Below are 57,671 nucleotides of genomic sequence, written 5' to 3'. Positions count from 1 at the left end.
CGACGCCCCCATTGACGACGAAATCGCGCATGACCTGCTTGAAGCCAAGCTTCACGGCAGCATGGTTGTGGACATTCGCAGTTTTTACGAACACGTGGTGCAGCGCCTGCCCCTATCGCAGATCACGGACGAATGGCTGCTGCAGACAGAGGGCTTTTCGCTGAACACGCGCGGTTCGCTGCGGCGGCTCAAGCGCGCCCTGGACGTGCTCATTTCACTGGTGCTGCTCATACCCGCCACGCCCGTCATGCTGCTGACCGCCCTCATCGTGCGCCTGGAATCTCCCGGCCCGGTCATTTACAAGCAGGACCGCGTGGGGCTGTTTGAAAAAGAATTTACAGTTTACAAATTCCGCTCCATGCGGGCTGACGCCGAAAAGGACGGCGCCGTGTGGGCCAGCGCCGGGGATGCCCGCGTGACCCGCTTCGGACGCTTCATCCGCAAGGTGCGCATCGACGAACTGCCCCAGATATGGAACATCCTCAAGGGCGACATGAGCTTTATCGGCCCGCGCCCCGAACGTATGGCCTTTGTAATGAAACTCAAGGAAACCATACCCTACTACAGCCTGCGCCACACGGTTAAGCCCGGCCTCACGGGCTGGGCCCAGGTGTGCTACCCCTACGGCGCGTCCGAAGAAGACGCCCGCCGCAAGCTGGAATACGACCTCTACTACATCAAGAACATGTCCATACTGCTGGACATCAACATCATCTTCAAGACCGTCGGCGTGGTGCTCTTTCCCAAGGGTGCGCGCTAGGGTTATTGCGCGCGGAATGCTTTGTGGGGGAGGGACCCTTTTGCAAAAGGGTCCCTCCCCCACACCTCCTCCCCCTAAAACTCCTGTTGTTTTTTAGCAGAGTACAACGTGGTTTCTGACCACAAGCTGGGTTTCAGAGGCAGAGCCTTCCGAGACATCACAGCATCGCAACGGGTATCCGCACCAGGCCCATTGCCCGGATCACTGCGGTGCAGACGCATATGCCGTGAGCGCAAACGCGGCAAGACACTATTGGGCAAAACCCCTGTGACGGAGTAACAACACGCCGTCGCAGGGGTTTTGTTTCTGACCTTCAGGACGCTCCCGCTGGTTCGCCAAGGGGGGGGCCGGCTTGGAGGCATTCCAGCATTGAAAAAACTTAACAGCGCGATGCTCTAGCCAAACACAGGGACGCAACGCCGGCACGGGACCGTGCCGCAACAAGCCCGAGTTGTCGCCGGAAGCAATCGCTCCGCGTACGGCGATCCATGCGCGCCAATGGGCGGCACCGGACTTGCGGCGACGGGGCCGCCCCGCGTGGAGCGACCGACGCCCTTATCCCTTTATGGCTACATAGATTTCAAAAGGCTTTTCCGGGCTCCAGTGCGGGGGATACAGTTCAAAACACGGAGACTGTTCATTATAGGCATACGCCTGCTGGCTGGCGAGCCAATTCTGAAAAACGAACATATACGCCTCCCCGATTTTCGCGAGGCTGGGCACGTTGCAAACCGCGTATTTTCCCGCAGGAATGTCCACATGCTCAAGGTCGGCGGGCAGACGCCCGTCCTTGTCTTCCACGGCGGCCCAGTAGTCGAAGTCTTCCGCATTGATCATGACGGTCACGCCGTAAGCTGCTGTGGGCATGACCTTTTCGTAGTTGGGGTAGAAGCGTTGCCACAGGGCAGGGCAATCCTCCTGCGCTTTTGCCATGTTGGAACGCGCCTTAATGCCGGTGAGGCGTTTGGCCGGATATTCCACAATCGTTACGTTAAATTCACTCACGAAGATTCTCCTCATAGTTGGTAATGCCGTTTGTTCGCAGGCCGCGCAACGCGCGCTCGCCACATCGCCGGACCGCAAACGGCAGGGAACGGCGCGTCATGCACATCCTGCACTAGCCCGCGTAAAGGCGCTCGACTTTTTTTGCGGTTCCGTTCACCCTAGCAAAGATTAACTTTGAAATGCTTCACATTTCAAAGTTTTCGCACATCCGAAAAATGCGATTTACGGCTGAACCCACGCCACATTGTGGCGCGCTGCACTCTCGTGCAGCGTTAGAGCATTTATACCTTTTCAAAGGTAAAATGCCCCAACAGGAGCCCACCAGCTCGAACCGACCGGCCCCGAACAGCCCCACTCGAACAGACCAACCCCACGGAGCAGCATGAAAACATTGTCATATGAGGAACGCCTGCACCGTGTGTTGCGGCATATAGAAGACAATCTCGACTCCCGGCCCGAACTTGCGGAACTTGCGGAAATCGCCTGCTTTTCTCCCTACCATTTTCACAGGATTTTCTCGTCCATGATGGGGGAAAGCGTCGCCGCCTATGTACGCCGCCTGCTTCTTGAAAGGTCGGCCCAGCAGGTGGCCCATACACGCGAGCCCATCACCCAGATAGCTCTTGATGCTGGCTATGAAAGCGTGGACGCGTTCACCAGGGCCTTTCGCGCGCACTTTGACGCTCTGCCGTCCGAATACCGCCGTACCGACGGACACCTGGCGCGGGCGCGCAGACAGAATCCATCCGCTCCGCTTTTTCATCACCAGATTGTCGGCGTGCCTCCGCTGGAAATACGGGTCACAAAATTTCCGCCCCTGCTTGTGGCCGCCATGCGCCACACCGGCCCGTATGACGACTGCGGACCGGTCTGGCTGCATCTGTTTTCTCTGCTGGGGCCAGCTGGCCTTTTGCGCGAGGGCATGGTGGCATATGGGGTCAGTCACGATAATCCAGACGTCACTTCCAAAGAAAAATGCCGCATGGATGTCTGCGTGAACCTGCCTGAAGGCGTCACCGAAGAAACCCCGGCCATTCGGGATCTGCTGCGCAACAAGGAGCTGTTTTTACGGCATATTGGCAGTGATTGCGACTATGTGGCCGTGAAGGTGCGTGGGGACTATGCGCTGCTGCACCCGGCCTACCGCTCGCTTTTCGGCCAGTGGTTTCCGCAGAGCGGGCGTGAACCTGTCAACGACCCAGGTTTTGAGGCGTACTACAATTCGCCGCAAACAACCGCCCCTGAAGATCTGCTGACAGAGATATTCATCCCGATGAAATCGGAGTGATGCGTCAGGCCAACGTTGCGTGCAGGCTTTTACAGCGAGTTTTGAAATGGAGTGATGCCGGGGAAGGCGCAGGCTTTGACGTCCGCGCTTCTGATCAGAAAACTCGTCGAATTGCGCTAAGATACAACAAGAGTTTTAGGGGGTGGGGGCGTGGGGGAGGAGACCCTTTTGCAAAAGGGTCTCCTCCCCCACAAGGCAACAAACATGCCGCCCCTCCCGCACAAAGCATTTCAATGATGTCCGGATCTAGTGTTCCACGGGAAAGATATTGCGGAACACCACGCTGTCGTCCTGGTTGCGCACCTCAAGAATGACCTGGGAGTTCACGAGGTTGAGACGTCCTGGCAGGCGCACCACAATGACAGTACGTTTAAAGCGGCTGATGCGAAAATCGCCCACGTTTTCCGGGTCAAAGCTCAAGGGATGTTTGGAGCCGTCAGCGGTAAGCAGGGTTCCGGCAACCGAGCCGGAGGCCAGCCGCTGACTGTCGGTGTTGCGCAAATCAAGGGCCATGCGCAGTTTGCCGCCGCGCAAGGCCCGCATCTGCACGTTGTCCACCTTCACATAGTCAAGGTCAATGGCGGGAAAATCTTCATGCCCCGGCCCTTCAAGGCCGCGCGGCGCTTCAGCCTTAACGGCCTCTTCCTTGTCTGCCGGGGAAGCCTCGCCCGGTTTGACGACGTCTTCACCGCCAAGCCGCCGCAGCACAAGGGTGCGCCCCTGCACGTCTTCCTCGCGCAGCAGTTCCTCAAGGTGTTCAAGCCGCTCTGCGGTGGCTTGCGCCTCCTGGTAATCGCTTTCAAAGCGCAGCATGTTCGCGCGCAGGACGGCGTTGTCCTGCCAGAGCTTCCAGCATTGCCAGCCAAGGCCGGCGCTCAGCAGAGGCAGGCAGGCGAAAAAACACAAAACAGCGTAAAAAAGGCCCCGCCGGACGCGAAAACTGCGCCGGGGGCCGTTATCCCTCATAAAAATGATGGAGAGACTTTCCTTGTATTTCAAGGTCTGCTTTCCTCTGCTCCCCTGGCCTGCGCCACGTCAGTCGGGTTGCCGGTGCTGGCGGGCATGGGTGCCCAGTCCTCACGGGCGATGAGCCATTGCTTGCCGTCATACTGGAGCAGCAGCGTCTTGGTTCCCCGGTCGCTGTGCCCGGAACTGTCGGCGTAGGTCTGGCTCATGTCGGCGCGGATGCCCTGCTTGTCCACCACAAGCCGCAGGCCCGAAAGCTGCACGAGGGTGGGCTTGACCCGGCCCCACAGGCCTTCTTTCTGGTTGCGGATGTTTTTGGCCCCCCAGCGGCCCTGCTGCACGGCATTGCTGGTGTAATAAGCCATATAATCGTCCAGCTTGCCCGCTTCCCAGGCTTTGCGCCAGCCCTCAAGGGTTTCGCTCACAGCGCCGCTGATCTGATCAAGATAGTCGGCAGCCAGGCCCAGCTCCTGCGGTTTGAACTGCGCGGCCACGATGCGCAGGTCGCCGTCATCGCCTTTGCGCCACCAGAGCGTACGGATGCCCTCGCTGAAGCCGCCGGGGCTGGCTATAAGCTCTTCGCACCGGCTGGTGGCAAGGTTGCCGTGCACCTCAAAAACGGGCTTGCGGCTGATATAGCGCAACCACGGCGCGCCTAAGTGCTTCTCAAGCTCGCGCCAGGCGCTATTGTACGACTGACCCCGGGGTGCGCCGGGTTCGCGGTTGTAGCGGGCATGGTCATAAAAATCGGCGAGCGCGGGCGAACGGGAGGCCAGGGCCGCGCCCCATCCGCTGACGGCCTGATGCAACTGCGCCAGCACCTGCGGCGTGAGGCCCGCATCCTGCGTTGCAGGGACCTGGGTTGCCTGTTCCCTGGCGGCGCGCTGGTCCGCTGCAAGCTTTTCAGCAGCCAGCTGTTCGGCGGCCTGTTGTTCTGCGACCAATTTTTCGGCCGCCAACTTTTCGGCTGCGAGCTTGTCAGCTGCAAGTTTTTCTGCCGCAAGTTTCTCGGCAGCAAGCTTTTCTGCGGCGAGTTTCTCGGCAGCAAGTTTTTCCGCCGCAAGTTTTTCAGCAGCGAGCTTTTCCGCTGCCTGCTGTTGCGCAAGCAGCAGGGCTTGCGCTTCCTGGGCGGCCTTTTCTGCAGCGGCCTTTTCTGCAGCGGCTTTTTCCGCAAGCGCCCGTTCAGCGGCGGCGCGGGCCTCGGCGGCCTGCTGCGCGAGGCGCTCTTCTTCGGCCTGCTGGCGCTGCGCAAGTTCTTCGGCGGCACGCTGTTCTGCGGCCAGTCTGGCGGAATCTTCCATGGCGGGGCGTGCGCCCCAGTTTACTTCGGCAGGAGGCGGCGTGGCCGAACGGCGCGGCACAAGCGGGTCGCTCAAAGCCACGGATTTGCCGGGGGCGGATTCAGCTGCGGCCTTGTCGGAAGCGGCCTTGTCCGGCACTTTGCCGTTACCGGCGGCAGCCTGCGTCACTGCGGCTTCGGCCGTCATGTCGCCAGCGGCCTCGGGCATATCAAGACGCGGCGGCTGGGGCGCTTCGGAGTCGGCGTCCGAGACCACCTGCAAGGGAGCCTCGGCCACGAGCTGTCCGCGCTGGTACGCGGCGCGCATGCCGAGATCGCGCGGGGTCCATTCCATGCCGACGATACGGAACTTCTTGTCCTTGCCGCGCTGCCAGTACAGGCGACGGATGCCCTCTGAGGAAAGGTTGGACGCCGCATAGAGCTGCTCGGACCAGGTAACCCAGTACCCCGGCCCTTCGAGCACATGTATCTTACGGTTATAAATCTTGACGAAACTGAGGATTTTGAACAGCCGTTCCTTGTTGAGCCTGAAAGCGGCAAAGCTTTCAGACATGGCCTTGGTATAGGACTCGGCATCATAAAACTCGAACATTTTATCCGAACGCGCAGCCCAGGCGTTGCTCCAGGCCTGCATGAGGCGGCGCAATTCACGGGCAGTGCCGCTGTCGGACTGAAGCATGGTGGTTTCGTCCAGCTTTTCAGCCAGCACCACTGCCGTGCCCGGCACAAGGCTGGGCCCCACCTCGTCAATTTCCTTGAGGCCTATGGCGACGCAGCCGCGCGTGGAAAGGGGTTCAATGCCCAGCCCCTTGCTGTGAATCCAGATGCCGTGCCCGGTTTTGCCGCGCAGCTTGTCAACGGGGTTGGGGTAGTTAAGCGTATAGGCTATGCCGCCGTATTCCTTGAAATCCAGCCCGCTGGCAATCTTGTATTCCACAAAATAGATGCCTTCCGGGGTGCGCAGGTCATTGAGCGACTGCTTGTCGCCGGGCAGCTGTCCAGTGGTGCAGGGGTAGGTGTAGCGGAGCTTGAAGGGGCTTTTTTTTTCGAAAAACATGAAGGTCTGGCGGTTCTTGTCCACAGCCACCAGATGCGACGGCAAGCCCTCGTTGTACAACGTGGGCTGCCATTCCGCAGAATACGCGGACAAGGGGGCCAGGACGCATAAAAGCGCCATCATAAAGCCCAGAAGCCCGCGCATGGCAAAAAGAGAGGCTATGCGCAAATGCCGGAACGCGGCCCGTCTGGCCGCGCCCCTGCCCACAGGGCTGGCAGGCTCAGCGCGCAAGGGCCACCAGTTCCGCGCGGGTGAAGAGGGCAAGCAGTTCATATCCCGCCTCACGGAGCTTTTCGCGGCCACCTTCTTCCCTGTCCAGGATTGTGCACACGGCGACGATATTCAGCCCCGCGTCTGTTACCCTGTGGCAGGCATTGAGCAGCGAACCGCCCGTGGTGACCACATCTTCAAGCATGGCGACACGGTCGCCAGCGTTAAAATTGCCAAGTCCCTCAACATACTGTCCGGTGCCGTGGCCTTTGGCCTCTTTGCGCACCAGCAGGCCATGCAGTGGCCGTCCCTGTTCGTGCGAAATGACCGTTGTGGCCGAAACCAGCGGGTCCGCCCCAAGGGTCATGCCGCCCACGCCCTTGATATCAAGGTCTTTGAGCATATCATCGAACAGGTTGCCGATGAGCCAGGAGCCCTCGGAATGCAATGCCGTGACACGACAGTCAAAATAATAGTCGCTTCGGCGACCCGAAGCCAGCACAAAATCGCCTTCGCGATAAGATTTTTCCACCAGCAGCCGCGCCAGACGGCGCTTGAGTTCCATCATCTGTTCTTGACCGGCGCGCATCATGACCTCGGCTAGCTCAATACGGGTTTGCTGTCGAACACGCGGGCGAAAATCTCGTCCTCGTGCTGCAGATAGTAGGATGGATCAAAAAGCTCATCGAGCGCGGCCTCGCCAAGGCGGGTGCGCATGTCTGCGTCGGCCCGCACAAGCTCGGGAAAGGCCACGCGGGTTTCCCAGCTTTGCATGGCCAGACGCTGCACGGCCTCATAGGCCTGCTGGCGCGGCATGCCGGTGGCGATAAGGGCCGTGAGCACGCGCTGTGAAAAATACAGGCCAAAAGAACGGTCCATATTTTCGCGCATGCGCTCGGGCTTGACCACCAGCCCGTCCAGAAGGCGGGTAAGGCGGGTGAGAATATAGTCCGCCAGGATGGTGGAGTCGGGCATGATCACGCGCTCCACCGAAGAGTGGCTGATGTCCCGCTCATGCCAGAGGGCCTGGTTTTCGAGGGAGGCCAGGGCGTTGGTGCGCAAAAGCCTTGAAAGCCCGGTCATGTTCTCGGCGGAAATGGGATTCTTTTTGTGCGGCATGGCCGAAGACCCTTTTTGCCCCTTGGCAAAGCCCTCTTCCACTTCCAGCACTTCGGTGCGCTGCAGGTGGCGCAGTTCAACGCAAAGGCGCTCTATGCCGCCGCCAAGAATGGCCAGCGAGGTAAAGAAGTGCGCGTAGCGGTCGCGCTGGATGATCTGGGTGGAGTGCGGGTCAACCCCAAGGCCGAGGTGGGCCAGGGCGCGCTGCTCCAGTTCGGGCGACAGAAAGGCGTAGGTGCCCACCGCGCCGGAAATCTTGCCGACCCGCACGCTTTCGAGTCCGGCCTGCACACGCTCCAGATGGCGCGAAAATTCGGCGTAAAACCCGGCCATCTTGAGGCCGAAGCTGGTGGGCTCGGCATGGATGCCGTGGGTGCGGCCCATGCACAGCTGCCCCTTGTGACGGCGGGCCAGGGTTTCAATGCTTTGTAAAAGCGCGCGTATATCCTGAAGGATAAGCTCGCCCGCCTGCACCAGCAAGAGGGCGTTGGCCGTATCCACAATATCGGACGACGTGCAGCCGAGATGGATATACCGGGCGTCCGGCCCCACTTTTTCTTCAAGCGAGGTCAGAAAGGCAATGACGTCGTGCCGGGTCACTTCTTCAATTTCAAGAATGCGGTCAACGTCGATGGAGGCCTTGGCGCTGATGTTTTCCACGGCCTCGGCCGGGATGCGGCCCATTTCGCTCCAGGCCCGGCACACGGCCACTTCAACGTCAAGCCATGCCTGATAACGGTTTTTCAACGTCCAGATAGTGCCCATTTCGGGCCGGGAGTAGCGTTCGATCATGACTGCCTCATGAAGCCGGTTTGGCGGCGCTGGCCTTGGGGGCCGCGGTTGTAGGGGCTGGCTTGGGGGCTGACGTGGGGGCCGGAGCGGCAGCAGGCGCTTTTGCCGCAGGAGAAGGCGCGGCGCTGCCGCCAGCCTTCTCGCCGCCGCTTGCTGGCGCAGGTGAAGCCTCTCCCGCGCCGGACGGCGAAGACGCTTCAGAGGTGGAAGACGCCGAAGACGCGCCTTCGTCCTTTATGCCTTTGCGGTAGCCATAATCGTCAACATACCAGCCGCCGCCCTTGAGGACAAACGAGGTCTGCGACATGATGCGCGGCGAGGCCGTGCCACATTTGGGGCAAGGCTCCTCGCCCTGGTCGGAGGGGCTTTTTACCCATTCCTCAAAGCGGTGCTGACACTGGGGACACTGATATTCGTAAATAGGCATGATTACGCTAAAAGACGGCTAAACACTGTGTTGTTACGACCGCGCCGCCACAGACTTGGGTCTGTACGCCGCCCGTCAAATGCTCAAGCTCCGCCGCGCGGGGCGTAAAGCCCCATCCGGCGACAGGAAATGCGCGCAAAAAACTCAAACGCCACAACCTGCTTAAACTTGCACATGACACAAGAGGGCTGCTGCCGATGCAGCCCCCTCTTGGGCAGAGCACCCTTGAGAACATACATTCCCAAAGGATACGACACGCCAGTTATGACGCTTGCCAGCGCGGATGAACCGCGCCCGCGTCTTCACGGCGAGCGCCTGCTCACGCAGCCGCCAGAGCAGTTTCAACGTGAAAATGCTCTAAAGCGACACGGCCCTGCGGGCCTCATCAAAAACCTGAGCCTAGGCAGCAGCCTTGGCTTCACGCACGCGCTGCTTCAGGCGCTGAGCGCGACGATGACGGCGACGGGCCAGTTCTTTCTTACGTTCGATCTTTTTGTGAGCCATGTTTTCCTCCGGGGTGAGCCCCATTGATATAAGTCGGTATTCATAGGCTCTTTCTTTTACAAAGTCCAGCCCAATATGGCTGGAATGCGCGGCAGGCGCGCTTTTGCACATGGCGACGGCCTATGTCTTCCATTTTTGGCGACGCGCCAGGGCAAGAAAAAACAGGTTCCGCGCCGCGTTATGCCCCGCGCCAAGCGTAACGCGGCTTAAGCGTCGGCAGCTTACGCTCAGTCCTGAGTGGGGGCCTGCCTGTCATAAAAACCGCTGATGCCTTGCCCCACGCGCAGTTCACAACCAGTAAACCCGTGCTGGACAAGAATCTCTTTCACCCTTTCCGCAAGCTCTGGGGGCAGCGTCTCCACCTGAAGCACCGGGGCTGGCGTAAGCCGCAGGCGCAGGTCGCCCAGAGGCGGAACAGTTTTTTCAGCGTCAGCCCCCTGGCCCACGACGTTTTCCCCGTGTGCCCCGCAGGCCGCGCATGCCGCGCCGGGCTTCTCAACCACGCCTGTCGCCGTTGCGGCGGAGGAGTTTTCAGAAACATGCGAGGCTTCCAGCCCTGCCAGCGCTTCTTCGGCAGCGGCCAGACGCGCCAGCACGTCCGCATCCGGCTCAAGACCGTAGGCCAGCCGGGTAAGCAGACAGGGCCGCGCGCGCTGATCGGGATCATCCAGCCCCGTGGCCCGCGCCGCCGCGCGGATGGCGGCCTTGTCCATGCCCGATTCCGCAAGGGGCGAAACCACACCCGCTTCCTGCAAAGCGCGCAGGCCGGGCCGGAACGCCACAAGGTCGTCAGCATTGCTGCCGTCGCAAAGAACGCGCCCCTGCTGTCCGGCCTGCGCCAGCGCCGACCCGATGGCCGCCAGCAGGCCCGTTTTGCAGGCATAGCAGCGCTGGCGGCTGTTGGTCGACACCTCCGGCAGGGACAGCGGGTCAAAATCCACCACAAGCAGGGGCAGGCCGCGCCCTTTGGCCCAGGCGAGCGCGTGGGCGCTTTCTCCAGCCGGGATGTGCGGGCCGCGCGCGTGCACTGCCAGCACGTCGCAACCGCTCAGCAAGGCCGCATGGCTGAGAAAGCGGCTGTCTATGCCGCCGGAAAAGGCCACCACCAGCGGCGGCATGGCCCGCAGCAGCCGCGCCAGCGCCTGGGGCAGAGCTTGAGCCTGGGGCAGGCCTTTGGCCTGCGCCGCGTCCGTGAGTCCGGCTGCTGGGGCGTTTTCCGCCGCATTGGCGGCTGGCCCGCTGTGGGCGTTTATGACGTGGTGCTTGTGGATCATGTGGTGCTGACGCTCCTCTGACGTGCCCCTGGCGCTCTTGAATGGAGGGCGGGCGGGGTGCACGCGGCGCAACAGCGCCATAAAAGCGGGGTGGGGGCCTCTTGGCCCCCATCCAAAACCCTTTCCGCTGCCCGGCCTACCAGGTCAGGCGCATCTTGGCCCCGTGCGCGGCCATGTATTCCTTGCACTCACGGATGCTGTACTGCCCGTAGTGCACGATGGAGGCAATGAGGGCCGCCGAAGCCCCGCCCGTGGTCACGGCTTCCAGCATGTGACGCGGTTCGCCCGCCCCGCCCGACGCGATGACGGGCAGAGACACGGCATCCACAATGGCGCGGGTCAGTTTGAGTTCGTAGCCGTCCTTGGTGCCGTCCGCGTCGATGGAGTTGACGCACAGTTCGCCTGCGCCCAGTTCCTGACAGCGGCGCGCCCAGGCAATGGCGTCCAGCCCCATACGCTTGCGACCGCCGTGGATGACAATTTCATACCCGGATGGAATCTCTGGGCTCACGGGCACGGCCAGCACGTCCATGCCCACTGTTATGGCCTGCGAGCCAAAGGCGTCAGCCCCCTGACTGATGAGGTGGGGATCCTTGACCGCCGCCGAATTTATGGAGACCTTCTCCGCCCCGGCCAGCAGCACGGCGCGCATGTCGGTCACGCTGGAAATGCCGCCGCCCACGGCAAAGGGAATGAAAATCTGTTCCGCGACGCGCTCCACCACATCCAGAAAAATGCCCCGCGCCTCGGCCGAAGCCGTAATGTCGTAAAAAACGATTTCGTCCGCGCCTTCTTCATAGTACCGGCGCGCGCTTTCCACCGGGTCGCCGATATCCTCGTTGCCCACAAATTTGACGCCCTTGGTCAGACGCCCATTACGCACGTCCAGGCAGGGTATTACCCGTTTACTGAGCATGGCGCGCCTCCCGCGAATTCTGGCAGTATTTGTAATAATTGCGCAGCAGGTTCAGGCCGGGCCGTCCGCTTTTTTCCGGATGAAACTGGGCGGCCCAGAGGCCCTCGCGCCCGTAAAGCGAGCAGAAGGTGCGCCCGTAGGTGGTGGTGGCCAGCACCAGCGAAGGATCGGGCTCCACATAATAGCTGTGCACAAAGTAATACTCCGCCATGGGCTCTATGCCTTCAAGCAGAACGCAGGGCGCTACGGCCTCAAGACTGTTCCAACCCATGTGGGGCACTGGCGCAGGGGCGCCGTCCTCCTGAAGCATGCCGTCTTCAAAAAGGCGGCTGATGCCGGGTACGATGCCAAGGGTCGTGGTGTCATTCTCTTCACTGCGTTGCAGCAATATCTGACAGCCAAGGCATATGCCGAGCAGGGGCTGCCCCCTGCGCACCACCTGCCGCAGGGCTTCGTCCATGCCCGATTCCGCCAGCGCGCCCATGGCCTGCCCTGCGGCTCCCACGCCAGGAAAAATGACTCCCCCGGCACTTTCGAGCGTTGCGGGGTCTGCCGTTATGGCGCAGGGTATGCCCAGGTGTTCCAGAGCGCGGCGCACGCTCGTCTGATTGCCCGCCTTGTAATCCAGAATGGCCAGCATGGTGCTTCCTTACTGTGTTGCGCAGCCCGGGCCAAAGCCCTGACTGCCTTGTGCGCGGAGAAGGCGAAAGCATACATTTTTGCAGGGCGACAGGCAACGCGCCGCCGCCGACCCTGAAGGCGAGGGATCGCGTTGCAATACTTTGTGGGGAAAGACCCTTTTAAAAAAGGGTCGCCTACTCCACGTCCCCATCCCCTAAGGAAACGCTGATTTATTCCGGTTGGCGGCGTTGCTTCACTTTTTTTGAAGCAGTCAAGGACGGAAGAGCCCCACTCCTGCTTCAAAAAAAATTGCGCCTTGCCAAACGAAATAACTGCACGTTTCCATGAGGCTCTTTAATTAGTGCTTCCCTAAAATTTTTATCCAGGGATAATCCAACAAGTTTACGGCGTTCTGACCTGGAGCTGCGGGCAGCAAAAACAGCCTTTCAAACAACACGCCGCCTCAACATGCACACGCCCTAGTGACAAGAATTAAAATCACGCTTATTATAAAAACCGTGAAGAAGACTATAGCTATTATACTGTTTTTAAAAAGTTTTTATAATTTGATTTTGACAAAACCCGGGGGCCGCCATGTATTTTCCCACTGCCGGCATTGAATGCCACCCGCTGCTGCCCTTTGGCGTGGCCCTGGGCATATCCTTTTTTACGTCCATGGGCGGCATCTCGGGCGCGTTTCTTTTACTCCCTTTTCATATGAGCGTGCTTGGGTATGTGAACCCCAGCGTCAGCGCCACCAACCAGTTTTTCAACGTGCTGGCCTGTCCGCCCGGCGTCTGGCGTTACTGGCGTGAAGGCAGGCTTGTCTGGCCATTGACCCTCACCGTGGCCGCCGGAACCTTGCCGGGGGTTTTTCTCGGGGCGCTCATACGCATCAACTGGTTGCCAGACCCGGCAAAATTCAAGATATTCGCCGGGCTGGTGCTGCTGTACGTCGGCGGGCGCATGGCCGTTACCACCTGGAAGGCCCGGCGCAACAAGACGGAAAATATGCGGGCGGGCGGCTCGGCAGCAATAAATGCCGCAGGTCGGCAGCCTGTCACAGACCGCTGCGCCGTGCTGGAGTGGAACAGCCGCTCTCTTGTTTTTGTTTTTCAGGGAAAAAACCATACCGTTTCCACCCGCAAACTGGCCCTGCTCAGCCTTGTCGTCGGCCTTGTGGGCGGCATATACGGCATTGGCGGCGGCGCGATCATGGCGCCTTTTCTGGTTTCCTTTTTTGCGCTTCCGGTTTATGCCGTGGCCGGAGCAACACTTTTTGCCACTTTCCTCACATCAGTGGCAGGGGTGAGCTTTTACTTTCTGCTGGCCCCCTTTTATCCGGACATGGCCGTCGCGCCCGACTGGCGCATGGGCCTGCTGGTGGGGCTGGGCGGCATGTGCGGCATGTATCTTGGCGCACGCTGCCAGAAATACGTGCCCGCCACTTTGCTGAAATGCCTTCTGGCGGCCATTTTGCTCTTTACAGCCATACGGTATTTGGGCCAAAGTTTCTAACGGTCGCCTGCCTTTGTCTGGGGCGGCCCATTCAAAGGATACGGCATGAATTCGAATTCCCGGCTGCCCATTGGACTTTTTGACTCCGGCATGGGCGGTCTTACTGTTTTCAAGGCTCTGGCCAAGCGCCTGCCCGGCGAAGATCTGCTCTACCTCGGCGATACAGCCCGGCTGCCCTACGGCACAAAGGGTCGTGACACCATCATCCGTTATACGCTCAGCGCCGCGCAAAAGCTGGTGGACATGGGCGTCAAGATGCTGGTGGTCGCCTGCAACACGGCCACAGCGGCTGCCCTGCCCGCTTTGCGTGAGCATTTTGCCCCCCTGCCCGTTCTGGGCGTGGTGGAACCAGGATCTCAGGCAGCGGCAGAGGCCAGCCGCAATGGACGCATCGTGGTGCTGGCCACGGAGGCCACCATCAACGGCGGCGCTTACCAGCAGGCCATTGCGCGCATCCGGCCCGATGCCGTGGTGCTGACGCGCGCATGCAATCTTTTTGTCTCGCTGGCTGAAGAGGGCTGGATGAACGGCCCCCTGGTTGAAGGCATCATCCGCCGCTACCTTGAAGGGCTTTTTGATGCGCCGGATAATAAGGCCGCCGATGACGCCGCGCTTCTGCCCGACACTCTGGTGCTCGGCTGCACGCACTACCCCCTGCTTCAGGACGCACTGCGTCAGGTCGTGGGGCCGGACGTGCATATTGTGGACTCCGCCGCCACCACAGCGGAATTTGTGGCGCAAGAGCTGAACACTCTGCACCTGCTGCACCCGGACAGGGCAGCCGCTGCCAGCGACGCCGCAGGAAAGCGTCAGGGTGAAAGCCGCTTTCTGACCACAGACCACGTAACCCGTTTTATCCGCACGGGCAGCCTGTTTTTGGGCCGCGACATGACAGAAGACGAAGTCACACTGGTGGACCTGTAGGCTGTAATTTTATTTTCAAATATTTCATCCTACTAACAGTAACCATACCCGGGCGCACAGCCCCGCTGAAGCGAATATTTTTTTGCCGCGCGAGCCAAAAAGCTTGAACGGCGCGCATTTCTCGCTTTTTCGTTGACAGAAAAACAGCGCTAACGTAATGAGACAACAGTCTGACGGCGCAAAAAACGTCAATGTTCAAAATCCCCCATGGCGCGGCAATGCCGGGTTGGCATATCCGTGACTATCCCATGCGAGATCGGCCCGTCGGGCCACCCCCCTATGGCCATACCTTTGCGTGTGGTCCGATATGGCATCAATCAGGGAACAAACCGAAATCCTTTATGGAGAAGCATCATGACTAAAGCTGAGCTTGTTGAAAAAATCCATGCCAAAGCCGGCCTTCCCACCAAGGCTAAAGCTGAAGAAGCCCTTGACGCCGTAGTGGCTTCCCTGCGTGAAGCCCTGGCCTCTGGCGAATCCGTGACCTTTACCGGATTTGGCAGCTTCAAGGTTGTGGAACGCGCCGCCCGTAAGGGTCGTAACCCCCGCACTGGCAAGGAAATCACCATTCCGGCCAGCAAGGTTGCCAAATTCACGCCCGGCAAGGGTCTGAAAGACGCCATCAAATAACTTTGGCTTAAGTAAGTTTTTGCGGCGCGCTCTCCTTTTCGGGAGAGCGCGCTTCTTGTTTATGGTCGGCCACCTTCAAGCCCAGCCCCCTGCCAGCCCAAAACAGCGCGGACAGACTGCGGCGCGCTTGCGCGAACAGACCCGCCGCGCCTACGCGAATTATGACGCGAATCATGCGCGGGGCATCGCGCCAGCTGCGGGCACCGAGCCGCCAGGGCTGATCCCTGTAAATGCTCTATTGAATTTCAACCCGGAATACATTACTAGCTTGGATTACGCCAACGCGCGCACCCTGCGGAGGGGTGGCAGAGCGGTTGATCGCGGCGGTCTTGAAAACCGTTGAAGGTGTGAGCCTTCCGGGGGTTCAAATCCCTCCCCCTCCGCCATAAAAGCATTGTATGCAGCCCCATAAAGCCCCAAGGCCGTATGGGGCTTCTTTTTTTCTCCCGCGCTCCTTAATGCTTGCAGGGCGTTTTGTCGTCTCCCGCCAGTTGCGGAAAAACACAGAGGCTGCTACAGAAAAACATAGACCACAGTTATGTTTACAGGGACGGGCCACTGCGCCTGCTCTCTATCCGCGCCCGTCTGCCTTCATCAGTCAGCTCAGGGCTCCAGCGGACGGCACCCCCCACATTCCGAGTAAAGACGGAATGGCCATGTAGCCCGCAGTATGGTCTGTCGGGCTTTTTTTGTCAGATGCAGGGCGCGAGCCCCGCACCGTACACCGGCCACCGTGGAGGAAAGCCAATGAAGCTGGGCGTCAAACTTATGCTGTCATTCCTGTCTGTCATCGCCATTCTTCTTGTTCTTTCGGGCGTTGGCATCAAAAATCTCGACGCAATGAACTCACGAGTGCGTGAAATCGACAGCACGTGGCTGCCGGCGGTCATTGCCGTTCAGGCCATGAACATTCAGATTAATGCCGTTCGGGCGGACCTCGCCGCCATCATGTCGCAAAACTACGCGGACGAAATCCGCAAGTATGAGGCACGAATCCAGCAGTCCCTGCAAATCATGCAGGAAAACCGCGAGGTATTTCTCACGCTCATGCAATCCCTGCCCGCAGGCCTTATTGGCACGGACAAGGAACTCATAGAGCGCATTGACGCGCTGTCCGTCGAGGCCGCCGAAGTGCGCGAAGGGATGATCAAAAGCATGCTCAACGGTCGGCGCGGCCTGGCGGTGTCTACCTTTGACAGCAAATACAGCCCCCTTTTCGACAAAATGGCCGAGGCCTGCGCCGAACTGGTCAAGCGCAACGTCACCGGCAGCCAGCAGGCCGCGGGCGACGCTTCGGCCATTGGCGGGCAGGCGCGCGCCACCTCCCTGATTCTGGCCGGGATCGCCATCATCTGCGCGGTGGGCATCTGCCTGTATCTCACGCGCTCCCTCAGCAGGCAGCTTGGCAAGGACCCCGGCCAGCTGGCCCTTATCGCCCGGCGTGTAGCCGGGGGCGATTACAGCATGGACAACGACACGGCGCGGCGCGGCGTCTACGCCGACATCGTGGCCATGGTGGAGGCCCTGCAAAAGCACATAGAGCGGGCACGCCAGGAGTCGGAAAAGGCCGTGGAGCAGTCGCGCATGGCGGCGGAAGCATTGGGCAAAGCCGAAGCCTCGGAAGAAAACGCCAAAAAGAAAACAGCGGCAATGCTTGCTGCAGCCCAAAAGCTTGAGCTGGTTGCCGAGGCCGTGAGCGCTGCTTCCACCCAGCTTTCTGTCCGCATTGAACAGTCCGACAAGGGGGCGGTCGCCTCGGCCCGGCGGCTGGCCGAAGCCGCCAGCGCCATGGACCAGATGAACGCCACCGTGCACAACGTGGCCCGCAACGCCGCCGAGGCATCGGCGGCATCGCATGAAACGCGCGAAAAGGCGGTGGCCGGAGCCAGTATAGTGGAACAGGCCGTCCACAGCATAGGCCAGGTGCATGAGGTTTCGCTGCGGCTCACGGAAAATATGGGGCAACTCAATGATCAGGCCCAGGCCATCAGCAATATCATGAACGTTATTTCCGACATCGCGGACCAGACCAACCTGCTGGCCCTCAATGCCGCCATTGAGGCGGCGCGTGCCGGTGAGGCCGGGCGCGGCTTTGCTGTTGTGGCTGACGAGGTGCGCAAGCTGGCCGAAAAAACCATGGTTTCAACGCACGATGTGGGCAATGCCATCAGGGCCATCCAGGAGAGCACGGCCACAAGCATGGCCGCCATGGGCACTGCGGCCGCCCAGGTGAACAAGGCTACGGAATTCGCCAGCCAATCCGGTCAGGCTCTGGGCGAGATAGTCACCACCGTTGAAGGCGCGGCGGATCAGGTCAATGCCATTGCTGCAGCCAGCGGACAGCAGTCTGTGGCCAGCGACGAAATCAACCGCACCATTTCTACGGTCAACGAGGCCGTGCAGCAGACGGCCCGGGCCATGAGCGACGCCTCACGAGCCGTCGGCGATCTGATGCGGCAAACTGGCACTCTGACATCTCTTATTGCGGAAATGCGAGACGAAGAGTATAAATAGTAAATCTTTCTGGTTAACTGTCTTCTGAAGCCGAGTCACGCGACGACGGAAGACTGCCATGCGCCGCTGGTCTGCCCTTACGGGCAGGCTGGCGAAGTGCTGCAGTTGTGCAGGCATGGCCTGTCCACTTTCTCTTGAGCCATGAACCAGCATTTCAATCCCACGCTCACGTGGCTGTGGCGATCCTGCCCTGCCATGCTGCACGCTGCTTGTCTACGGCCTCAACCGCCCGTTGTCAGGCATGCGCCGTCACCCCCTTTTCCCAGCCCGCCTCCCGACACGGTCCCACCGCAAAACTGACGCCTGCCTGCCTCAAAACTGAGGCATAACGCTTCATGCCCGGCGCGACCAGGGTTTTCTTGCGCGTCATCCAACAACATCAAGCCCGCTGTTTTCACACGGCCATCAGGCGGAAAGTCCACACGGACCGACCTGGAGAATCGTCATGCTCAGAGCCATCAGCATTTCGCAGCGCATCACGTTTTTTGTAGTTCTTATGATAGCCATGACCATAGCCATGGCTGTTTTGTCCTTCTTCATGACCAACAGCGTCATTGACCAAGGAACCCTCGTGGCCAGAAATCAGCTGCTTGCCTCGCAACGCGCCCGCATCAAGGATGTGACCCACTCCTCCGCTCTGGGCCTGGAGGCCATGACCAAGGGGCTGCCGCAGCAGGAACAGCTGCGCATCATTACGGACTATGTGGAAAAATCCCGTTTTGAAGACGACGCTTCGGGCTACTTCTATGTCTATGAGGGCACGGTCTGCGTGGCCCACCCCACGCAAAAACAGATCATCGGCAAAGACCTGTCCGGCACGGCTGACAAACAGGGCGTACACTACGTGACGGAGCTGCAGAAAGCCTCGGCCAAGGGCGGGGATTTTGTGGATTTTATCTTTCCCAAGCCCGGCGCGGGCGACGTGTTCAAGCTCGGCTATGCCGAAAACGTGCAGGGCACGCCGTACTGGATAGGAACCGGCGTTTATATTGATAATGTGGACAGGGACGAGATCAAACTGCACAACACCATGCGCGAGCTGCTCGTAAACACGCTTACCACCTATGGCGGGAGCTTTCTGACCATCCTGCTGCTCCTTGTGATCCCCCTTTCCTACCACCTGGTGACGTCCATCACCCGGCCTTTGGGCAAAATCACCGGCCAGGCCCGGACTGTGGCCGCAGGCGACCTTGAGGTGCATATCGAGCCCACGGGCAGGGACGAAGTGGCCGTGCTGGAGCAGGCCCTGCGCGACATGGTCGGCAACCTCAAGCGGCTTATCAGCCAGGCGGCGGAAAAGAGCCGTCAGGCCGACGCGGCCGCCGCCGAAGCCAGAGCTGCCCAGAGCGAGGCCGAGCAGGCGGGCAAGAACGCGCAGGCCAGGACAGCCGCCATGCTTGTGGCCGCAGACAAGCTGGAACAGGTGGCTCACGTGGTCAGCACGGCCTCAACGCAGCTTTCGGCCCAGATCGAGCAGTCAGACAGAGGCGCGCTGGATTCTGCCCGCCGCCTGACTGATGCCGCCACCGCCATGAACGAGATGAACGCCACTGTGCAAAGCGTGGCGCGCAATGCGTCCGAGGCTTCCGCCGCTTCGCACGACACGCGTGAAAGGGCCGTTGCCGGGGCGCGCATTGTGGAGCAGGCCGTATACAGCATAGGGCAGGTGCACGAGGTCTCGCGCCGCCTCACGGAAAATATGGGGCAGCTCAACGACCAGGCCCAGGCCATCAGCAAGATCATGAACGTCATTTCCGACATTGCCGACCAGACAAACCTGCTGGCCCTCAACGCGGCCATCGAGGCGGCCCGCGCCGGTGACGCCGGGCGCGGCTTTGCCGTTGTGGCCGACGAGGTGCGCAAGCTGGCCGAAAAAACCATGGCGTCCACCCATGATGTGGGCAATGCCATCAAGGCCATTCAGGAAAGCACGACCAAGAGCCTCACAGCTATGGAAAGCGCTTCGGAGCAGGTGGATCAGGCCACGCAGTTCGCCAACCAGTCCGGCCAGGCCCTCAGCGAAATCGTCACCACGGTAGAAGCCACGGCAGACCAGGTCAACGCCATTGCCGCCGCCAGCGAACAGCAGTCCGCCGCCAGCGAGGAAATCAACCGCTCCATCACCTCGGTCAACGAGGTGGTGCAGCAGACCGCCCAGGCCATGGACGAGGCGGCACGGGCCGTCGGCGATCTGGCGCGTCAGGCGCACAGCCTGACCGACCTCATCGCGGACATGAAAAAATAAGTGCCCCAAGCCCGCCTCGGGCTGCGTCGGCCGTGAAAGACTCGGCCCAGCGCTGACAATGAAAGTCCCTCCGGCCCATACGGGCCGGAGGGACTTTCACACAACAATAGACTAGACTACCTTTGAAATGCTTCACATTTCACGTTGTCATTCTGCCGAAAAATACGATCGTTGGCAGAATCTGCGCCTCGTTGCGGCGTGCTGCGCTCTCGCGCAGCACCAGAACATATAACTCCGTCAAAATTACATTGCGCTAACCCGCATGGCAGGCTTTGCCCCTTGTCCACCGGGCCGCAACGGGCAAAGCGCCAACATCCCAATGACTGCACAAAAGCAGTATTGGCATTTATTTATGCATGCATGCACCGTACGAGCGTGTTGTAAGCTTTGAAAATGAAGATTCTCAAAGTTACTCTACTCTGAGAAGGGGGATGTGTCTATTCTTCAAGCCAGGAGTCGTCTTCCAACACAGTGTAACCGCGCACCACGAGATAATTCACGCCATCGACCTCTTCATGCTGGCCGGTAACTTCCACAGGAAGGCTGACTTCATCGTCAAGGTCAACACCAGCTCCACGAGGTACAATACGGTATTCCACGTCGTCCTGGATCACGGCCACCCTGGCCTGCCGCGCATCCACAGAGCGCGGCACTGCCGTAACATATCCTTTGATAGTAAGGGGACTCTTGTTCATATGCTGTCTTATTGCCTTTAATAAGCCGATTTTTTTCGCTATAGCGCCTTTCATGCGGCGATGCAAGGTTTCTTGGCCACGGAAACTGACCTTTTTTTGCACGACCAGCCGTAATAAAGGGCACAAGAGAGCAAGCGAAACAAAATCGGCCTGGCGGGCCCATTACAGGCCGCACTTCTTCATAAGCTCATACCAGTGCCCGCGCGATATGCCAGCCAGCGACGCAGCCTTGCGCACGTCGCCGCCGGTGACGGCCCATACGCGGCGCACATAGGCTTCTTCGGCCTGAGCCTTCCACTGGCGCAGCGCTGGCAGGCCCTCTTCCGGGCCGGAAAGCGGCGGCAGACCGGCAGATGCGCACGCAGCGCCGCCTGAAGGAACGCTGGAAGCGTGAAATCCGCTGGCAGCGGGTTGTGCGGCAATGCTGGCGGCAGCTTCGGCAAAGCCGCCTTCCTGCCCCCGGCCCATGCGGCGGCGCGCCTCGTCCACGCGCATACGGGTGGGCATATGCACAGGCAGGAGCAGGTCGCCCTGCCCGGCGGCCAGACAGGCGCGCTCTATGCAGTGGATCAACTCGCGCACATTGCCGGGCCAGGAATATTCCATAAGTATGTCAAGCATTTGCCCGGAAATAGCCTTGCCGGGCAACTCATTGTGCAGGCAGAAGCGGCTGACGGTCTGCTGGGCCAGCGCGGGAATCTCGTCCCTTCTCTCGCGCAGGGGCGGAATGACGATGGTGAGCCCCTGAAGGCGGAACAGCAGGTCAGAGCGAAAGGTCCCATCCCTGGCCATGATTTCGATGTTTTTATTGGTGGCGGCCACAAGGCGAAAGTCGCTGCTGACCTCGCGTACTTCACCCACGGGCCTGAACCGCTTGAGTTCAAGGGCGCGCAAAAAAGCGCCCTGCATGGCCTGTGGCAGGTCGCCCACCTCATCAAGAAAAAGCGTGCCCTTGTTGGCCGCCAGCAAAAGCCCTTCCCGCGCCCTGTCCGCCCCGGTGAACGCGCCACGGCTGTGTCCGAAAAGATGGCTCTCCACCAGGGTTTCAGGCAGCGAGGCGCAGTCCACCGTCACAAAAGGGCGCGCGGCCCTCGCGCTGTTGCGGTACAGGGCCTTGGCAAAAACTTCCTTGCCTACCCCGGTTTCGCCCAGCAAAAGAACATTGACCTCGCTCTGCGCGGCCTGGGCCAGAAGTTTCAGGGCGCGGCTCATGCCCGCGCCCGCCCCCAGAATATGGCCGCTGTCCACCAGCAGGGATTCCGGCCCCGGAACTCTGTTTGTGCGGCAGGTCAGCACATGGCGCAAACACTGCTCAATATCGCGCACCTTCAAGGGTTTGGTCAGAAACTCCCAGGCGCCAGAGCGCAGGGCAACCTCGGCAGCGTCGCCGTCGCCGTGCCCAGTAATGATGACGACATCGGGCACGCCGGGCAGGTGGGCAAAGTCGCCCTGCCACTCAAGGCCGCTGCCGTCGGGCAGCCAGACGTCAAGAAGCACGACGTCCACGCCCTGACGGCCCATCTCCAGCCCCTGACTGAGGTTCTCCGCCAGCAGCACTTCGTGCCCCATGCGCGTGCACACCACCTCGACCATGGTGCGCATGAGCGCCTCGTCATCCACCACGAGAACACGGGCCATCAGCAGCCTCCCTTGCAGCCCGCCTGGGCCGTGCCTGCCACGATGCCCGCCGCCGGGTCCGGCAGAAATGTTTTGCCCGGCATGGCGTCCACGCTGTCCATATCTTTGCCCAGTTCCTTGTCCAGCTCTTTATCCAGCATATCCAGAGCCTCCCGCAGAGCGGCGCGCATCCGGGTCACGGCCTGCCCAAGATCGGCCTTTTGCGCTTTCTCCACATGGCAGGCCCGCTCGCGCAGCGCGTCAAAACGCATGGTTCCGGCGGAGTTCTTGACGGCATGCCCCAGACGCCGCAGGCAGACATCATCGCCTGCGGCCAAAGCCGCTTCCAGTTCCGCGTCACGGGTGCGCAAATCCCCCCGCAATACCCCAGCCAGCTGCGTCAGCAACTGGAGGTCGTGATCCAGCGCGTCCATGGCTGCTGGCCTGTTCCAGAGCGCCAGCGCCTCCTCCCCGTGCGTGCCGGGGTCGCCCCCAAACCCTGCTTCGAGGCCCTGTGAAGCGGGGCGGGCTGTAGATTCGGCCTGGCCAAAAAATTCAGACTGGCCAGAAGATTCGGGCATGCAGCGCGGGGCTGGCACGGTGGGGCTTTCCTCCGGGGCAGACGCGCAGGCATGAACAGTGGACGCCGCAACAGCGAATTTCTCGCCAACGCAGACCTTGCCCGCAGCCAGCCCGCCAGACGGCGGAGCAGCGCCAGCAGGGGCGCGCCTTGAATCTTCAGCCGTCAGCAGGGAGGCCAGTTCCTTGCGCAGCACGGCAAAGGTCAGGGGTTTGAGCAAAACGAGATCAGCCCCCAGCTCCTTGCAGCGCCGCCTGTCTTCCTCGTCAAGGGCGGCGGTGTAAATGACGGTTTTTTGCCGCGCCGGAACGTCGGCATGGCCGAGGCGCACGGCCTGCAACACATCAAGCCCGCTCATGTCGGGCATACGCGCGTCAAGAATAGCCAGATCCCACGGCCCCTGACCAAGGGCGGCCAGAGCGGCCTTGCCGTCGCGCGCCATACGCACGCACGCGCCCTCAGCCCGCAGCATGTGTTCCATAATATACCTGTTGGCCTCATTGTCTTCGGCCACAAGAATGCGGCGGCCCGCAAAACAGCCGTTTTCTGAAGGGAGATCGGCCCCGCTGCCCGCATCCGCAGCGGATCCGTGGCAGCGCCTGCGCCAGCGTCGGGCAGCACGCATTCTGCGGCGCAGGGCCGGATTGGGGACGGCGTGGGGAGCGACGCGGAGCATGGCGCAGAGCCGGAACACGGAGCGGAACGCGGCGCAGTCAAGGCTGGCGACTCAAATTTTGTGGAAAGCGCAGCCGCTGCGGGCGACTCAGACCCGGCGGACGATTCCGGCTCTGTGCAAAGCCCAGGCAAACACGGCGGCATGGCCGCTCCGACGGCTCCGGCTACCGTGCATTGCCCGGCTTCCGGCGCAGCGCCAGCTCCGTACGGCGACGCTGCGGCGGCCTGACTGTCATGCCTTTTGCCGCTCTTTTTTTCGTCAGTGCAGCCGGGCAGTTGCAGGCATACCTCAAGAGCAAAGCAGGATCCCCTGCCCGGCGCTGAGGTCACCGTCACATCCCCGCCCATACGGCGGGCAATGGTGCGCGCGATATACAGCCCAAGCCCCGTGCCGGGAGCCGACGACGCGTCGCTACCCCGCTGGAAGCTTTCAAAGATGCGCTCGGCGTCTTCGACGGGCAGGCCCGGCCCTGTATCCTGCACCAGAATTCTGAGGCACAGGGAATCAGCCGGGCCAAACGGTGCGCCCCCCGACTTTCGCCCGGTGGGCCCCACGCAGATGCGCACCCGGCCAAGCTCGGTAAATTTCACCGCATTGCTCACAAGGTTGCCCAGGGCCTGACGCAAGCGAAAACTGTCGCCCACCACGGCGTCCGGCAGTTGCGGGTCCACGTCCAGATCAATATCCAGCCCCTTGGCCTCGGCCACTGGCCGGAACAGGACGGTGCAGCCTTCAAGGGCCGCGCGCAATGAAAAGGGATCAGCGCGCAGTTGCAGCGCGCCCTGTTCAAGGCTTGCGTGGTCGGTGACGTCGCGCACCATTTCCAGCAGGGCGCTGCCTGCCTGCGTCAGATACCGCAGGGCGCTTCTGCGTTCCTTTTCCGGCATGGCCTTTTGCTGCAAAAGTTCGCTCATGCCCAGTATGGCCGTCAGCGGGGTGCGCATGTCGTGGCTCAGACGCGCCATAAAGGCGCTCTTCATGCGGCTGGTTTCTTCGGCCAGCCAGCGCCGCCGCGTGAGATTGAGCGTAAGCCCGCCGATGGCAAGCACGCCCGTCAGGCCCAGCAGCGAATAGAGCAGGCGCATGTTGCGCTGCTGCAGACCCGCATTGTGCATATAGGCCTCGGCGTTCTGGCTGACGCTGATGCCGCCGAGCACCTCGCCCACCGTGCGGCCCAGGTGGCAGCGCAGGCAGCTTTCCTGCGCCACAAGCACGCTGAGCAGGCGCAGTTTACCCTGCCCGTCCGTTTCCGGAGCGCTGAAGATTTCCTGCGCCCCTTCGGTACACTGCCCAAGGGCATCGGACTCCCAGGCATCGGCCTTGTTTTCCGGCCGCAGGGGCACATTGCTGATGATGCTGATGCCAATGCCCGGTTCTGAATTGCGTTCAGCCAGTTGGCGGCTCATATAGGCGGGATTCATGAGCACGAGAGTGCGCCCGTCCGCAGTGTCCACAGTCCGTTCGGCTTCGGGCAACCAGGGATTGGCCTGCCCGTATGCGCTTTTCAGCACATAGACGCCGCCGTGGGCCGCATTCCAGTTACGCGCGTCCATAAGCTGTCGCGCAACCGTGGATAATCTGGTATGCTCCAGTTCAAGCCTGTGGGCTTCATCAACGCGCGCGGCCTGACGGTAGAGCGCGAGGGTGAAAACAAGCCAGAAAAAACAGGCAAGTAGGGGCAGCCAGATGGCCGGACCATTTTTTTTTGAGACAACGTGCGCCATGAATGCCTCGCATGTTGAGGAGGAGCAGAAGCTCAATCTGTTGTCATAATTTAATGAATTTTGTCATTTTTATCTGAACATGGCAATACCGCCAACGACCATTGCCAAAAAAATCACATAACACCCAAGTTTATTAAGCTTTTTTTCATGCCTCAAATATATGTACAAATGGTACGTTTTTTGATGGTATGTAGATCAGGATTGTGCTGTCATGGTGGCGGCACAATGGACGGTCTGCCTGGATCAACCGACCGTCCGGCGACCTTTCAGAGCATTTTCATTGTGAAATGCTCGGGCGACTGAATGGGCAGACGCCCGCCGTTACGGCGCATGTCCCCTGTTTACCTTGGGGCAGACCGTAACGGTTGTGGTTTAACCTTTGAGAATGCCTGTTCTCAAAAGTACTCTGCTTCAGCGGTTGTCAGCGCTCATGACTACGCAGGCTGCCAAGCCTGCCAGTGGGCGATACCCCCGCCCTGGAAATCTGAGTTTTCAGGGCGCATCTGCACTAGGAGCGAGTGAAGGAGGCTCTATGGGTACACCCCGCAATGGACCCTGGCTCAAATGGCTGTTGGGCGGCGTTGCGGCGGGCATGGTGCTACTGGGAGTTCTGGCGTACGCCATGACGACCACGGACCAGCGGCCGTTCTGCGCCAGCTGTCATATCATGCAGGAAGCTGCCGTTACCCAGAAAATGGGTGCGCACGCCAAGCTCTCATGCAATGACTGCCATGCCCCGCACAATCTTTTGGTCAAACTGCCGTTCAAGGCAAAAGAAGGGCTGCGCGACGTAGTGGGCAACATCACGGGGCACGATGTTCCGCATCCCCCAAGTCTGCATACTCGTGATGTGGTCAACGCCAACTGCAAGGCGTGCCATGCCCAAACCAACATCAACGTGGCCAGCATGGACGCCAAGCCTTACTGCGTGGATTGTCACCGGGGCGTCACCCACATGCGCATGCGGCCTATCAGCACAAGGACGGTAGCCTATGAATAAGCGAATTGTGACCACGGCCCTGGCTCTGGCCACGCTGCTGGGCGTTGCTTTGCTCAGCGGCTGTCAGGATGTTTCCACCGAGCTGAAGGCCCCCAAATATAAAACGGGCATCCCTGAAACCGAACTCAAAATGTCGGCCTTCAAGGGCCAGTTTCCGCAGCAGTACGCTTCGTATATGAAAAATAACGAAGACACGGTCATGACCGATTATAAAGGGTCGGTTCCCTATCACAAGAATGACAATGTGAACCCCCTGCCCAAGGGATTCAAACATGCCCAGCCCTACCTGAAAAACCTCTGGCTTGGCTACCCGTTCATGTATGAATACAATGAAACGCGCGGCCATACCCACGCCATTGACGACTTTGTGAACATTGACCGCATCAACCGTTTCGGCGCTGACGGCAAGGGCAACCTGCCCGCCACCTGCTGGAACTGCAAAACTCCCAAGATGATGGAGTGGGTCGGCCAGTATGGCGACAAGTTCTGGTCTATGGACGTCAACGACTTCCGCGGCAAGGACAAGATCAACGCCCATGAAGAAAGCATAAGCTGCGCACCTGCCACGATCCCGGCACTATGGAACTGCGCCTGTATTCCGAGCCCCTCAAGGATTGGCTCAAGCGCAGCGGCAGGGATTGGCAGAAGATAAGCCGCAACGAAAAGCGCATGCTCGTCTGCGCCCAGTGCCATGTGGAGTACTACTTTACCCACAAGGACAACGGCCCGGCCGCCAAGCCCGTCTTCCCCTGGGATAACGGCATGAACCCCGAAGACATGTATCAGTACTACAAGGGCCACGGCGCCAAGGGCGCGGACGGCAAGCCCGGCCCCTTTGCTGACTGGGTGCACGCTGCTTCCAAGGTGCCCATGATCAAGATGCAGCACCCCGATTACGAAACCTTCCAGGACGGTCCCCACGGCGCTGCCGGCGTTGCCTGCGCCGACTGCCACATGCAGTACGTGCGTGAAGACGGCAAGAAGATATCGAGCCACTGGATGACCTCGCCCATGAAGGATCCCGAAATGCGCGCCTGCCGCCAGTGCCACGCCGACAAGACCGCCGAGTACCTGCGTGGGCGTGTGCTGTACACCCAGAAGAAGACCTACGAACAGTTGCTCAAGGCACAGGAAATATCCGTCAAGGCCCATGAGGCCGTGCGCCTTGCCAATGCCTATGACGGCCACCGCGCCCCCAACTACGAAGTCCTCATGACTGAAGCGCGCGAAATGGTGCGCAAGGGCCAGTTGTTCTGGGACTACGTCTCTGCTGAAAACAGCGTGGGCTTCCATAACCCGGCAAAATCCCTCGACACCCTCATGACCAGTATGGAATGCAGCCAGAAGGCCGTTGACCTGGCCACCCAGGCCACGGAATTCGGCATCGCCCCGGCCCTGGCCGGCGACATCAAGGATATTGTGCCGCCCATCCTGACCATGAGCCGCAAGCTCCAGCAGGACCAGGAATTCTTGCAGAAGAATCCCTGGACCAAGCTGCTGCCCGTGCTGCCCAAGGCTGAACAGGTGTGGGAAGGCCAGGACCGCCTGACCTCGCAAGGCGGCCAGGCTGGTCAGAGCGACCAGCCCAAGTAGTTCCACGCAGCCATAACCTCCACAGGCTCTGTCTGCACAAGTCCGCCCGCGAACGCCACTGGCATTCGCGGGCGGACCCGTTTGTGACCGGGCTTGATAGCGCATCGTATCTTTTCTACTATGCTGTCTTGGCGTCCCCAAAACGGGCCCCTGGCAACCCTCCAATGCAAGGCCACGGCCCGGCCTGATCCAGACCGGGCAAGGCAAACGAGGCAAGAATGAAAAAGATTCTGGAGCCGGGCATTACCGGCACATCTGAAACCACGGTCAGTGAAGACATGCTGGCCTGCCGCGTTGGCAGCGGCCTTGTGGAAGTTTTTTCCACAGCCATGATGATAGCCTGGATGGAAGCCACCGCCGTGGCTCTGGTGCAGGACGCCCTGCCCGAAGGCATGACCACCGTGGGCACCAGGGTGGACGTGGCCCATGTGGCGGCGACCCCCTGCGGCATGAAGGTGACCTTCACCGCCGAACTGACGGCCATGTCCGCCAACGGCAAAGGACTGACCTTCAAGGTCAGCGCGCATGACGAAGCCGGGCTTATCGGCGAGGGCCTCCACGAGCGCGTTGTGGTAAACAAGGAAAAATTTGAAAGCCGCACCCGCGACCGCAAGGGCTGCGACTGCTGACGCCGTCCGCATCCGGCAGTCAAACCATTCCATAGGCTTTCGCTACAAAACTTGTTAGGCTGAGGCTGTCCGCACAGCCGGACACAAGGAGAATACCTATGAGCACTCTGACCTTCGTGGGCATTTCAGGCAGCCTGCGCCGCGCCTCCCGCAATTCGGGCCTGCTGCGCTGCTGCGCCGCCCATCTTCCCGAGGGCGTCCATATGGAGATCGCCAACATCTCCGCCCTGCCCTTCTATAATGAAGACATTGAAAAACCCCAGGCCGCCAAAGACCTCATTGCACAGGTCACCGCTGCGGACGCCCTGGTGCTGGCCTGCCCGGAATACAACTATTCCCTGGCTCCGGCCCTGAAAAACGCTCTGGACTGGGTCTCACGCGAACCCAACCTCGCGCCGCTTTCGGGCAAGGCCGTCTGCATCGTGGGCGCTGGGGGCGGCATGGGCACCAGCCGCAGCCAGTACCATCTGCGTCAGGTCTGCGTGTACCTGAACCTGCATGTGCTGAACAAACCCGAACTGTTTTCCAATGCCTTCAGCCCCTGCTTCGACGACAAGGGCAATGTGGTGGACGAGGCCCTCACCAAGCAGACCGCCGAAGTCATGCAGGCCCTTGCCCAGTGGACGCGCCAGCTCAAGAAGTAAGTTTTTGAAGCACGTTCGCGGTGCAATGCGCGCGCAATGGCGCTTTGAAATGCTTCGTGGGGGAGGAGACCTTTTGCAAAAAGGTCTCCTCCCCCACGCCCCCACCCCCTAAAACTCTTATTGTCTTTTTCACAGTGAACTGAAAACCCGCTCCGGCATGCCGGAGCGGGTTTTCAGTCTGCCTTTGCGGCAATGCATGGCTGACAGGGTGGAGGCGGCTTTGCTGCGTGTGCACGGCCTGCGGCGCGACCAGCACCGGAAATCTCATGCACGCAATCTATCGTTGAAACCTTGGGGTCTGATTTCTTAACGTTTTTGCGCTCTGGCGGCGGCGGGGACTTGCGCCTCGATGTTCTGCCGCACCATGATGGCCTTGGCCTCACGGCGGCGCAGGGCAATGGTGACTTCAGCGCAGCGCAGGGCCAGAGGGTCCCGCAGAGGAGCGTAGCCCACCACTGAAACAGGCATGCCCGAACCAAGCCCCATGTCGCGTATTCTGCGGGCCAGTTCACCCCTGGCATTGATGCTTACAATGAACGCAGGTTCCCCGACCTTGAGGGCTGTGAGCGGAAAAATATTTTCTGACCTGTCCATACTACCCCCAACAAAAAAGAACACGCCCATATATTCCATTCGGCAGCAGCAACGGGCAGCACCCACAACCGCACCGCACATATTTTTGTGCCTGAGCCGAGCGCACACAGCATGCGCGGACCAGGGTTTTTCAACGGGCGCATAAGTAAAAACAAAATTCATTTTCAACTTATTCCAAGCAGCACCCGCCGTCAAGGCTGGCCGCAATTATTTAAATAAATTATTTCACCAGGTAACAACAATTCATCCTGGCTTGCCGCTGCGCCCCTGCGCCGACCTCTCGACCACCGGGGGCAAGTCTGGCATTCTTGCGCAGGTGGTCGAGGGACACCCGCGCTGTTTCGCGCAAAGGGCATACTCCCGATCGCCACAGCCTTAAGGAAGCACTGATTAAAGAGCCTCCTGGAAACGCGCAGTTATTTTGTTTGGCAAGGCGCGATCTTTTTTTGAAGCAGGAGTGGGCTCTTCCGTCCTCGACTGTTTCAAAAAAAGTGAAGCAACGACGCCAAACGGAATAAATCAGAGTTTCCTTAACAGAAAAATCTGGCACCCACCATAACGCCGCCAGAGGAACATCATCATGAACATGCTGCAAAAAGCTCTCAGCCGGGGCCTCACCCCTGCCAATATCATAAGCTACGCCTGCCTTCAGGTCATGACGCGCTGGGGCCGCTTTTTTGGCACCCTGCGTCTGCGCTGCAAGGCCGCCCTTCTTGGCGTGCCCGTGGGCCAAGGCGTCACGGCGCACGGCCCGGTGGGCCTCATGCGCTGGCCGGGCAGCCACATCACCATCGGGGCCGGAACCAGCCTCATATCTTCCTGGCGGCGGGCAACGGCCGCGGCTCTGTCCACGCCAGTGCGCCTGCGCACCTTCGGCCCCGACGCGCGCATAGACATTGGCCACGGCGCGCAGCTCAGCGGCACGTCCATTGCGGCCCGCTCCACGGCCATCACCATCGGGCGGCAAGTGCTGATAGCGCCCAACTGCATCATTGTGGATTCAGACTTTCACGCCCACTGGCCGCCCGAAGCCCGCGCCACCGAACCGGGCATGGAAGGCGACAGGCCCGTAACCATCGGCGATTACGCCTGGATCGGCCTTAACTGCATCATTCTCAAGGGCGTCTCCATTGGCGAGGGAGCCATCATCGGCGCGGGCAGCGTGGTCACAAAGGACGTGCCGCCGCACAGCCTTGCCGTCGGTTCGCCAGCGCGTATAGTGCGCTCTCTTGTTCCCAACGAAGACCGCAGGGCCGCAGCGCATGCTGCCGACCACGCGACGTCTGCCACCCAGTCCGAGGCTCCGCAGGGGGGCTTTGGTCAATGACCTTTTCCCCAGTGGAAGTCCCCTGCATGGAAGCGTAAATGTCTGTTGGTTCCTATATTGCCGCCCTGTTGGCTTCTGAAAAGCTTGGCGGGCAGGTTACCTGCCATCGTCTGCTGCCCGCCGCCGAGCCGCAGTACGCCCAGACGCGCCTGCCCTGGCCCACGGCCATCAGCCGCACCCTTGAGCAGCGCGGCATCCCCGGGCTATACAGCCATCAGGCGCTGGCCACGGACCATATCCGCGCGGGGCACTCCATTGTGGCGGCCACGCCCACGGCCAGCGGCAAAAGCCTCATCTACAACCTGCCCGTGCTGGAGCGTCATTTACGCGACCCCGACGCGCGCGCTCTCTATCTTTTTCCGCTCAAGGCTCTGGCTCAGGACCAGCTTGCCGCCTTCAACGCCCTGACAGCCACATGGCCCAAGGACGCCCGCCCCGCCGCCGCCCTGTATGACGGCGACACCACGGACCACTTCCGGCGCAAAATCCGGCGTGACCCGCCCGCAGTGCTCATCAGCAATCCCGAAATGCTGCACCTGGGCATCTTGCCCCACCACGAGCAGTGGGCCGCCTTTCTGGCGGGCCTCACCCATGTGGTTGTGGACGAAGCCCATACCTATCGCGGCGTGTTCGGCGCGCACATGGCGCAAGTCTTCCGGCGGCTCAACCGGCTGGCCGGACGCTACGGCGCAAAGCCCGTCTATGTGCTGTGCACCGCCACCGTGGGCAACCCCGGCGAACTTGGGGCCGCGCTTACCGGCACGGCATACCCCGTTGCAGAAGAAAACATTGCGTCAGGCGGCACAGGCAGCGGCTCAGCCTTTAGCGCAACTGGCAACATTGTCAGCGGCACAGCAACTGCCCCGGTGTTCCAGACCGTGAACCCGGCCACGCCGCCGCCCGTTGTCATCGACAAGTCCGGCGCTCCGCAAGGGCCACGGCATTTTGTCTTTCTCAACCCGGAGCAAAGCCCTGCCACGGCGGCCATTGACCTGCTCAAAGCGGCCCTGGCGCGCAATCTGCGCACCATTGTTTACTGCCGTTCGCGCCGCATGACCGAGCTCATCAGCCTTTGGGCCGGGCAGTCCGGCTCCTTTGCCAGCCGCATTTCCGCCTACCGTGCGGGATTTCTGCCCGAGGAGCGCCGCAGCATCGAATCGCGCATGGCCAGCGGCGACCTGCTGGCCGTGGTCAGCACCAGCGCCCTTGAACTGGGCATCGACATTGGCGGGCTGGATGTCTGCATTCTGGTGGGCTATCCCGGCACGGTCATGGCCACCTTGCAGCGTGGCGGCCGCGTGGGCCGGGCGCAGCAGGAATCCGCCGTAATCATTGTGGCGGGCGAGGACGCGCTGGACCAGTATTTTGCCCGCAATCCCGAAGACTTTTTCAGCCGCCCGCCGGAAAAGGCTGTGGTCAACCCGGACAACGAGGTCATTCTGGCCCGGCATCTGGAATGCGCCGCCGCCGAAATGCCCCTGCGCCCCGGCGAACCCATGCTCGCAAGCGCGGCCGCCCTGACCGCCGCCCGCCAGCTCAATGCCCAGGGACTGCTGCTGCAATCGGCGGACGGCAGCCAGCTCATGGCCTCGCGCAAGCGCCCCCAGCGTCATGTGGACCTGCGCGGCACAGGGCAGACCTTCAGCATTGAAGACGAGCAGGGCCACATCATCGGCTCTGTGGACGGCTTTCGCGCATGGCGCGAGACGCACCCCGGCGCTGTCTACCTGCACAGGGGCCGCAGCTATATCATTGACGACATGGACCCGGCCCGCGCCCGCATCATGGCCAAGGAGGCCAAGGTGGGCTGGTTTACCCGCACACGCGGCCAAAAAGCCACGGACATTCTTGAGGAAACCGCGCGCATGTCCCTGGGCCGCGTGCTGGTGTGCCGGGGCCGCCTGCGCATTATCGATACGGTTACGGGCTATGAAAAGCGCTCCACCTCGGGCAACCGCCTGCTGACCATCACGCCGCTGGAAGCCCCGCCGCAGGTTTTTGAAACCGAGGGCCTGTGGTTTGTCATTCCCGACAACATCCGCGCCGAGATGGAAGACAACTTCATGCACTTTATGGGCGGCATCCACGCGCTGGAACACGCCGCCATCGGCATGCTGCCCCTGCTCATCATGGCCGACCGCAACGACTTTGGCGGCATATCCACCCCCATGCACGCGCAACTGGGGCTGCCCGCCGTGTTTATTTACGACGGCCTGCCCGGCGGCGCAGGCCTCACGCGCCAGGCCTTCGGCGATGCCCGCGCCCTGCTGGAAGCCACCTATAAAACCGTGGCAGCCTGCCCCTGCGAGGACGGCTGCCCCTCCTGCGTGCATTCGCCCAAATGCGGTTCCGGCAACCGCCCCATAGACAAGCGGGCGGCCCTGGAACTGCTGCGCCAGTTGCTGACGCCCGGCACAGAAGGCGACACGCTGCATGAAAAACTGGTCATAAGCCCGCCGCCCCCGCGCCCCGAACTCGAGTTTGTGGCAGCCGGGGTCACGACGGCGGCCCAATCCCGGCCTGATACCGTCGCAAGCCCGCACAACGCGCCTGCGCCCGCCGCTCACGCAAGCCTGTCCGTTCCCACAGGCAGCCCCGCTCCCGCAAGCAGCGCTGCGTTCGCCCCGGCGGACAACTCGGCGGACAACCTGGCGGGCGGCCCGGCAGAAACCCCGTCGGTCAGGGCAAACAGCACTGTACCCCCTGCCGCAGGCCTCGGCGCGCGCCCCGCACCGGCCAGCACTCAAGGAGGCTCCCCCATGACAGATCTTATGGGCTACATATCCCTGCCGCCGCCAGAGCATTTTGTGGTTTTTGACGTGGAAACGCGCCGCTCCGCAGCCGAGGTTGGGGGCTGGCACAAGGCTGGCGACATGGGCGTCAGCGTGGCCGTGGCCTATGACAGCCGCGCAGATGATTTTTTCAGCTACACGCAGGACGAGTTGCCTGCACTGTTTGAGCGCATGCGGGCATCCGGACTGGTGGTGGGTTTCAACAGCCTGCGTTTTGACTATGCCGTGCTCGCTCCCTTTGCGCCCTTTGATCTGCGCGGCCTGCCGAGCCTCGACATCTTGCAGCGCATCAAGGACAGGCTGAACTACCTCATATCGCTGGACAACCTGGGCCAGGCCACCCTCGAAGCGCCCAAAAGCGCCGACGGCCTGCAAGCCCTGCGCTGGTGGAAGGAAGGGAAGATGGACGAAATAGCCGCCTACTGCCGCATGGACGTTGACCTGACCCGCCGCCTTTACCTCTATGGGCTGGAACACGGCCACCTGCTGTTCACCAACAAGGCCGGGGCGCGCGTGCGCGTTCCTGTGGACCTGCGTCCCCCCCAGAGCAGTTTGCGAATGGAATGAATTGACGGCTCTGCAAGAATTTTCCCGAAAAATCCTTGCCACGAAAGGCGGCCGGGCAAGCTTTTGCCTCCCTGAGGCGAATATTTCATGTGTTACATGCTCTCCATCCAGAGAGCCACCACGTTCTTTCAAGGCCGCCCTTCGCGGCCCCAAGCCCACGTCCTCTTGAGCCTTTTTCTTTGCAATGCGCAGGCGGCTGTGCGAACAGCCCCGAAACACACCCACAACAACCATTTTACAACTACGCGCAAAGGCTGCCTATGAAACCCCAAGACGTTACCAATACACCCGGCGAACACGCCATTTTCATGATTTTTGGCCTGCGCGACACCAAGGACGCGCCCGCAAAAATCAAAGACCTGTGCGCGGATTTTTCAGCCGTCGCCAGAAGCATGCGCACCCGCCTGCCAGCAGCGGCCATCAGTTGCATCATGGGCTTTGGCGCAGATGCCTGGGGCAGACTTTTTTCCCAGCGCGGCAAACCCCACGAGCTGGAAGTGTTCAAAGAAATCAAGGGCGACAGGCACACCGCCGTTTCCACTCCTGGCGACATTTTCTTTCATATCCGCGCCGCGCGGCTTGATGTCTGCCTTGAAGCGGCCTCCATCATCAGCACAAAGCTGCAAGGGGCGGTATACCCCATAGATGAGGTGCAGGGCTTTCGCTATTACGACGGCCGCGCCATCATCGGCTTTGTTGACGGCACTGAAAACCCCGAAGACGAAGCGCGGCTGGCGGCTGCCGCCATCGGCGCTGAAGACGCGGACTTCGCGGGCGGCAGCTACGCCTTTGTGCAAAAATACCTGCACGACATGGACGCCTGGAATGCCCTTGCAACCGAAGAGCAGGAAAAAGCCATCGGCAGGCGGAAATTCAATGACGTTGAACTCAGTGATGAAGAAAAGCCCGAAAACGCGCACAACGCCGTTACCAATATCGAAGACGAACACGGCAACGAACTGAAAATAGTTCGGGCCAACATGCCCTTCGCCAACCCCGCCAAGGGCGAGTTCGGAACCTATTTTATCGGCTATGCTGGCAAATTCTCCACAACGCGCAAAATGCTTGAAAACATGTTCATCGGCGAGCCCGTTGGCAACACCGACCGGCTGCTGGACTTCAGCACGGCGGCCACAGGCACGCTGTTTTTCATTCCCTCAGCGGAACTGCTTGAAGAATTGGGTGAGGACTAGGGGGAGTGGAAGACTTTGTGGGGAAAAGCTTTGTGGGGGAGGGACCCTTTTGCAAAAGGGCCCTCCCCCACACCCCCCTCCCCCTAAAACTCTTATGTGAGTTTCAGTGGGTTACAGGGGGAAGCCAAATACGAAGCGCGGAGCAGAGAGAGTACCAGCACGGCAGCCGCACAGGCACGGCGACACAAAAAAGCCCTGAAAATATAAAACCGCCCGTCGCGGTCTGTCTCACAGGGGGCAAACCGGCAACGGGCGGTCATTCATTTTCGTTAGCGCTTTTGGCTTTTTCAAAGGTAAAATCTGGACAGTGTCGTCACAAGATGAATTTCCAGTCATATCAAGGACAACGAGCCTTTTATGCAGGGAGTGTACTCTGATGGTACTCGACCGGAATAAAAGGCGAAGTTCGACGCAGAAATAACTGGAAAGGCGCTCGTGACTATACTGTTTAGGATTTTGCGCTGCCGTCGGAATTGGAAACAGTGCCGCCTGCAGGCAGGCTGGAATTGGGGCCAGGGGCAAGGGGCGCTGCACGGAGCGGGCTTTCGGCAGGCTGCCGCGCTGGCAGCCGGATTTGCCCGCCATCGCCATTGCTGGCCTGATTGTCTCCCGCATTCCGCTGTGTCTCCCCTGCCTCCGCATTGTCTTCAGGCTGCCAGGGGCGGCTGGTGCGGGCCAGTGGAAGGGCGGCAGTGCCAGCCGGATAACTTTCTGGCGGCAGTTCCTGAAAACTCTCCCTGACTTCGACGGGCTTGTCGGATTTGCGGGCCGTCGCCTCGGGCGTGAGGCCGTCCGGCCCCATATTGCCAGGCTGACCGGCAGGCTGCACACGGCGGGTCATCAGCATGCCAGGCTCGGGGTCCAGCAGGCCGTCCAGATAGTCGCTCACGGTCACAAAGCGCTGACAGCCGCCTGCGCGCAGATCGCTGATGATGCGGGGCAGGTCTTCAACCGTGCGCTTGTGCGTATCATGAAACAAAAAAATGCCGCGCAGAGTGCCGGGCGCATACACGGTGCCCCGCGTGCTGCGCAAAACGGCATAGTTGGCGGGCAGACTTTTCCAGTCGCGGCTGTCCAGCGACCAGAGCATTATGCTCAGGCCCAGCTCTTCGGCCGCAGTCACGGTATAGTTGTCATACGACCCATACGGAGGCCGCAGAAAGGTAGGATTGGCCCCAAGCGAACGCAGGATGGCGTCCGTTCGGGCAATTTCGTGTGCCTTGTTGGCAGGTGAAAGCAGGCGCAGGTTGGGGTGCGAGTAGGAGTGGTTGCCCACTTCATGCCCTTCGGCCAGAATGCGCCGCACTAGGTCAGGGTAGCGCTCCGCCTGCTTGCCCAGAAGAAAAAAGGTGGCCGGTATGCCGTATTCACTGAGCATGTCCAGCAACTGTGGGGTGTTGGTGGAAGGGCCATCGTCAAAGGTCAGCGCACACAGGTTTTCACGCATGTGCTGATCCATGATGACGCCGCCATCCACCACGCGGGCCTCAGCGGCAGGAGCCGCAAACAGGGCCAGCCCGAAAAAAAATACCGCCAGACGGCGAATCCATAGGGGGTTCATTACATTGCCTCGAAAAAAACTGCTGTCACTCCTTCATACTGGCCTTTCCATCAGCGTTTTTTGCCCGCCAGCAGATGCCAATTACAAGAAGTGCTAAGGGAGGGTCTAGCACTCAGCCCGCTCTGGCGCAAGGCAATGAACACGCTGAGAACCCTGAATATTACGTTTCTTTAATAATTTCAGATATATAATTTTTTTTCTTTGTAAAAATTTTTTTACCACATAATTTTCTCTTGACTCTTGGGGGGCTTTTGCATAGAAACGTGTCTCCGGGAGGGCAGTTAGCTCAGCTGGTAGAGCACCGCCTTCACACGGCGGGGGCCACAGGTTCAAGTCCTGTACTGCCCACCACCACAAATCCGGAGCGGTAGTTAAGACGGTTATAACGCCGGCCTGTCACGCCGGAGGCCGAGGGTTCAAGTCCCTTCCGCTCCGCCAGAAAGTTGAAGAGGAGTCAGTTTACTGACTCCTCTTTTTCATTGGTTTACCCTCCCCACCTGCCTGACGCCGCTGCCCCGCCGGGTCGCGACGCCCCTTGCTTCCCCCAGAACGAACGCAGAAAGTACATTCGCAACGCCTACGACTCGCACCTAGCGGCGCGTCATGCGCCGGGCGCAAAGATCGCCCCTTGAACACGCTGCCGCTGAGATGGTGCGCTGTCTGAAAGATGCCGCCTCTGGCCCTTCTTCAGATTCAGAAAGCCGTTGCACTCTGCTCGATCAAATTCCCTTTGAAATGCTTCCCATTTCAATTTGTACTTCTGCCCCAAAAATACGATTTTCGGCAGAGTCCACGCCACGGTGCGGCGCGCTGCACTCGCGTGCGGCGTTAACCGTTAACATCTGATAAGAGTTTTAGGGGGTGGGGGCGTGGGGGAGGGCCCTTTTGCAAAAGGGGCCCTCCCCCACAAAAAATTGCAACGCCAAAAAGCTCTGGCGGCGGCTGCCAGTGCGAGTGCAGGAGGGATCTGGCGCTCAGCCAGAAGGCGCGCGGGGCGTTTACGAGGCGGGGGCGTTAAAAATCGCAGAAGGTGTTTTCGTCACTGAGGGGCAGCCCTTTTTCTCGGGCGTCTTTATCCAGCAGCGAGTCAACCCAGAAGGCCTTTTCCTGAATAAAGGACAAAACCTCAAACGTGGCTTCATCCAGTGGTTGGGAATAGTAGAAGCCCTGGGCGCAGTTGCACCCGCAGGACATGAGAAAGCGAGCATGGTCAAGGGTTTCGACGCCCTCGGCCACGATTCTCATTTTCAGGTCTTTGGCCAAGGCAATGGTGTTGCGGGCCACGATCTGTCCGCGTTCATTATCGGTGCCGTCACTGATGAACGTGCGGTCCAGTTTGACGATGTTAAAGGGCAGATCGCGCAGTGAACTCAGCGAGGAGTAGCCCGTGCCAAAGTCATCCATAGAAAAGATGAAGCCCCGGCTCTGGAGCTCGTACATGCACTGGATGAGCGCTTTTTCGTTATCAAAAAAGGCGCTTTCGGTCAGTTCCAGTTCCAGCAGGTGCCGGGGCAGGCGGTATTTGTCCGTCAACTGCACCAGCTTGTCGATCAGCGTTCCGTCGTTGAAATGCAGGCGGGACACGTTGACCGACACAGGCATGGCCTTGTAGCCCTTATCCAGCCACATGCGCAGGTTCTGGCAGGTGAGGTCCCATATGTATTCATCCATGCGCACGATGAAGCCGTTGCGCTCAAAAAGCGGCACAAAACGCCCGGGAAGGATGAGTCCGTCCTGGGGGTGCTGCCAGCGCACAAGCGATTCGGCCCCGACGATGCGCCCGCTGGACATCTCCACCTTGGGCTGCAGATAGAGCCTGAACTGCTTTTGCTCCAGCGCGCTGTACATCTGGTCGGTAATATAGCTCTCACCGTGCAGGCGTTCGCGCAGGGCGTCGTCATAAAAGGCGTAGTTCGTAAGGTCGCTGCCCTTGATGGTCTTTTGCGCCAGATACGCCCAGTCGCACAGCACATGGGCTGGCGTGCGGCGGTTTTCCACAGGGCAGACGCCAAAAAAAAGCTTGACCCTGAACGTGTCGGAGTAGTGCTCAAGCCGTGTTGAAAGCGAGTGGATGAAGTGCTGTATCCTGTCTTCGCCGCCAGCGATGCACACGGCGAACACATCGGCGGTCAGGCGGGCAAAAGCCTCATGTTCAAGGTTGAGGCGCTGACGGATCAGGCGGGCGATGGCCCGCAGCAGGCGGTTGCCTTCCTCCAGGCCGAAGGCCTCGTTGATGGCCTTGAAGCCCGCCACGTCAAACCGCAAAACCGCGTAGGGTTCTGTCGGGTTGTCACGCAGTACGGCTTCAACCTTTTCAAAAAACGTCTGGGTATTGTACGCGCCGGTCAGGGGGTCGAGTTCGGCGCGCAGGCGCAGGGCCTGCTCGGTGCGGGTCACGGCATCCACATCGTTGAGGGTGCCGATGTAGCGGTCGCCTGGGGTGTCGTCGGACAGATAGGTATAGGTGACCTTGCACCAGATGAATTGCCCGTCGCGACGGCGCAGGCGGACGGTCATTTCGCCGGAGCGTATGCCCAGCGCAAGGCGGGAAAGGCAGGTGTCAAAAGCCGTGCTGTCGCCGGAGTACAGCACATTATCCTCGCGCCAGACGTCAAAAGGGATGCGCCCGTCGTAGTCGCCAGCCAAAAGTTCGGCAATGCGCGGGCTGATGTAGCTGAGTTCGTTGTCGCGCCATTCGAACACCAGGGTGCGCGTGTGGTCGACCACCGCCTTGTAGCGCAGGTTGTCGAGCTTCTGGCGTTGCAGCAGGTCGTTTTCAAGGATGATGCTTGAGGCACGCTTGAGGTCGTCCACATCCTGCACGCACACAAGGTATACCCCGTGGTCCATGCCGGGCTGATGGATCGGAAAGGCCGTAACCCGCACCCAGCGGTAGCCCTGATTGCGGGATTTTCTGCGTATATCGAGAGTGGCAAAGGGTTGCCCCTGGGCCTCAAGCTCATGCCGGGCCAGAGGGTCCCAGAAGCGCATCATGGCTTCGGTGTCGTCGGGATGAACAAGGCCTTCCGCTGCTTCGGCAAACAGGCTTGACAGCGAAGACTCTTCAGTTGGCGGCATGAAGACGTCGCTGCCCCTGTACAGCACGCGCGATTCATTTCTTTCAAAATCAAGCAGATATATTTCATCGTAAACATTACGCAATACACTAGAGTAACAATGCTCTTCCACTGCACCGGAGGAAAGGCACTGCATGCCCGCGTTGTTGGCAGGTAGTTCAGATTGGCTTTGAAGAAAGTTAATTTTCATAGTTACATGTCTGCCCAGGTATGCGTTCTTGCGAGAACTTCCTAACTTATAGCCTAACACTTAGGTTCGTATTATGCAAATAACCAGTACTGGTGACAAGGCGCCGCCTCATCTGTAGAATCCCCTCATGACATACAAAACAAGCCTGAAAAAACTTAAGGTCTGGTCACTGAGCCTGGGGTGTCCCAAAAACAGGGTGGACAGCGAGCGCCTGCTGGGTTCGTTGGGCGTGCCCGTGAACCATGTGGAGCACATGGGCCGCGCCGACCTTGTCTTTATCAATACCTGCGGATTTATCGACCCTGCTGTTCGTGAATCCGTACGCGCCGTTCTGGATGCCGGACAGCGCCTTGGTTCCTGCAAAAAAAAGCCCCTGCTGGTTGTGGGCGGCTGTATGGTCGGGCGCTATGGCGCGGAAGGCCTGGCCGAGGATCTGCCAGAGGTGGATCTGTGGCTGCCCACAGCGGCTCTGCCGCGCTGGCCGGCCATGGTGGCGGATGCCCTTGGTCTGCCGCGTCCGCCGGAATCCGTGCCGGGCGGCGGCCGCCTGCTTTCCACGGGGCCGTCCTACGCATGGCTCAAGGTGGGCGAAGGATGCAGGCATAACTGCGCTTTTTGCACCATTCCTTCCATCAGGGGCGGGCTCAAGTCCCTCACAGCCGAGCATATAGTTGACGAGGCCAGAGCCCTGCTTGGACAGGGCGTGCGCGAACTGGCGCTGGTGGCCCAGGATCTCACGTCCTGGGGCGCTGATCTTGGCTATAAAAACGGCCTCCCCTTGCTGCTGGAAAAACTGGTTGGGCTTGAGGGCCTGGCATGGCTGCGCCTCCTGTACCTCTATCCCACGGGGGTGACCCCGGACCTGCTGCGGCTTATCAGAGACACCGGAGCGCCGCTCCTGCCCTACCTGGATATTCCCCTGCAGCACGCCCATCCCGACGTGCTTTCCCGCATGGGGCGGCCCTTTGCGGGCAATCCCAGGCGGGTGCTCGACACAGTGCGGCAAAATTTGCCGCAGGCGGCGCTGCGCACCACCTTTATTGTGGGCTACCCCGGCGAGACGGAAGAACACTTTGAAAGTCTGTGCCGCTTTGTGGAAGAAAGCTCCTTCCAGCATGTGGGCGTTTTTGCCTACTACGCCGAGGAGGGCACCCTGGCGGCCGCCTTGCCCGACCAGGTGCCTGACGAGGTAAAACAGTGGCGGCGCGACACCCTTATGGACATACAGGCAGACATCAGCGAACGCCTGCTGGCGGCCCATGTGGGCAGTCGCATGCAGGTGCTTGTGGACGCGCCGCATCCCGAATGGCCGGGTCTGCACAGCGGGCGCGTGTGGCTTCAGGCGCCGGAGGTGGACGGCATCACCTATGTAAGCGGCCCCGGCGTTGCACCCGGCGCCCTGGTTGAATGCGACATTGTTGAAAATACGGAATATGATCTGACGGCCCTGGCATAGTCGCGCAAGATTTTTCGTCCGTCTGCCGTAACAGCCCGCCGGAGTAGCCGCCGGAACTGCCGCTTTTGCGGTGGGCGGCTGCTTTGCGCGCAGGGTTTCAGCCCGCGACGGCAGGGGGTGCGCTGCCCCTTTGGCCCCTGGGGCTGACCAATGGTGCAACTGTACATTCCCACTGTCTGCAGATGCCCGTTTCGGAGCTTGGCGGCGCATACAGGCGACGCTTGCGCCTTCACGGCGAGCGCCCCGCTCATGCGCCGCCTGCATAGTCTCAACGTGCGCTTGCCCTGTCTTCTTGGGCAAAAAACATTCTTTTGCGCGGGCCCATCGCGGCCCCAGGCCTGTGGAATCTTTCATACGCAAGTATCCCCGGAGGTTGCCCCCCGGGGACATTTGTGTGCGTGCCAGGGCACGCCCTCAACCAGGCCCGGCCTAAGCCGGTCCATGCTAGCCAATAAGCTTCATGGCCATCTGAGGCATGCTGTTGGCCTGCGAAAGCATGGCCACAGCGGACTGGGTGAGGATCTGGTTGCGCACGAATGACGTCATTTCCGTGGCCACGTCCACGTCGGAAATGCGGGATTCGGCAGCCTGCAGGTTCTGGGACTGGGTGGTGAGGTTGGAGATGGTGTTTTCCAGCCTGTTCTGCAATGCGCCAAGGTGAGCACGGATCTTGTCCTTGGAGACCACTGCGGCATTAAGACCCACCAAGGCCTTCTGCGCGGCTTCCTGCGTGGAAACCGTACGGGCGTCGGCCGTGGCACTGTGAGCGGTAGCCTGGTTGCCCACACCCAGGGCCGAGGCGGTGCTCGTACCGATCTGGATGTAGTAGTAGTCTTCCGCCGAGTCGTTCATGGTGCCGAAGTGGATCTTCATCTTGCCGGTCGCTTCCATAGCAGACCCGCTGTGCGTGTCGCCAGACAGACTGCCGTCCAGCAGCTTGAGACCGTTGAAGTCCGTGGCGTTGGCAATTCGGGTAATTTCCGAAGCCATGGCCTGGTACTCCGAATCAATCATCAGACGCTGGGTGGAGTCATAGGTGCCCGTGGCGGCCTGTTCGGCCAGTTCCTTCATGCGGATGAGCTTTTCGTCGATGACGCTCAGTGCGCCGTCAGCGGTCTGGATGAGGGAAATGGCGTCGTTGGCGTTACGCACACCCTGCTGCAGAGCGGCGATGTCGGTACGCATCAGCTCGCGAATGGCGAGGCCGGCGGCATCATCAGCCGCAGAGTTGACGCGCAGACCCGTGGACAGACGCTGCACCGAAGTTGACAGCTTGCCATAGTTCGATGTCAGCGTATTGGCCACTTGCGTGGCCATCTGATTGTGATTGATATACATGACATTCCTCCTTGAATGTTCTGCATGCCCGGCGGCGCTTGCGCGCGCCCGCTTCCTTGCGGACTGCCGCCGCACAATGTTCGAATAACGAACGGATGATGGTTTTTACCAATTGGCTTCGCCACGTCTCAATGCCGGGGCGGGCCTCCCAATCATATGGGCCTTTTATTTCCTGCGGTGTCCGTGGCTGCCGCGAGGTAAAAACTGCCCCCCTAACCTGCGCATGGGATAAAGCAGGAATCATGCCAGTTACAGACAGGCGGTAAAGTCAAATTATTGTCATACCGACGATGCCGGGTCTGACGTACAATTTTTTAAAAAGTTTTCAACACGGACTTGACAACCATAAAGTGATACTTATCTTAGAGATATAAAATTTTCCACAGGAGGTTTTGCATCATGCGTAACAACCTGCGTCTTATCCCCAACAGGTGGTTTGTGCCGCGCGAAGCACTGCGTCAACGTGAAGGAACAGGCCATAAGTTCGATGACATCGACAGATTCTTCCAGGGCCTGTTTCAGGGCATGCTGACCCCTTGGGACGGCGTGCGGGGCGACTGGCCCCAGACGAAAGAGAATGAAGCCCTCACGCCCAGCATGGACATGGCCGGTGATGAAAAGGCCTATGTCCTCAATGTGGAACTGCCGGGTGTGGAGCCGGAAAACGTGGATGTTTCCCTGAAAGATCGTGAGCTTGTCATAAGCGGAGAGAAAAAGCGGGAAACGACTGAAGAAAATGAAAACTGCTGCGTGTCGGAACGGGTGTTCGGCTCTTTCCGCAGGATTTTGAGCCTGCCGGAAGATGTGGACATCAACGGCATAAGCGCCAGCCATAAAAACGGCGTGCTGCGCATAACCATTCCCCGCAAGGCTGAAGCCCTGCCGGAAGTGAAAAAGATTGAGATTGCCAAAGCCTGATCCGGCATAGACGCCGGAACCCGGGCTGAAAACAGCCGGGCCTTGTGCCCGTGAGCGAAACCGCGTACGCGCGGCGCCCCTCCTCCTCCGCGCGGGTCTGACGCTCCGACCCGCAAGGGCCCCCCCATTGTGGCGGGGGCCCTTTTTTATACGGCAATATTTGCCGCCACGCGAAAACTCCGGGGCTGGAGGCGATTTTTATCACCCCCCTAATGCCCTTTGCATTATAGCCGATATGACTGGCAGAGGCGGTAATACGCAAGGACGCGTTGGCATTTCGCGCCGCCTGGGACGTACAGCATTCATGGAGGAATGTATGTATATCAATCACAACCAGATGGCTACGCAGGTATCCAATACGCTGACAAGCAACTATAGCAACCTGCGCACCTCGGTGCAGCGCCTGTCCACAGGGCTGCGCATCAACTCTGCGGCTGACGACGCCGCTGGCCTTGCCATCCGCGAACTGATGCGCACCGACATCGCCGCCCTGCAGCAGGGCGTGCGCAACGCCAATGACGCCATTTCCCTCATCCAGACCGCTGACGGCGCTCTGAGCGTCATCGACGAAAAGCTCATCCGCATGAAGGAACTGGCCGAACAGGCCGCAACCGGCACCTATGACTCCACCCAGCGTCTGATGATCGATTCGGAGTACCAGGCCATGGCTTCGGAAATTACCCGAATTGCCAACGCCACGGACTTCAACGGCATCAAGCTGCTTGACGGCAGTCTGTCTGGCGACACGCACAGTGGTTCCGCCATGGATTCTACCGGCAAGATGAAGATCCACTTCGGCAGCATGAACGACTCGGCGGAAGACTACTACTACATCAAGATCGGTACGAGCACCGCCTCGGCCTTGGGCGTGGGCAACCAGGCAACCTCCCACACCACCACGGCCGACGCCCGTACGGTTTCCACCCAGGAAGCCGCGCAGAAGGCCCTTGTGGGGCTTAACAATGCTGTAATCTCCAAGGACAAGATCCGTGCTCACCTTGGCGCATTGCAAAACAGGCTGGAAAACACCATTTCCAACCTTACCACCCAGTCCCAGAACCTGCAGGCTGCCGAATCCCGCATTTCCGACGTGGACGTGGCCACGGAAATGACGGCATTCGTGCGCAACCAGATCCTCACCCAGTCTGCTGTGGCCATGCTTTCGCAGGCCAACAGCATGCCTCAGATGGCGCTTTCGCTCATCACACGGTAGGGCTGGACAACCAGGTGGCGGAGGGCGTTTGCCCATGATGGCCTTGCGACAGGGGAGTGTCGCTCGGCAAGAAAAATAATGACGGCCGGTCTGCATATGCAGACCGGCCGTCCTTTTTTGGCTCCCTTGCCATGGCGCAAACGGCAAGGCATTGCGAAGCCATCGCGGGTGCAGCGCCCGCCTTTCAGGCGTGCAGCCGGCTTGCCAGGTTTATCCGGCTTGCCCGTGTCGAAAATAACATGCTCTAGACGGGGAAAGAAAGCGTCTGGCCGGGCTCCATTGCCACGCAGGCGCAGGACAGATCAAGCTTTGCCAGCTCCGCTTCAAAGGCCTTTGTGTTCTGCGCCAGCACGGGAAAGGTGCCCCAATGCATGGGCACAACGCTTTTGCATCCAAGCAGCTTGCAAGCCATGGCAGCCTGGGGGGCGTCCATAGTGAAAACGCCGCCGATAGGCAGCAGGGCCACGTCGATGTGGTACAGCTGTCCCCACAGGGCCATATCGCCAAAAACACAAGTGTCGCCAGAGTGATAGACCGTGAGGCCATCGGGCATACGCACTATGTAGCCTGTGGGGCATCCCGAATCACTGGTATGGAAGGCCTGGGTCATGGTCACGCTGATGCCCTTGTGCGCCAGCGTGCCGCCGATATTGAAGCCGATGCCGTTGAGTATCTGGCTGTCGGGCAGCCCGGCCCCAGCCTTGTGGGCCGTGCCCACCACAGCGCCCAGCATGGCCCCTGTGGACCGGCAAATGTTCACGGCTTCACCCACGTGATCACCGTGGTCGTGGGTCACGAGCACAAGGTCCACATGCCCCACATCGGCAACCGTGAGACCCAGATGCGGCGCCAGAAACGGGTCAATGACCACATGCGCGTCATTGCAGCTGATCTTGAACGCCGAATGTCCCAACCATCTGATATCACTCATAAGTATCTCCTCATAGCTATGATCCGAGGGATCCGTCAGCCGAGCCAGCGGCCCAGGGTATGCGGCAGGCCTACCTGATCAAATATGCGTCCGCACATATACAGCAACATGTCGTCCAGGGTTTGCGGGTTCAGGTAAAAACCGGGAGAAAGCGGCATGATGACGGCCCCGGCCTCGCTCAATGTGAGCATGTTGCGCAGATGGATGGCTGAAAGAGGGCTTTCACGCGTGACCAGCACCAGGGGCAGGCGCTCTTTGAGCGCCACGTCTGCCGACCGATGCACAAGGTTGCGGGTGGCTCCTGACGCAATGGCGCCCAATGTACCCATGGAGCAGGGAACCAGAATCATGGCTGCCGGCGTTGCGCCCCTGCGCCACCACGAACCGCTTGACGGCCCGGCCCCAAGGTTGTCGGCATCATAACAGTGGCTGGCGTGCGCGGTCAGCAGTTCCGGACCGCTCCCGCACTCGGCGCGCAACACGGCGTGCGCGCCGTGAGAGACCACGCAGTGCACGCGCACGGCGGGCATGGCCGCCAGACAACGCAGAAGGCATGCCGCAAGCGGCATGCCGCTTGCGCCACTGACGCCCACCAGAATGTCGCGCACAGAGGAATCGGGCGTCTGTGCCTCCATGCGGGCGGGCTGATTTGCCTCCATTGATGCGCATGGCGGCGAAAGGGTATCTGACATGGTGAGTCTCCGTAATAACTGCCAGCGCAGCCGGTGAGGCCCGCCAGTTCCTTGGTCATCCATACCCGACAAAGAAACGCCATGCAAACAGCGGTGCGCTGCCCAATTTTGCCTCGTGGGGTTTCCTGCCCTGGACGCGCGGGGCTCGTATGAGAACTGGCCCTGACACGAGCCTGAGCGCTTCAGCGCAAGATGCGCGGAGCCCCTCTGACCAACTCATTTACACGCCTCCCGCTACATGCCTTCCACTACATGCCTCCCGCAGTCCTCTTTTGCCCACTGGCGCACTGGGCCTCCAATATCTCGCGGCCAGTCTTGGCAGAGGCGTGGTTCTGCCGCTGGCGGGCGGGCCTTCCTGCTTCTGCCGTCCCCTACCCCCCAGCAAGCTTCTGCCCTGAACGCGCGGAGTCTTCCACTGGACCACAGTCTCCTTGTACGTGGGCGGCCTTGACAGCGGGAGCTAGTCGGCATATCAAAACAAATCTTGTGCGCCCGTAGCTCAGCCGGATAGAGCGTTGGCCTCCGGAGCCAAAGGCCGTGAGTTCGAATCTCGCCGGGCGCACCATAAAAATTAAGCCCTTACGATGAAAAATCGTAAGGGCTTTTGCTTTGCTCGATTTTTTTCCAACCCTATTTCCAACCTTTTTGCAAAAAATGGATATTACACCATGCAACTCTTTAGCACATCTACTGCGGAAAATCGCATAGTTGCACAAGCTATTCCAGACCGTTGAGTTCACGACAGACAATGACTATCTTCCAATTATGAACACAAACAAGGAATACCTTCCTCCACTCAAGCCGTGTATCAAATGCGGCAAAATGCCTCAACCTGAAACATCAAGACCGGATGGAAGAACCCGCGATATTTACCGATATTCCTGTGAATGTGGCAACTGCCCACTTCAATGGTCTGTCAGCGAGTCTGCTGCAATTCGTTTGTGGAACACATATGTTACGACTTGACCTATACTTCAATCGAAAAATGAAAAATGAAAGTAGAGCAAGGGCAAGGAAGCGGGAAGCCCCCGTTTCCCTGCCCAAGAATTAACTGTGGTTTTTACCTGCCTTCGCTTTCAGGCAAGGTCAGCCTTTTCGGTTTTTCTTCTGCATTGCATCTGCCGTCTTTTTGATTTTCCAATTTCACCGAAACCGCAGCCGCTGTGAATACTCCTGCGATCCCTGTCAGTATGCCGCCTAAAATGCCCATTTCCTGCTCATTTTCTTGCTCCTATTTGCTACCCGAGTACAGGCTAGTCATCCCAATTGTCTTTAATTGCTTGAAGCACAGCTATAACAACAGGTATCCAGTTCAGGTAATTCATTTACCCTCCCTTCATTTAGCAGCGCTGGATGCGCCGCTTTTTGTTAAGTAAGAAGAAACGAAATATTGCCGTTCGGCGCAATTGTCTGAAATCAAGCGGCACCATCATGCAGCACCGCCTTTAAACAATGCCGCCTGCAGCATGGCAAACATGGCAGGCACCAGGTCGGGCAAGTCGTTGACCACCCGGCTGGAGTGCGGCAGCAGGTGCGTGATGTGCTCATCTCTGATGCCAAGGCCATAAACTTCAAAGCCGAGTTGTTGGGCCACCCCTATGGCATTGTTTGCGGCCAACGGGTTGTCCGGCATGCCGTCAGTAATAATCAGGATCATCTTGCGTTGCTCTTTAAGAGGCAGCATGGTTTGCAAAACCCACCACAAAGCTCCAGCCAAGGGCGTCCCTCCAGAAGCCCGAATGTCGAACAGATCTGGCACCGTGTGCCCATGCCGCATGATGGGGAATACAGAGTTTGTGACCGTCGTAGCGGGGAAAGCCGTAACCGCTGGATTCACGCCACGAATATGGCTCAGCGCAGTTGCCACGGCAAAGCAGGCTCGATTGGCAAGATTAATCGGTGCGCCAGCCATGCTGCCGCTTACGTCCAGCAGGATATGAACAGCCGTATTGAGGCCCAGTTGCACAGACTCTTTTTGGAAAACACGAGAATTGCCAACCTGCAGCCGATGTAGCGAATTGGCGTGCAGTGTGCCCTTGCGCCCAATGCTGCATCGCCTTTGCGTTTGCGCCTGCAGGAAACCCTGAAGGCGTGTACGTAGCGCAATGCTGGCCTGTAACGCTTGCAGCTTCTGCTCTGCTGGCAAGGGGGCGGCTTGTCGGGTGCCTTCTACCCCAACGGTCAGCGCGTCTCCGGTTGATTCTGAGCTGCAACTGGTAAGCTCAATCGCCAGAATTTCGCCGATGTTCTGAGGCAGATCCTGCGCCTCCGCATGCAAAAGAGCCTTGAGCGGTAACGAGCTCAACGCACTTTGCGGTTGACCCGGCTCAGATCGCTGGCCAATTTGTTTAGCAGAATCGTTGACCTCCAGTTTCGCCTTAGTCATAGAACCGTGATCGTTAGCGCTCTTGCTGGTTGGAGCCTGTCTAGGCGGTTCCCACTGCCTGACGCATATGGCAATTTGTCGAGCATATTCGACTGCTGCCGCAGTATCCGGACAATGGATGTAAACCTTGACCAAGATGGCATCCAGGGCATCTTTCAATCCGGGAAAATGCTGCGCCATGATGCTTGCCGCGTTTTGGCGTGCCGGGGTAACTTCATCCACATCCCACGCCCGTACCGTCAACAGCACATAGTCCAAAACAGCAAGGGCCGGGGAATCGTCCCCGGCCCTTGGCTGTGCTTGCTCTGTAAAGAATCGTCGTATGAGCCAGTTCAGGTTTCTCCGGCAGCCGGGGAAAATACCCGACAGCTTCTTTTCAACGCGCCAGTCCTCAAGGCAGTTGAACAGGTTGAAGGTCACAGAATCAAGGTTTGCAGCTTTCAACACCCCAAAATCAGTGTGCCGAATATGGGCAGCCTCATGGTCTGTGAAACCCTTAGCCAGTGCCAGTAATTCAGGCTCACAATCCATAGGCAACGCGGGCAAGTGAATAACCTTACCGTTGGTGCAGGCCTCCTTGCCGCCGATACGAACCTGCACTCCATAGCGGTCGCCAAGGATAGAAGCCAGCAGGGGCAGACAGTTGAGAACGTCTTTTGTGCGTATCATGGCGTCACCACAGACCAAGGCTGGGTATGGCAGGATGCGGTAACGCGCTGTCAGCCACAGGAATATCAGGCAGAATGGGCTCATCATCCATATTCCCGTCCACGGTGCCATCCATCTGTCCAGCAGGGCCGTCCGGTTCGTGGATAACACCCGGACCAGCCAACAGGGCATCCAGCACAAATGCCGGGCCGTAGCCCTCAATTACTTTCTGAGCGTGGCCCACAAGAGTCGTACTGTCCTTGAGCAGGCAGACCAGCCCTTGCAAAAGCAGCAGGTCTGTACCCGTGATGTTGCCCTTCTTGGGCATGCGCAGCAGGGCTGCCTGCACGATGTCAGCCACCGGGGCCACATGCGGCTCTACGAAAGACAAGCCAGTGAGCTTGGCATGCAGGGTGCGCAGCGGTGAGAGCGCCTTGTGGGTTACCTCCGTCTTGCCGTGATAAACCCTGCGCCAGATATCGTCAGCCGACTTGGCCACCTCATCAAACAGTGTGCCGCCGAGGCCCTGCACCTCTTCCGCCAGCCCGGCTTCCAGCACAGCGGTGTTGTCTGTGTGCTGCTCAAGCGGAGCCACCTTGTACAACTGCCAGCGGAAATCCATGCGGGCGCGGACATATTCAGGCCCCACAAGGGAGTTACGAATGATTTCGCCCCACTGATGGTGCTTCTCAATCCATGCCTGCACATTTTGGTCATAGTCAGCCAGAAATGCTTCCTTTTCTTTCTGGAATTCAGTGCGGATGTTAAGCAGCTCCTGCACGATTTCGCCGGCCTTTTCTTCGGGGATGGCCCAGCCGGACATAAACCGTACACCTTGCCGGTCAAGGTAGTTGAAGGCGCGGGCTTTGAGTGTGCCGAACACCTTGAGGTTTTCCGGGTCGGCAATGCGCTTTGAGCCCAAAGAAGCCAGATCTTCAGGGGGCAGTTCTGCGCCGCCCAGGTCTTCCTGACTCATTTTGCGTCGGGCTGACCACAAGCTGACGTTGAGATTGAGGGCCAGCAAGTTATCAAGAATACGGATGTCAGAAACAAGTTGTGCCATAGTAGCCTCCTAGAATGAGCTTCTTGTTGTATTGAGGGAGTAGCCTTCTTTGATTTTCTTTTCTGCGCGTGCTTCAAGCTCCATCACGGAATTGTTGCCCTCACAGTTTTCGGCGGGAATAAAGTGCTGCTGGCCAACGGTGTCCGGCTTGCCCCACTTTAGCGTGAGGCCCACAGGGCTAGCCTCGCCGATCCAGAACTTGCCGTCCTGCTTTTTGCCAGAAAGGTTGTGGACTACCTGAAGATGGACGAGGGGCTTGGCCACCGTGGGTGTGTGGTGCAGATGGCCGCGCATGAAGCGTAGGGCTTGCTCGCCTTGCAGGATTTCAATTTCTGCCGTTACGGTTTGGGGGGACTCACCTTCCATCTGCTGCGGGAACATACGCTGAGCCAGCTCGTGCAGCATGGCGCGGGTTTCACGGCTTGCACGGTAGGCCAGAGCCCGGTCAAGGGCGTAGGTTATAGGTTGCACGCCTTGATGGGCCAGAGGCTGAAAGCGAACGGTCAGATCACCCCATCGCAACAAACTGCGAGTGGAGAATGTAACTTCAATGGCGTTGGTCAGATTGCTGGTGGAAGCCTCGCCCATGAACAGCTTGCGGACCTCATTGGCATAGTCCACCATGGTGGCGCACAGCGATTGGGGCAGCGAAGGGAAGCGCCGGGCAAGCAGGCTTTTTTCCACATCGGCAGATGGATAGCACACTTCGCAGATGGTGAAGCGGTCCAGCCATGCAAGGTTCTGCCGCTGGGTTCCCTGGTAGAGGCCGGTGTCATCGCCACCGCCATTGGTATTGGCCGTGGCAACCAGACGGAACATGGGGTGCGGCACAATCAGTTCGCCGCCATTTTCCCCTATGCACAGGGGGGAGCCGTCAAGTACGCTATTCAGGCCTGCTGCTATTTCTGGCGAGGTTAAGTCGATTTCGTTCAGCAAAATTATCGCCCCGTAGCGCATGGCAAGCGCAAGCGGGCCGTATTCAAAGGCCATGTTGCCGTCCTTGACGCTCAGGTGACCAACCAGGTCGGCAAACTCCAGCCGCCCATGTCCGGTGACCTCAAAGACTGGATAGTTAAGTCTGGCAGCCAGCTGTTTGATGCATGTCGTTTTACCGCATCCTGTGGGGCCGAAGACGTACAGTGGTTCCTGTAGGTTGAGAAACCAGACCACAACATCACGGCTGGACTCATGGAAAATATAGTCGTGGTCAATGGCCGGGGTGTAGGCCGAAGGAACGGCGTATCCTTTTACCGTGGTGCCGGATGGTTTGCCGCTGAAAACCTGCCCGGCATCAAGGTCGGCGGGTTTCAGGTAACTAAGTTCTTCGATCACATTTGTGTTCATAATTGCTACTCCTTAGATGCAGAAAAAGCCCGGCTCCTTTTAAGGGAACCGGGCTCTTCGAAATATGGTATCAGTCTAGCTAGGATAGTTTTTTGTGAATTATACGGAATTGTCTGACTGGAGAACTTCTACGGCCTCAGGCAGCGAGACGGCTTCCGTATGACCATCAAGGTAACGCAGGGTGTATTGCCCTTTTTCATCCAGATAGTTCAACGGAATGCCTTTTTTAAGCTCAAATTCAAGAATAACATGCTGATTTTCAATGGCAGTTGCAACCAGCTCTTCAAGGCTAAGTGGCATAATGCCTCCGTTGCACTGCTGACAATTGCCTATCAGGAAGCAGTGTTCTCCTTATGGTACTATTCTTCAGAGGGCATACGTCGTAGGGCTTGTCGATATGCCTCTAGGCGTTCACGCTTGCCAATGGAGATGACCGTTACAAAGAGAATGTCATCATTGACCTTGTACACAAGGCGATACCCAATGGAGCGCAATTTGATCTTGTAACAATCACGCATGCCAGACAGGGCAGATGAAGGAACTTTCGGCTGCTGTAACCGTTCTGCCAGTTTATTTTTAAACTGCTCTCTGATGCTGGCATCAAGCTTTTTCCATTCTTTCAGTGCTAGCTCATGAAACTGCAGACTATAGCTCATCAAGCGTTACCTTAACAAAAGGGCCATCTTCGCGCTTTTCAACAATCTTTTTGTCTTCAAGATCTTCGAGAATTCCGAGGATTTCTTCGTAGTGCTTTGCGGACAACAGGTAGGCCTCTGGCTTGTTATGGTTCAAAACTGCCACCGGCGCATCCTTGGCAGTTGCCAGGACATTAGCAAAGTTCCGTTTGAGTTCTGTGACGCTAACGGTGATATTGGAGTGTATGGAATCCATGAAATCCTCCAAGTTGGATAAATTAGATATCTTTTATGACATCAAATTTGACATTAGTCAATAAGGATCAGTCCGCTGCAATTTCCCGGGTAATTCGTACCCGCTGCGGATTGCACTGATAACTACCGCGAGTTTCAATGTCGTCATAATCTTCGCCAATACGGATGAACAGGAAGTCTTCGTGGGGCAAATTGTCCATGAACTCGCCAACAAAGGCGATTTCATCAAATTCATCATACCACCTTTCCCCCTCCCACAGAAAGACAACGGAGCCTGAGCCTTCATCGATTTTGCTAGGCTCGCCACCGATGAGCATTTTGATTGCTGCAAAGTTGCCGGGATTGTTCTTTTCTGCCTCTGCAAGAGCTGTTTTTAACTGATCCATGCCATTTTTTGTCAGGCACAGGGCCACGTTAGAATAATATCCCATGTAGATCTCCCGAAGTTCAGTTTATGGGCGAAATGCTCAATTTTTCAAAAGGTGAGCCCGTACGCTCACAGCGGGCCAGCAAGGTATCCACGTCGGTGTCGCCCAGATGCTCCGCATGAAAAATCTCGGTCAACTCCTCCCGCAGAGCATCCTTGTCCAAAGTGGTCCGGCCTGCTGCCACTGACATACGGAATCGGTAATTTCCCGTGTCTACCCAATCCCGTGTGCCAGCCTGACGGTGAACAAGCTTGAGCACAGTTTCCATCTCTTTTATTTCGCTATCTAAAGCGGTGCGCTGCTCCTTGAGGGCAGCCAGCTTTTCCAGTGCTGGTTCCCATTGGGGCATTTGCACGCCCTGCGGGAATTTGGGGCAGTCACCGTTGTGTTCGCAGTACGAGCACAACGGGTAAAAGCCCTGAGCGCAATCCGCCTGTGCCAGGGTTATGTGCCCGGCGCGGAAATCTGCAAGTTCGCCCCAAAGTTGTGCCGCATGGTCAAGGGCAGTATCCAGCATGGCCTGATTGAAGCCATAGGGGCCGAACGCTTTAACCTCTTTCATGGAAAGGCAGAGCAACCATGCTTCTATGCTTGTCTTGGCAGCAGTTGAGGGCATCTCAAGACCAAGCTGGGCACGGCAAAGTTGAGGGAAGGTCATCTTCTCATGCAGCAGCGTACCGTCCTCAGCACGGAGGCTGAAGACGGGCTTGTTCCATGCTTTTACCAAAAGGCCGATTTGCCCGTGCAGTTGCAGCAGATGGGAATCGTGAGGCGAAGTTGGTAACTTGTCCGTACTCTTCACTTCCAGAATGCGTATGGCATTAACAGGCGCACCCCAGACCAGCACAAAATCAAGATGAGCTTTGATGGGCACGCCCTGATGCTGCCAGTTGATCTCAAGCTGGGGCAAAATATGCAGGCCCAACGATGTCAGTGCCTGCCCAACCCCAGATTCAAACCAGTGCCCTCGCTGCAGCGTAAGCAGGCGCTCCAGGCTGTTTGTGGTGGGCAGCACTTTTCTAGCCAGTGCAGCCCGTGGGCATTCCCAGTGCTGGCCGATGTCGCTCATCCCCACATAGCAGGAGCGGTCGCCTAGGTGTGCAAGTGTGTCGTTGTGGGCAACGGCCTGCAGGCCTTGCCTGATTAGAGCCCGTAATCCTTCCGTGCGGTTCATCTGCTCCATGATCTAGCCTCCATAAAAGCGAAAGGGCCGCCATTAGGCAGCCCTTTCACTCGGTATTTTGATTTTTGTTATGCGGCATCAACATACTTCCACCACAATTTTCTCTGCGGGTTCCAACGGAAGCCCGAACCGGTAAGTAATTCTTTTTTGGCCTGCGTGTTGCCGGTGGCAATGATGCAAGGACGTCCGTCCTGGGCTGTAACTTGCTGGTAGGTGACGCCTTCCAGCGGAGGGAGATTTTCAAGGCTTGCTGGCGGTCGATTTGAGGGGGCTGAAATGATGTTTGTGGTGGATGATTCGCGTTGACGCGATTTTTGCGATTCGGGGGCGTTTACGGGCAGTTTGGAACGTGTGGATGATTTTTTGCCATTTTTAGCCCCTTCACCATCGTCATCTTCAGTTACCATGCCCAACATGGCGGTTAAAGCGTAGCGGCGAGCGTAAGTCATTGCCGATCCCATGCCCTGCGGATCGGCCTTGGGCAAAGGAACTACCGCAAGGGAGCTTTGCCACTGGCCAGACTCTGCGTGGGTCAGCTTGGTAACCAGCCCTAATGAACTAGGCTGCTCCACAGGCACCGGGTACTGGCAGAGCCAGATACCATTTTTAATGAGAGCATCACGGCAGGCATCCATGACGCTGTTGAGACTGGCGTACCAGCTCTTGGTGAAGGGATTCTCAGCGTCTTTTGTAGCAGGCTGCACGGTTCGCTGCACGTTGAGAAGGGCCTTTGCCAAATCGGTAATGTTTTCTGATTGATATTGGTTCATGCAAGCCACCTCCTTCTATAGCAAAATGACAAAGCCCCACCCAGCTTAGTGCTGGACAGGGCTTTCAGGAGTGATTTGAAACGTAGTTTCGATCCTCTTAATGATATAATATATTTTTAAAACTGCATGAATAACATCCGCAACGTCAGCGGGTAAAATAGGCGTTCTCAATTTCTGCCAAACGATGCGTACTCAAGCTTTGTGTCGCACATTTTTGCACGTTTTTTTGTAAAGCAATGCGCGGTTAGGCATGGGAACACTCGGAATATGCCTTGTGCCCATACGATTCAAATAAGTATGTTAAGGCGCATTTTTTTCGTTTAAAGTATTTCAGAATGTTAGCATCTACCGGCAGCAGAGATCTTTGATATTGCTTCAAGCTGTTTGAATAGGTCATATCGCAGCAAGGCATGTGCATAAATCATCAGTAAATTGTTGTGCGAGAGAGCAGAGTCTTTGTACTTCTGTCCAACGTGATTCCAGCATGTTGGCGTACTTTTCTTTATAAGCTTTTTCAGTTTTTGTTACTCGTCCAGCAATGTCTCGTGAACATTCAAGTTTGCTTTTTATACAGGCCTTTTGGGGTTTATATGCAGTGTATGCCCATGTTTCCATGTTATACCCAGGGCAACACCAAAGCCAATTGGGCTGCGGAACAACAGGGAGAAGCCAGCTTTTGGCAACATCAATTAAGGCATCAGCTGAATCACTAGCTGGCGGGCAAGGCTTCTCGCAAGGGAGATCTGAGTATGTAGGTAATTGTGTTATGTTGGCACTGGCATAGGTAAAGCCTGCAACATCAACATCCAGATGTATTACCACTACCTGGTGCATGATGAGGTTCTCCCCTTGAGGAACTGTAGATACTTCCTGACACCAGTTATGAACACCTGACCAGCCTTTTTGCGCGTATATCGGTTGTGAAGCATCAGTCGTGCCGCCCAGAACTGTTTCTACTCTTTGAGGTCGCAGAGGAGTAATTATGAAAGGTTGGTCTTTGAGTATTGCCTTGATCACGGCTTGTAAAGCAATAAGGTCTGTTGGCCCTTCGGCCACAACACCAATGCGCACAGCTTCAGTCATTGGGGATACCCCCCAGGTGTCCCATGACCCAAAGGCGCGATAATGGCCAGCCATGCTGATTCGCCAATTGCTGCAGCTCAGTAGTTATTCTTTGTCTGCTAACGCGTGTAACTCCTGTACTATCTCTGTCTACAGCAAAAAGTCGTATTCTGTCATCATTTATGGGCAAACCATCAAGTGCGGCAGGATTATGCACAGTCAGCAGTGCTTGGCGCGGCTTTGTTGCCTCACATAGCATCCACCGACAAAAAAGCCTCATCATACGCTCTGTTAGTTTAGGATTAAGTGCTTGATCAAAGTTATCCACTGCAAAGAGTGGTAATGTATCTGGTGAACGCGCAAGAATAAATGCAAGTAAAATATATAGGGCCCCTTCGCTAGCATCATAGGCTGTCAGTTTATTACGCGAGGCATTCATGAATTTATCTTGAAAGACAATGACTTTTTGTTGTCGAGTCACCGATGGTGATAACAACATGCTGGCAGACTTCTGTATTGTTACATCGTCAATCCAGTCAATTGCTTTAAATGCTTCATCACGGTATACTGATTCACTTTTGCTGTTCAATAGTTTTTCAAGTGATTCTGCAAGTCCGCCGCCATGAATGCCAATGGCACCTCGGATTGAGTCTGGTGATAGTCCGCGTAAGGTGTCAGTGTTTGGAGTATAAATGCAATAGTCTTGCATAAGACGCAAAAAAGTCACTTCTTCAGAGTTTACCTCTGACGCTGTAAGTGAAGTTGCAGCAAGACCTATTTCTTTATTGCGCCATTTTGATTTCACACCAGCCGCGAAAAC

Annotated in this window: 46 protein-coding genes, 4 tRNA genes and 2 pseudogenes (1 of these 52 running past the window's edge); 21 read left to right on the top strand and 31 right to left on the bottom strand. The window is 58.7% G+C overall.

Annotation, left to right across the window (positions count from 1 at the left end):
- Nucleotides 1-760: the 3' portion of a sugar transferase gene (locus BCS36_RS01700; protein ID WP_291301195.1), read on the top strand. It extends 590 nt beyond the left edge of the window; the window shows 760 of its 1,350 coding nt (coding positions 591-1,350); its start codon lies beyond the left edge, outside the window; its stop codon occupies nucleotides 758-760.
- 555 nt (nucleotides 761-1,315) lie between these two features.
- Here the strand turns inward: BCS36_RS01700 and BCS36_RS01695 are convergent.
- Nucleotides 1,316-1,765, bottom strand: coding sequence for a GyrI-like domain-containing protein (locus BCS36_RS01695; RefSeq protein WP_291301194.1), 450 nt, complete (start codon nucleotides 1,763-1,765; stop codon nucleotides 1,316-1,318).
- A gap of 382 nt (nucleotides 1,766-2,147) precedes the next feature.
- Between BCS36_RS01695 and BCS36_RS01690 the strand changes: the two genes are divergently transcribed.
- Nucleotides 2,148-3,053 carry a GyrI-like domain-containing protein gene (locus tag BCS36_RS01690; RefSeq protein WP_291301193.1) on the top strand — a complete coding sequence of 302 codons (906 nt, stop codon included), beginning with the start codon at nucleotides 2,148-2,150 and terminating at the stop codon, nucleotides 3,051-3,053.
- A gap of 246 nt (nucleotides 3,054-3,299) precedes the next feature.
- Here the strand turns inward: BCS36_RS01690 and BCS36_RS01685 are convergent, their stop codons facing one another.
- From BCS36_RS01685 to hisH, 8 genes are all read right to left on the bottom strand, one after another.
- On the bottom strand, nucleotides 3,300-4,052 hold the full coding sequence (locus BCS36_RS01685) for a hypothetical protein (protein WP_291301192.1): 753 nt from the start codon (nucleotides 4,050-4,052) through the stop codon (nucleotides 3,300-3,302).
- Nucleotides 4,049-6,649, bottom strand: coding sequence for a L,D-transpeptidase family protein (locus BCS36_RS01680; RefSeq protein ID WP_291301191.1), 2,601 nt, complete (start codon nucleotides 6,647-6,649; stop codon nucleotides 4,049-4,051). The genes BCS36_RS01685 and BCS36_RS01680 overlap by 4 nt, the downstream gene beginning before the upstream one ends.
- Nucleotides 6,597-7,154 (bottom strand): orotate phosphoribosyltransferase, encoded by a 558-nt coding sequence (gene pyrE, locus BCS36_RS01675; protein WP_291301216.1) that lies wholly within the window; start codon nucleotides 7,152-7,154, stop codon nucleotides 6,597-6,599. The genes BCS36_RS01680 and pyrE overlap by 53 nt, the downstream gene beginning before the upstream one ends.
- 32 nt (nucleotides 7,155-7,186) lie before the next feature.
- Nucleotides 7,187-8,497: an adenylosuccinate lyase gene (gene purB / locus BCS36_RS01670; RefSeq protein ID WP_291301190.1), complete on the bottom strand. Its 1,311-nt coding sequence runs from the start codon at nucleotides 8,495-8,497 to the stop codon at nucleotides 7,187-7,189.
- 7 nt (nucleotides 8,498-8,504) lie between these two features.
- Nucleotides 8,505-8,924, bottom strand: a complete 420-nt coding sequence (locus tag BCS36_RS01665) for a zinc ribbon domain-containing protein (protein WP_291301189.1) — start codon at nucleotides 8,922-8,924, stop codon at nucleotides 8,505-8,507.
- Nucleotides 8,925-9,655: 731 nt separating this feature from the next.
- Entirely contained in the window at nucleotides 9,656-10,783 is a 1,128-nt protein-coding gene (locus BCS36_RS01660) for a PP-loop family protein (protein ID WP_291301188.1), read from the bottom strand.
- Between the two features lie 55 nt (nucleotides 10,784-10,838).
- Nucleotides 10,839-11,618 (bottom strand): imidazole glycerol phosphate synthase subunit HisF, encoded by a 780-nt coding sequence (gene hisF / locus BCS36_RS01655; RefSeq protein WP_291301187.1) that lies wholly within the window; start codon nucleotides 11,616-11,618, stop codon nucleotides 10,839-10,841.
- Complete coding sequence (gene hisH, locus BCS36_RS01650) at nucleotides 11,608-12,258, bottom strand: imidazole glycerol phosphate synthase subunit HisH (protein ID WP_291301186.1); 651 nt, start codon at nucleotides 12,256-12,258, stop codon at nucleotides 11,608-11,610. The genes hisF and hisH overlap by 11 nt, the downstream gene beginning before the upstream one ends.
- 575 nt (nucleotides 12,259-12,833) lie before the next feature.
- Here hisH and BCS36_RS01645 point away from each other — a divergent pair.
- The 6 genes from BCS36_RS01645 (at nucleotide 12,834) to BCS36_RS01620 (ending at nucleotide 20,070) form a co-directional block, all read left to right on the top strand.
- Complete coding sequence (locus BCS36_RS01645) at nucleotides 12,834-13,757, top strand: sulfite exporter TauE/SafE family protein (RefSeq protein WP_291301185.1); 924 nt, start codon at nucleotides 12,834-12,836, stop codon at nucleotides 13,755-13,757.
- A 45-nt stretch (nucleotides 13,758-13,802) separates the two neighbouring features.
- A complete protein-coding gene (murI, locus tag BCS36_RS01640; RefSeq protein ID WP_291301184.1) occupies nucleotides 13,803-14,681 on the top strand; it encodes a glutamate racemase in 879 nt (292 codons plus the stop codon).
- A gap of 354 nt (nucleotides 14,682-15,035) precedes the next feature.
- On the top strand, nucleotides 15,036-15,311 hold the full coding sequence (locus tag BCS36_RS01635; RefSeq protein ID WP_022659096.1) for an HU family DNA-binding protein: 276 nt from the start codon (nucleotides 15,036-15,038) through the stop codon (nucleotides 15,309-15,311).
- 296 nt (nucleotides 15,312-15,607) lie between these two features.
- Nucleotides 15,608-15,697 (top strand) — tRNA-Ser (locus BCS36_RS01630).
- A 361-nt stretch (nucleotides 15,698-16,058) separates the two neighbouring features.
- On the top strand, nucleotides 16,059-17,825 hold the full coding sequence (locus BCS36_RS01625; RefSeq protein ID WP_291301183.1) for a methyl-accepting chemotaxis protein: 1,767 nt from the start codon (nucleotides 16,059-16,061) through the stop codon (nucleotides 17,823-17,825).
- A gap of 445 nt (nucleotides 17,826-18,270) precedes the next feature.
- Nucleotides 18,271-20,070 (top strand): methyl-accepting chemotaxis protein, encoded by a 1,800-nt coding sequence (locus BCS36_RS01620; RefSeq protein ID WP_291301182.1) that lies wholly within the window; start codon nucleotides 18,271-18,273, stop codon nucleotides 20,068-20,070.
- A gap of 437 nt (nucleotides 20,071-20,507) precedes the next feature.
- Here BCS36_RS01620 and BCS36_RS01615 read toward each other — a convergent pair whose 3' ends face one another.
- The 4 genes from BCS36_RS01615 to BCS36_RS01600 form a co-directional block, all read right to left on the bottom strand.
- Entirely contained in the window at nucleotides 20,508-20,765 is a 258-nt protein-coding gene (locus tag BCS36_RS01615) for a hypothetical protein (protein ID WP_179980506.1), read from the bottom strand.
- Between the two features lie 162 nt (nucleotides 20,766-20,927).
- Complete coding sequence (locus tag BCS36_RS01610; RefSeq protein ID WP_291301181.1) at nucleotides 20,928-22,403, bottom strand: sigma-54 dependent transcriptional regulator; 1,476 nt, start codon at nucleotides 22,401-22,403, stop codon at nucleotides 20,928-20,930.
- On the bottom strand, nucleotides 22,403-23,434 hold the full coding sequence (locus tag BCS36_RS01605; protein WP_291301215.1) for a response regulator: 1,032 nt from the start codon (nucleotides 23,432-23,434) through the stop codon (nucleotides 22,403-22,405). The genes BCS36_RS01610 and BCS36_RS01605 overlap by 1 nt, the downstream gene beginning before the upstream one ends.
- Entirely contained in the window at nucleotides 23,317-25,362 is a 2,046-nt protein-coding gene (locus tag BCS36_RS01600) for an ATP-binding protein (RefSeq protein WP_291301180.1), read from the bottom strand. The genes BCS36_RS01605 and BCS36_RS01600 overlap by 118 nt, the downstream gene beginning before the upstream one ends.
- 532 nt (nucleotides 25,363-25,894) lie before the next feature.
- On the opposite strand from BCS36_RS01600, the gene BCS36_RS01595 reads away from it, so the two are divergent.
- From BCS36_RS01595 to BCS36_RS01580, 4 genes and pseudogenes are all read left to right on the top strand, one after another.
- Nucleotides 25,895-26,362, top strand: coding sequence for a NapC/NirT family cytochrome c (locus BCS36_RS01595; RefSeq protein WP_291301179.1), 468 nt, complete (start codon nucleotides 25,895-25,897; stop codon nucleotides 26,360-26,362).
- A pseudogene (locus tag BCS36_RS01590) lies at nucleotides 26,355-27,955 on the top strand (ammonia-forming cytochrome c nitrite reductase subunit c552). The gene BCS36_RS01595 and the pseudogene BCS36_RS01590 overlap by 8 nt, the downstream one beginning before the upstream one ends.
- A 218-nt stretch (nucleotides 27,956-28,173) precedes the next feature.
- Nucleotides 28,174-28,584: a thioesterase family protein gene (locus tag BCS36_RS01585; RefSeq protein ID WP_291301178.1), complete on the top strand. Its 411-nt coding sequence runs from the start codon at nucleotides 28,174-28,176 to the stop codon at nucleotides 28,582-28,584.
- Between the two features lie 98 nt (nucleotides 28,585-28,682).
- Nucleotides 28,683-29,228, top strand: a complete 546-nt coding sequence (locus tag BCS36_RS01580; RefSeq protein ID WP_291301177.1) for an NADPH-dependent FMN reductase — start codon at nucleotides 28,683-28,685, stop codon at nucleotides 29,226-29,228.
- Between the two features lie 306 nt (nucleotides 29,229-29,534).
- Here the strand turns inward: BCS36_RS01580 and BCS36_RS01575 are convergent, their stop codons facing one another.
- Nucleotides 29,535-29,822, bottom strand: coding sequence for a FeoA family protein (locus BCS36_RS01575; protein WP_291301176.1), 288 nt, complete (start codon nucleotides 29,820-29,822; stop codon nucleotides 29,535-29,537).
- Nucleotides 29,823-30,402: 580 nt separating this feature from the next.
- On the opposite strand from BCS36_RS01575, the gene BCS36_RS01570 reads away from it, so the two are divergent.
- The 3 genes from BCS36_RS01570 to BCS36_RS01560 all read left to right on the top strand — a co-directional run bounded on the left by BCS36_RS01570 (nucleotide 30,403) and on the right by BCS36_RS01560 (nucleotide 35,701).
- A complete protein-coding gene (locus BCS36_RS01570) occupies nucleotides 30,403-31,149 on the top strand; it encodes an acyltransferase (protein ID WP_291301175.1) in 747 nt (248 codons plus the stop codon).
- Nucleotides 31,150-31,187: 38 nt separating this feature from the next.
- Nucleotides 31,188-34,508 (top strand): DEAD/DEAH box helicase, encoded by a 3,321-nt coding sequence (locus tag BCS36_RS01565; protein WP_291301174.1) that lies wholly within the window; start codon nucleotides 31,188-31,190, stop codon nucleotides 34,506-34,508.
- A 260-nt stretch (nucleotides 34,509-34,768) separates the two neighbouring features.
- A complete protein-coding gene (locus BCS36_RS01560; protein ID WP_291301173.1) occupies nucleotides 34,769-35,701 on the top strand; it encodes a Dyp-type peroxidase in 933 nt (310 codons plus the stop codon).
- Between the two features lie 448 nt (nucleotides 35,702-36,149).
- Here BCS36_RS01560 and BCS36_RS01555 read toward each other — a convergent pair whose 3' ends face one another.
- A complete protein-coding gene (locus BCS36_RS01555; RefSeq protein ID WP_291301172.1) occupies nucleotides 36,150-37,262 on the bottom strand; it encodes a polysaccharide deacetylase family protein in 1,113 nt (370 codons plus the stop codon).
- A gap of 275 nt (nucleotides 37,263-37,537) precedes the next feature.
- Between BCS36_RS01555 and BCS36_RS01550 the strand changes: the two genes are divergently transcribed.
- Both BCS36_RS01550 and BCS36_RS01545 read left to right on the top strand, forming a co-directional pair.
- Nucleotides 37,538-37,613: transfer RNA gene (locus BCS36_RS01550), tRNA-Val, on the top strand.
- Between the two features lie 10 nt (nucleotides 37,614-37,623).
- Nucleotides 37,624-37,700: transfer RNA gene (locus BCS36_RS01545), tRNA-Asp, on the top strand.
- A gap of 576 nt (nucleotides 37,701-38,276) precedes the next feature.
- On the opposite strand, the gene BCS36_RS01540 is transcribed toward BCS36_RS01545, so the two are convergent.
- A complete protein-coding gene (locus BCS36_RS01540) occupies nucleotides 38,277-40,529 on the bottom strand; it encodes an EAL domain-containing protein (RefSeq protein WP_291301171.1) in 2,253 nt (750 codons plus the stop codon).
- Between the two features lie 127 nt (nucleotides 40,530-40,656).
- On the opposite strand from BCS36_RS01540, the gene rimO reads away from it, so the two are divergent.
- Nucleotides 40,657-41,985 (top strand): 30S ribosomal protein S12 methylthiotransferase RimO, encoded by a 1,329-nt coding sequence (gene rimO / locus BCS36_RS01535; protein ID WP_291301170.1) that lies wholly within the window; start codon nucleotides 40,657-40,659, stop codon nucleotides 41,983-41,985.
- A gap of 444 nt (nucleotides 41,986-42,429) precedes the next feature.
- Here rimO and BCS36_RS01530 read toward each other — a convergent pair whose 3' ends face one another.
- Nucleotides 42,430-43,323 carry a flagellin gene (locus tag BCS36_RS01530; RefSeq protein WP_291301169.1) on the bottom strand — a complete coding sequence of 298 codons (894 nt, stop codon included), beginning with the start codon at nucleotides 43,321-43,323 and terminating at the stop codon, nucleotides 42,430-42,432.
- 399 nt (nucleotides 43,324-43,722) lie between these two features.
- Between BCS36_RS01530 and BCS36_RS01525 the strand changes: the two genes are divergently transcribed.
- Nucleotides 43,723-44,241 (top strand): Hsp20/alpha crystallin family protein, encoded by a 519-nt coding sequence (locus BCS36_RS01525; protein ID WP_291301168.1) that lies wholly within the window; start codon nucleotides 43,723-43,725, stop codon nucleotides 44,239-44,241.
- Nucleotides 44,242-44,557: 316 nt separating this feature from the next.
- Nucleotides 44,558-45,454, top strand: a complete 897-nt coding sequence (locus BCS36_RS01520) for a flagellin (RefSeq protein ID WP_291301167.1) — start codon at nucleotides 44,558-44,560, stop codon at nucleotides 45,452-45,454.
- Nucleotides 45,455-45,698: 244 nt separating this feature from the next.
- On the opposite strand, the gene BCS36_RS01515 is transcribed toward BCS36_RS01520, so the two are convergent.
- Nucleotides 45,699-46,385 (bottom strand): metal-dependent hydrolase, encoded by a 687-nt coding sequence (locus BCS36_RS01515; protein ID WP_291301166.1) that lies wholly within the window; start codon nucleotides 46,383-46,385, stop codon nucleotides 45,699-45,701.
- A gap of 35 nt (nucleotides 46,386-46,420) precedes the next feature.
- Complete coding sequence (locus BCS36_RS01510) at nucleotides 46,421-46,993, bottom strand: UbiX family flavin prenyltransferase (RefSeq protein WP_291301214.1); 573 nt, start codon at nucleotides 46,991-46,993, stop codon at nucleotides 46,421-46,423.
- Nucleotides 46,994-47,565: 572 nt separating this feature from the next.
- On the opposite strand from BCS36_RS01510, the gene BCS36_RS01505 reads away from it, so the two are divergent.
- Nucleotides 47,566-47,642: transfer RNA gene (locus BCS36_RS01505), tRNA-Arg, on the top strand.
- 495 nt (nucleotides 47,643-48,137) lie between these two features.
- Here the strand turns inward: BCS36_RS01505 and BCS36_RS01500 are convergent.
- From BCS36_RS01500 to BCS36_RS01445, 12 genes and pseudogenes are all read right to left on the bottom strand, one after another.
- On the bottom strand, nucleotides 48,138-48,287 hold the full coding sequence (locus tag BCS36_RS01500; RefSeq protein ID WP_291301165.1) for a hypothetical protein: 150 nt from the start codon (nucleotides 48,285-48,287) through the stop codon (nucleotides 48,138-48,140).
- A 219-nt stretch (nucleotides 48,288-48,506) separates the two neighbouring features.
- Nucleotides 48,507-50,132 carry a hypothetical protein gene (locus tag BCS36_RS01495; protein ID WP_291301164.1) on the bottom strand — a complete coding sequence of 542 codons (1,626 nt, stop codon included), beginning with the start codon at nucleotides 50,130-50,132 and terminating at the stop codon, nucleotides 48,507-48,509.
- A gap of 4 nt (nucleotides 50,133-50,136) precedes the next feature.
- On the bottom strand, nucleotides 50,137-51,174 hold the full coding sequence (locus tag BCS36_RS01490; protein ID WP_291301163.1) for a DUF3150 domain-containing protein: 1,038 nt from the start codon (nucleotides 51,172-51,174) through the stop codon (nucleotides 50,137-50,139).
- Between the two features lie 372 nt (nucleotides 51,175-51,546).
- Nucleotides 51,547-52,518 (bottom strand): annotated as a pseudogene (locus BCS36_RS01485) (AAA family ATPase); the annotation flags it as partial.
- A 99-nt stretch (nucleotides 52,519-52,617) separates the two neighbouring features.
- Nucleotides 52,618-52,818 carry a hypothetical protein gene (locus BCS36_RS01480; protein WP_291301162.1) on the bottom strand — a complete coding sequence of 67 codons (201 nt, stop codon included), beginning with the start codon at nucleotides 52,816-52,818 and terminating at the stop codon, nucleotides 52,618-52,620.
- A 59-nt stretch (nucleotides 52,819-52,877) separates the two neighbouring features.
- Nucleotides 52,878-53,174 carry a type II toxin-antitoxin system RelE/ParE family toxin gene (locus BCS36_RS01475; protein WP_291301161.1) on the bottom strand — a complete coding sequence of 99 codons (297 nt, stop codon included), beginning with the start codon at nucleotides 53,172-53,174 and terminating at the stop codon, nucleotides 52,878-52,880.
- Entirely contained in the window at nucleotides 53,164-53,409 is a 246-nt protein-coding gene (locus BCS36_RS01470) for a type II toxin-antitoxin system Phd/YefM family antitoxin (protein WP_291301160.1), read from the bottom strand. The genes BCS36_RS01475 and BCS36_RS01470 overlap by 11 nt, the downstream gene beginning before the upstream one ends.
- A gap of 67 nt (nucleotides 53,410-53,476) precedes the next feature.
- A complete protein-coding gene (locus BCS36_RS01465; RefSeq protein ID WP_291301159.1) occupies nucleotides 53,477-53,839 on the bottom strand; it encodes a hypothetical protein in 363 nt (120 codons plus the stop codon).
- A gap of 16 nt (nucleotides 53,840-53,855) precedes the next feature.
- A complete protein-coding gene (locus BCS36_RS01460) occupies nucleotides 53,856-55,019 on the bottom strand; it encodes a hypothetical protein (RefSeq protein WP_291301158.1) in 1,164 nt (387 codons plus the stop codon).
- A 68-nt stretch (nucleotides 55,020-55,087) separates the two neighbouring features.
- The gene (locus tag BCS36_RS01455) at nucleotides 55,088-55,789 is read right to left on the bottom strand and encodes an ERF family protein (protein WP_291301157.1); all 702 of its coding nucleotides are present in this window, start codon (nucleotides 55,787-55,789) and stop codon (nucleotides 55,088-55,090) included.
- A 393-nt stretch (nucleotides 55,790-56,182) separates the two neighbouring features.
- On the bottom strand, nucleotides 56,183-56,872 hold the full coding sequence (locus tag BCS36_RS01450; protein ID WP_291301156.1) for a hypothetical protein: 690 nt from the start codon (nucleotides 56,870-56,872) through the stop codon (nucleotides 56,183-56,185).
- Nucleotides 56,865-57,671: AAA family ATPase (locus BCS36_RS01445; protein ID WP_291301155.1), on the bottom strand; the 807-nt coding region annotated here is incomplete at its 5' end. The genes BCS36_RS01450 and BCS36_RS01445, both read right to left, overlap by 8 nt.

Source organism: Desulfovibrio sp. MES5 (genome assembly GCF_002237645.1).
Taxonomy (GTDB): domain Bacteria; phylum Desulfobacterota; class Desulfovibrionia; order Desulfovibrionales; family Desulfovibrionaceae; genus Desulfovibrio.
This window is presented reverse-complemented; position numbering and strand designations above follow the sequence as displayed.

Excerpts from the sequence above, each read along its gene's own strand:
- BCS36_RS01480 (WP_291301162.1), bottom strand. The coding sequence starts at position 52,818 with ATGCCACTTAGCCTTGAAGAGCTGGTTGCAACTGCCATTGAAAATCAG.
- BCS36_RS01470 (WP_291301160.1), bottom strand. The coding sequence starts at position 53,409 with ATGGATTCCATACACTCCAATATCACCGTTAGCGTCACAGAACTCAAA.
- BCS36_RS01595 (WP_291301179.1), top strand. The coding sequence starts at position 25,895 with ATGGGTACACCCCGCAATGGACCCTGGCTCAAATGGCTGTTGGGCGGC.
- BCS36_RS01475 (WP_291301161.1), bottom strand. The coding sequence starts at position 53,174 with ATGAGCTATAGTCTGCAGTTTCATGAGCTAGCACTGAAAGAATGGAAA.
- BCS36_RS01625 (WP_291301183.1), top strand. The coding sequence starts at position 16,059 with ATGAAGCTGGGCGTCAAACTTATGCTGTCATTCCTGTCTGTCATCGCC.
- rimO (WP_291301170.1), top strand. The coding sequence starts at position 40,657 with ATGACATACAAAACAAGCCTGAAAAAACTTAAGGTCTGGTCACTGAGC.
- BCS36_RS01520 (WP_291301167.1), top strand. The coding sequence starts at position 44,558 with ATGTATATCAATCACAACCAGATGGCTACGCAGGTATCCAATACGCTG.
- BCS36_RS01460 (WP_291301158.1), bottom strand. The coding sequence starts at position 55,019 with ATGGAGCAGATGAACCGCACGGAAGGATTACGGGCTCTAATCAGGCAA.
- BCS36_RS01500 (WP_291301165.1), bottom strand. The coding sequence starts at position 48,287 with ATGGGCATTTTAGGCGGCATACTGACAGGGATCGCAGGAGTATTCACA.
- BCS36_RS01565 (WP_291301174.1), top strand. The coding sequence starts at position 31,188 with ATGTCTGTTGGTTCCTATATTGCCGCCCTGTTGGCTTCTGAAAAGCTT.
- BCS36_RS01610 (WP_291301181.1), bottom strand. The coding sequence starts at position 22,403 with ATGGCCCGTGTTCTCGTGGTGGATGACGAGGCGCTCATGCGCACCATG.
- BCS36_RS01690 (WP_291301193.1), top strand. The coding sequence starts at position 2,148 with ATGAAAACATTGTCATATGAGGAACGCCTGCACCGTGTGTTGCGGCAT.
- BCS36_RS01580 (WP_291301177.1), top strand. The coding sequence starts at position 28,683 with ATGAGCACTCTGACCTTCGTGGGCATTTCAGGCAGCCTGCGCCGCGCC.
- pyrE (WP_291301216.1), bottom strand. The coding sequence starts at position 7,154 with ATGATGGAACTCAAGCGCCGTCTGGCGCGGCTGCTGGTGGAAAAATCT.
- BCS36_RS01575 (WP_291301176.1), bottom strand. The coding sequence starts at position 29,822 with ATGGACAGGTCAGAAAATATTTTTCCGCTCACAGCCCTCAAGGTCGGG.
- BCS36_RS01645 (WP_291301185.1), top strand. The coding sequence starts at position 12,834 with ATGTATTTTCCCACTGCCGGCATTGAATGCCACCCGCTGCTGCCCTTT.
- BCS36_RS01465 (WP_291301159.1), bottom strand. The coding sequence starts at position 53,839 with ATGGGATATTATTCTAACGTGGCCCTGTGCCTGACAAAAAATGGCATG.
- BCS36_RS01680 (WP_291301191.1), bottom strand. The coding sequence starts at position 6,649 with ATGAACTGCTTGCCCTCTTCACCCGCGCGGAACTGGTGGCCCTTGCGC.
- BCS36_RS01455 (WP_291301157.1), bottom strand. The coding sequence starts at position 55,789 with ATGAACCAATATCAATCAGAAAACATTACCGATTTGGCAAAGGCCCTT.
- BCS36_RS01620 (WP_291301182.1), top strand. The coding sequence starts at position 18,271 with ATGCTCAGAGCCATCAGCATTTCGCAGCGCATCACGTTTTTTGTAGTT.
- BCS36_RS01555 (WP_291301172.1), bottom strand. The coding sequence starts at position 37,262 with ATGAACCCCCTATGGATTCGCCGTCTGGCGGTATTTTTTTTCGGGCTG.
- BCS36_RS01490 (WP_291301163.1), bottom strand. The coding sequence starts at position 51,174 with ATGGCACAACTTGTTTCTGACATCCGTATTCTTGATAACTTGCTGGCC.
- purB (WP_291301190.1), bottom strand. The coding sequence starts at position 8,497 with ATGATCGAACGCTACTCCCGGCCCGAAATGGGCACTATCTGGACGTTG.
- BCS36_RS01540 (WP_291301171.1), bottom strand. The coding sequence starts at position 40,529 with ATGAAAATTAACTTTCTTCAAAGCCAATCTGAACTACCTGCCAACAAC.
- BCS36_RS01495 (WP_291301164.1), bottom strand. The coding sequence starts at position 50,132 with ATGATACGCACAAAAGACGTTCTCAACTGTCTGCCCCTGCTGGCTTCT.
- hisF (WP_291301187.1), bottom strand. The coding sequence starts at position 11,618 with ATGCTCAGTAAACGGGTAATACCCTGCCTGGACGTGCGTAATGGGCGT.
- BCS36_RS01615 (WP_179980506.1), bottom strand. The coding sequence starts at position 20,765 with ATGAACAAGAGTCCCCTTACTATCAAAGGATATGTTACGGCAGTGCCG.
- BCS36_RS01585 (WP_291301178.1), top strand. The coding sequence starts at position 28,174 with ATGAAAAAGATTCTGGAGCCGGGCATTACCGGCACATCTGAAACCACG.
- BCS36_RS01515 (WP_291301166.1), bottom strand. The coding sequence starts at position 46,385 with ATGAGTGATATCAGATGGTTGGGACATTCGGCGTTCAAGATCAGCTGC.
- BCS36_RS01530 (WP_291301169.1), bottom strand. The coding sequence starts at position 43,323 with ATGTATATCAATCACAATCAGATGGCCACGCAAGTGGCCAATACGCTG.
- hisH (WP_291301186.1), bottom strand. The coding sequence starts at position 12,258 with ATGCTGGCCATTCTGGATTACAAGGCGGGCAATCAGACGAGCGTGCGC.
- BCS36_RS01525 (WP_291301168.1), top strand. The coding sequence starts at position 43,723 with ATGCGTAACAACCTGCGTCTTATCCCCAACAGGTGGTTTGTGCCGCGC.
- BCS36_RS01660 (WP_291301188.1), bottom strand. The coding sequence starts at position 10,783 with ATGGCGCTGTTGCGCCGCGTGCACCCCGCCCGCCCTCCATTCAAGAGC.
- BCS36_RS01570 (WP_291301175.1), top strand. The coding sequence starts at position 30,403 with ATGAACATGCTGCAAAAAGCTCTCAGCCGGGGCCTCACCCCTGCCAAT.
- BCS36_RS01560 (WP_291301173.1), top strand. The coding sequence starts at position 34,769 with ATGAAACCCCAAGACGTTACCAATACACCCGGCGAACACGCCATTTTC.
- murI (WP_291301184.1), top strand. The coding sequence starts at position 13,803 with ATGAATTCGAATTCCCGGCTGCCCATTGGACTTTTTGACTCCGGCATG.
- BCS36_RS01605 (WP_291301215.1), bottom strand. The coding sequence starts at position 23,434 with ATGCTGCGGGCTGAGGGCGCGTGCGTGCGTATGGCGCGCGACGGCAAG.
- BCS36_RS01600 (WP_291301180.1), bottom strand. The coding sequence starts at position 25,362 with ATGGCGCACGTTGTCTCAAAAAAAAATGGTCCGGCCATCTGGCTGCCC.
- BCS36_RS01635 (WP_022659096.1), top strand. The coding sequence starts at position 15,036 with ATGACTAAAGCTGAGCTTGTTGAAAAAATCCATGCCAAAGCCGGCCTT.
- BCS36_RS01665 (WP_291301189.1), bottom strand. The coding sequence starts at position 8,924 with ATGCCTATTTACGAATATCAGTGTCCCCAGTGTCAGCACCGCTTTGAG.
- BCS36_RS01450 (WP_291301156.1), bottom strand. The coding sequence starts at position 56,872 with ATGACTGAAGCTGTGCGCATTGGTGTTGTGGCCGAAGGGCCAACAGAC.